50 protein-coding genes and 1 pseudogene are annotated in these 56497 nt (G+C 70.8%); 27 read left to right on the top strand and 24 right to left on the bottom strand.

Annotated elements, in window-relative coordinates; genetic code table 11:
- Nucleotides 1-143 precede the first annotated feature (143 nt).
- Nucleotides 144-899 (bottom strand): COG4315 family predicted lipoprotein, encoded by a 756-nt coding sequence (locus M1L60_RS10490; protein ID WP_253237155.1) that lies wholly within the window; start codon nucleotides 897-899, stop codon nucleotides 144-146.
- A 225-nt stretch (nucleotides 900-1124) separates the two neighbouring features.
- Between M1L60_RS10490 and M1L60_RS10495 the strand changes: the two genes are divergently transcribed.
- Nucleotides 1125-1658, top strand: coding sequence for a sigma-70 family RNA polymerase sigma factor (locus tag M1L60_RS10495; protein ID WP_221380126.1), 534 nt, complete (start codon nucleotides 1125-1127; stop codon nucleotides 1656-1658).
- Nucleotides 1655-2374 (top strand): anti-sigma factor family protein, encoded by a 720-nt coding sequence (locus M1L60_RS10500; RefSeq protein WP_253237157.1) that lies wholly within the window; start codon nucleotides 1655-1657, stop codon nucleotides 2372-2374. The genes M1L60_RS10495 and M1L60_RS10500 overlap by 4 nt, the downstream gene beginning before the upstream one ends.
- Here the strand turns inward: M1L60_RS10500 and M1L60_RS10505 are convergent, their stop codons facing one another.
- The 6 genes and pseudogenes from M1L60_RS10505 to M1L60_RS10530 all read right to left on the bottom strand — a co-directional run bounded on the left by M1L60_RS10505 (nucleotide 2375) and on the right by M1L60_RS10530 (nucleotide 7845).
- Nucleotides 2375-2989, bottom strand: a complete 615-nt coding sequence (locus M1L60_RS10505) for an NADPH-dependent F420 reductase (protein WP_253237158.1) — start codon at nucleotides 2987-2989, stop codon at nucleotides 2375-2377.
- A gap of 190 nt (nucleotides 2990-3179) precedes the next feature.
- Complete coding sequence (locus M1L60_RS10510; RefSeq protein WP_253237159.1) at nucleotides 3180-4514, bottom strand: pectate lyase family protein; 1335 nt, start codon at nucleotides 4512-4514, stop codon at nucleotides 3180-3182.
- Nucleotides 4515-4673: 159 nt separating this feature from the next.
- Nucleotides 4674-5750, bottom strand: a complete 1077-nt coding sequence (locus tag M1L60_RS10515) for a pectinesterase family protein (RefSeq protein ID WP_253237160.1) — start codon at nucleotides 5748-5750, stop codon at nucleotides 4674-4676.
- Nucleotides 5751-5951: 201 nt separating this feature from the next.
- On the bottom strand, nucleotides 5952-6164 hold the full coding sequence (locus M1L60_RS10520; RefSeq protein WP_253237161.1) for a response regulator transcription factor: 213 nt from the start codon (nucleotides 6162-6164) through the stop codon (nucleotides 5952-5954).
- A 229-nt stretch (nucleotides 6165-6393) separates the two neighbouring features.
- Nucleotides 6394-6711: pseudogene (locus M1L60_RS10525) on the bottom strand (hypothetical protein); the annotation flags it as partial.
- 129 nt (nucleotides 6712-6840) lie between these two features.
- Nucleotides 6841-7845 carry a LacI family DNA-binding transcriptional regulator gene (locus M1L60_RS10530; RefSeq protein WP_253237162.1) on the bottom strand — a complete coding sequence of 335 codons (1005 nt, stop codon included), beginning with the start codon at nucleotides 7843-7845 and terminating at the stop codon, nucleotides 6841-6843.
- A 133-nt stretch (nucleotides 7846-7978) separates the two neighbouring features.
- Between M1L60_RS10530 and M1L60_RS10535 the strand changes: the two genes are divergently transcribed.
- The 4 genes from M1L60_RS10535 to M1L60_RS10550 are packed head-to-tail and all read left to right on the top strand — an operon-like array spanning nucleotide 7979 to nucleotide 11725.
- On the top strand, nucleotides 7979-9130 hold the full coding sequence (locus M1L60_RS10535; protein ID WP_253237163.1) for a Gfo/Idh/MocA family protein: 1152 nt from the start codon (nucleotides 7979-7981) through the stop codon (nucleotides 9128-9130).
- Entirely contained in the window at nucleotides 9127-10221 is a 1095-nt protein-coding gene (locus tag M1L60_RS10540) for a DUF993 family protein (protein WP_253237164.1), read from the top strand. Before M1L60_RS10535 ends, M1L60_RS10540 begins: the two co-directional genes overlap by 4 nt.
- Nucleotides 10218-11021: a sugar phosphate isomerase/epimerase family protein gene (locus M1L60_RS10545; RefSeq protein ID WP_253237165.1), complete on the top strand. Its 804-nt coding sequence runs from the start codon at nucleotides 10218-10220 to the stop codon at nucleotides 11019-11021. Before M1L60_RS10540 ends, M1L60_RS10545 begins: the two co-directional genes overlap by 4 nt.
- Nucleotides 11018-11725 carry a DUF6807 family protein gene (locus M1L60_RS10550; RefSeq protein WP_253237166.1) on the top strand — a complete coding sequence of 236 codons (708 nt, stop codon included), beginning with the start codon at nucleotides 11018-11020 and terminating at the stop codon, nucleotides 11723-11725. The genes M1L60_RS10545 and M1L60_RS10550 overlap by 4 nt, the downstream gene beginning before the upstream one ends.
- Here M1L60_RS10550 and M1L60_RS10555 read toward each other — a convergent pair.
- From M1L60_RS10555 to M1L60_RS10570, 4 genes are all read right to left on the bottom strand, one after another.
- On the bottom strand, nucleotides 11722-14835 hold the full coding sequence (locus tag M1L60_RS10555) for a TIR domain-containing protein (protein ID WP_253237167.1): 3114 nt from the start codon (nucleotides 14833-14835) through the stop codon (nucleotides 11722-11724). The genes M1L60_RS10550 and M1L60_RS10555 overlap by 4 nt on opposite strands.
- A 31-nt stretch (nucleotides 14836-14866) precedes the next feature.
- Nucleotides 14867-15118 carry a hypothetical protein gene (locus tag M1L60_RS10560; RefSeq protein ID WP_253237168.1) on the bottom strand — a complete coding sequence of 84 codons (252 nt, stop codon included), beginning with the start codon at nucleotides 15116-15118 and terminating at the stop codon, nucleotides 14867-14869.
- A 213-nt stretch (nucleotides 15119-15331) separates the two neighbouring features.
- Nucleotides 15332-16210, bottom strand: a complete 879-nt coding sequence (locus tag M1L60_RS10565) for an endonuclease/exonuclease/phosphatase family protein (protein WP_253237169.1) — start codon at nucleotides 16208-16210, stop codon at nucleotides 15332-15334.
- An 83-nt stretch (nucleotides 16211-16293) separates the two neighbouring features.
- On the bottom strand, nucleotides 16294-17181 hold the full coding sequence (locus M1L60_RS10570) for a LysR family transcriptional regulator (RefSeq protein ID WP_253237170.1): 888 nt from the start codon (nucleotides 17179-17181) through the stop codon (nucleotides 16294-16296).
- A gap of 66 nt (nucleotides 17182-17247) precedes the next feature.
- Here M1L60_RS10570 and M1L60_RS10575 point away from each other — a divergent pair, with 66 nt between their 5' ends.
- On the top strand, nucleotides 17248-18012 hold the full coding sequence (locus tag M1L60_RS10575) for an inositol monophosphatase family protein (protein WP_253237171.1): 765 nt from the start codon (nucleotides 17248-17250) through the stop codon (nucleotides 18010-18012).
- 2 nt (nucleotides 18013-18014) lie between these two features.
- Nucleotides 18015-18623, top strand: a complete 609-nt coding sequence (locus M1L60_RS10580; RefSeq protein WP_253237172.1) for an NAD(P)-dependent oxidoreductase — start codon at nucleotides 18015-18017, stop codon at nucleotides 18621-18623.
- Between the two features lie 25 nt (nucleotides 18624-18648).
- Here M1L60_RS10580 and M1L60_RS10585 read toward each other — a convergent pair whose 3' ends face one another.
- Nucleotides 18649-20514, bottom strand: a complete 1866-nt coding sequence (locus tag M1L60_RS10585) for a S41 family peptidase (RefSeq protein WP_253237173.1) — start codon at nucleotides 20512-20514, stop codon at nucleotides 18649-18651.
- A 103-nt stretch (nucleotides 20515-20617) separates the two neighbouring features.
- Between M1L60_RS10585 and M1L60_RS10590 the strand changes: the two genes are divergently transcribed.
- Nucleotides 20618-21208 carry a type 2 periplasmic-binding domain-containing protein gene (locus tag M1L60_RS10590; protein ID WP_253237174.1) on the top strand — a complete coding sequence of 197 codons (591 nt, stop codon included), beginning with the start codon at nucleotides 20618-20620 and terminating at the stop codon, nucleotides 21206-21208.
- Here M1L60_RS10590 and M1L60_RS10595 read toward each other — a convergent pair.
- From M1L60_RS10595 to M1L60_RS10615, 5 genes are read right to left on the bottom strand one after another with little or no spacing between them, the layout of a single operon-like run.
- Nucleotides 21174-22316 (bottom strand): Gfo/Idh/MocA family protein, encoded by a 1143-nt coding sequence (locus tag M1L60_RS10595; protein ID WP_253237175.1) that lies wholly within the window; start codon nucleotides 22314-22316, stop codon nucleotides 21174-21176. The genes M1L60_RS10590 and M1L60_RS10595 overlap by 35 nt on opposite strands.
- Nucleotides 22316-23764: a mannitol dehydrogenase family protein gene (locus M1L60_RS10600; protein WP_253237176.1), complete on the bottom strand. Its 1449-nt coding sequence runs from the start codon at nucleotides 23762-23764 to the stop codon at nucleotides 22316-22318. The genes M1L60_RS10595 and M1L60_RS10600 overlap by 1 nt, the downstream gene beginning before the upstream one ends.
- Nucleotides 23755-25032, bottom strand: a complete 1278-nt coding sequence (locus tag M1L60_RS10605) for an enolase C-terminal domain-like protein (RefSeq protein WP_253237177.1) — start codon at nucleotides 25030-25032, stop codon at nucleotides 23755-23757. Before M1L60_RS10605 ends, M1L60_RS10600 begins: the two co-directional genes overlap by 10 nt.
- On the bottom strand, nucleotides 25029-26426 hold the full coding sequence (gene uxaC / locus M1L60_RS10610; protein WP_253237178.1) for a glucuronate isomerase: 1398 nt from the start codon (nucleotides 26424-26426) through the stop codon (nucleotides 25029-25031). Before uxaC ends, M1L60_RS10605 begins: the two co-directional genes overlap by 4 nt.
- Nucleotides 26426-27655, bottom strand: a complete 1230-nt coding sequence (locus M1L60_RS10615) for a Gfo/Idh/MocA family protein (protein WP_253237179.1) — start codon at nucleotides 27653-27655, stop codon at nucleotides 26426-26428. Before M1L60_RS10615 ends, uxaC begins: the two co-directional genes overlap by 1 nt.
- A gap of 209 nt (nucleotides 27656-27864) precedes the next feature.
- Between M1L60_RS10615 and M1L60_RS10620 the strand changes: the two genes are divergently transcribed.
- The 5 genes from M1L60_RS10620 to M1L60_RS10640 are packed head-to-tail and all read left to right on the top strand — an operon-like array spanning nucleotide 27865 to nucleotide 32725.
- Complete coding sequence (locus M1L60_RS10620; RefSeq protein ID WP_253237180.1) at nucleotides 27865-28899, top strand: LacI family DNA-binding transcriptional regulator; 1035 nt, start codon at nucleotides 27865-27867, stop codon at nucleotides 28897-28899.
- A 12-nt stretch (nucleotides 28900-28911) separates the two neighbouring features.
- Nucleotides 28912-30228 (top strand): ABC transporter substrate-binding protein, encoded by a 1317-nt coding sequence (locus M1L60_RS10625; RefSeq protein WP_253237181.1) that lies wholly within the window; start codon nucleotides 28912-28914, stop codon nucleotides 30226-30228.
- 11 nt (nucleotides 30229-30239) lie between these two features.
- Nucleotides 30240-31190, top strand: a complete 951-nt coding sequence (locus M1L60_RS10630; RefSeq protein ID WP_256516312.1) for a carbohydrate ABC transporter permease — start codon at nucleotides 30240-30242, stop codon at nucleotides 31188-31190.
- Nucleotides 31190-32020 carry a carbohydrate ABC transporter permease gene (locus tag M1L60_RS10635; protein WP_253237183.1) on the top strand — a complete coding sequence of 277 codons (831 nt, stop codon included), beginning with the start codon at nucleotides 31190-31192 and terminating at the stop codon, nucleotides 32018-32020. The genes M1L60_RS10630 and M1L60_RS10635 overlap by 1 nt, the downstream gene beginning before the upstream one ends.
- Nucleotides 32021-32059: 39 nt before the next feature.
- A complete protein-coding gene (locus tag M1L60_RS10640; protein WP_253237184.1) occupies nucleotides 32060-32725 on the top strand; it encodes a hypothetical protein in 666 nt (221 codons plus the stop codon).
- 440 nt (nucleotides 32726-33165) lie between these two features.
- Here the strand turns inward: M1L60_RS10640 and M1L60_RS10650 are convergent, their stop codons facing one another.
- On the bottom strand, nucleotides 33166-33990 hold the full coding sequence (locus tag M1L60_RS10650; protein WP_253237185.1) for an alpha/beta fold hydrolase: 825 nt from the start codon (nucleotides 33988-33990) through the stop codon (nucleotides 33166-33168).
- A gap of 119 nt (nucleotides 33991-34109) precedes the next feature.
- On the opposite strand from M1L60_RS10650, the gene M1L60_RS10655 reads away from it, so the two are divergent.
- Both M1L60_RS10655 and M1L60_RS10660 read left to right on the top strand, forming a co-directional pair.
- Nucleotides 34110-35084, top strand: coding sequence for a sigma-70 family RNA polymerase sigma factor (locus M1L60_RS10655; protein ID WP_253237186.1), 975 nt, complete (start codon nucleotides 34110-34112; stop codon nucleotides 35082-35084).
- Between the two features lie 569 nt (nucleotides 35085-35653).
- A complete protein-coding gene (locus M1L60_RS10660) occupies nucleotides 35654-36895 on the top strand; it encodes an FAD-binding protein (RefSeq protein WP_253237187.1) in 1242 nt (413 codons plus the stop codon).
- A 68-nt stretch (nucleotides 36896-36963) separates the two neighbouring features.
- Here M1L60_RS10660 and M1L60_RS10665 read toward each other — a convergent pair whose 3' ends face one another.
- Nucleotides 36964-37257 (bottom strand): hypothetical protein, encoded by a 294-nt coding sequence (locus M1L60_RS10665; protein WP_253237188.1) that lies wholly within the window; start codon nucleotides 37255-37257, stop codon nucleotides 36964-36966.
- A gap of 108 nt (nucleotides 37258-37365) precedes the next feature.
- On the bottom strand, nucleotides 37366-38265 hold the full coding sequence (locus M1L60_RS10670) for a LysR family transcriptional regulator (protein ID WP_253237189.1): 900 nt from the start codon (nucleotides 38263-38265) through the stop codon (nucleotides 37366-37368).
- Between the two features lie 83 nt (nucleotides 38266-38348).
- Here M1L60_RS10670 and M1L60_RS10675 point away from each other — a divergent pair, with 83 nt between their 5' ends.
- Together M1L60_RS10675 and M1L60_RS10680 are read left to right on the top strand one after the other, a co-directional pair.
- Complete coding sequence (locus M1L60_RS10675; protein WP_253237190.1) at nucleotides 38349-39203, top strand: NAD-dependent epimerase/dehydratase family protein; 855 nt, start codon at nucleotides 38349-38351, stop codon at nucleotides 39201-39203.
- A 129-nt stretch (nucleotides 39204-39332) separates the two neighbouring features.
- Complete coding sequence (locus M1L60_RS10680; protein WP_253237191.1) at nucleotides 39333-40547, top strand: hypothetical protein; 1215 nt, start codon at nucleotides 39333-39335, stop codon at nucleotides 40545-40547.
- A 58-nt stretch (nucleotides 40548-40605) separates the two neighbouring features.
- Here the strand turns inward: M1L60_RS10680 and M1L60_RS10685 are convergent, their stop codons facing one another.
- Complete coding sequence (locus M1L60_RS10685; protein ID WP_253237192.1) at nucleotides 40606-41952, bottom strand: FUSC family protein; 1347 nt, start codon at nucleotides 41950-41952, stop codon at nucleotides 40606-40608.
- A gap of 374 nt (nucleotides 41953-42326) precedes the next feature.
- Between M1L60_RS10685 and ftsH the strand changes: the two genes are divergently transcribed.
- From ftsH to M1L60_RS10710, 5 genes are all read left to right on the top strand, one after another.
- Nucleotides 42327-44309 (top strand): ATP-dependent zinc metalloprotease FtsH, encoded by a 1983-nt coding sequence (gene ftsH / locus M1L60_RS10690; protein WP_253237193.1) that lies wholly within the window; start codon nucleotides 42327-42329, stop codon nucleotides 44307-44309.
- Nucleotides 44310-44853: 544 nt separating this feature from the next.
- Nucleotides 44854-45438 carry a TetR/AcrR family transcriptional regulator gene (locus tag M1L60_RS10695; protein ID WP_253237194.1) on the top strand — a complete coding sequence of 195 codons (585 nt, stop codon included), beginning with the start codon at nucleotides 44854-44856 and terminating at the stop codon, nucleotides 45436-45438.
- Between the two features lie 310 nt (nucleotides 45439-45748).
- Nucleotides 45749-46483, top strand: a complete 735-nt coding sequence (locus tag M1L60_RS10700) for an SDR family NAD(P)-dependent oxidoreductase (protein ID WP_253237195.1) — start codon at nucleotides 45749-45751, stop codon at nucleotides 46481-46483.
- A 54-nt stretch (nucleotides 46484-46537) separates the two neighbouring features.
- Complete coding sequence (gene lepB, locus M1L60_RS10705; protein ID WP_253237196.1) at nucleotides 46538-47182, top strand: signal peptidase I; 645 nt, start codon at nucleotides 46538-46540, stop codon at nucleotides 47180-47182.
- A gap of 165 nt (nucleotides 47183-47347) precedes the next feature.
- Nucleotides 47348-47932 (top strand): lysophospholipid acyltransferase family protein, encoded by a 585-nt coding sequence (locus tag M1L60_RS10710; RefSeq protein ID WP_253237197.1) that lies wholly within the window; start codon nucleotides 47348-47350, stop codon nucleotides 47930-47932.
- Between the two features lie 10 nt (nucleotides 47933-47942).
- On the opposite strand, the gene M1L60_RS10715 is transcribed toward M1L60_RS10710, so the two are convergent.
- On the bottom strand, nucleotides 47943-48575 hold the full coding sequence (locus tag M1L60_RS10715) for a MerR family transcriptional regulator (protein ID WP_253237198.1): 633 nt from the start codon (nucleotides 48573-48575) through the stop codon (nucleotides 47943-47945).
- Nucleotides 48576-48598: 23 nt separating this feature from the next.
- Nucleotides 48599-48769 (bottom strand): MerR family transcriptional regulator, encoded by a 171-nt coding sequence (locus M1L60_RS10720; RefSeq protein ID WP_253237199.1) that lies wholly within the window; start codon nucleotides 48767-48769, stop codon nucleotides 48599-48601.
- Between the two features lie 222 nt (nucleotides 48770-48991).
- Here M1L60_RS10720 and M1L60_RS10725 point away from each other — a divergent pair, with 222 nt between their 5' ends.
- Nucleotides 48992-49822 carry a PHP domain-containing protein gene (locus tag M1L60_RS10725; RefSeq protein ID WP_308208447.1) on the top strand — a complete coding sequence of 277 codons (831 nt, stop codon included), beginning with the start codon at nucleotides 48992-48994 and terminating at the stop codon, nucleotides 49820-49822.
- A gap of 36 nt (nucleotides 49823-49858) precedes the next feature.
- Here the strand turns inward: M1L60_RS10725 and M1L60_RS10730 are convergent, their stop codons facing one another.
- Nucleotides 49859-52066: an MMPL family transporter gene (locus tag M1L60_RS10730; protein ID WP_253237201.1), complete on the bottom strand. Its 2208-nt coding sequence runs from the start codon at nucleotides 52064-52066 to the stop codon at nucleotides 49859-49861.
- 269 nt (nucleotides 52067-52335) lie between these two features.
- On the opposite strand from M1L60_RS10730, the gene M1L60_RS10735 reads away from it, so the two are divergent.
- The 3 genes from M1L60_RS10735 to M1L60_RS10745 all read left to right on the top strand — a co-directional run bounded on the left by M1L60_RS10735 (nucleotide 52336) and on the right by M1L60_RS10745 (nucleotide 56006).
- Nucleotides 52336-53103, top strand: a complete 768-nt coding sequence (locus tag M1L60_RS10735) for a S1 family peptidase (protein WP_253237202.1) — start codon at nucleotides 52336-52338, stop codon at nucleotides 53101-53103.
- Nucleotides 53104-53246: 143 nt separating this feature from the next.
- Entirely contained in the window at nucleotides 53247-53816 is a 570-nt protein-coding gene (locus tag M1L60_RS10740) for a TetR/AcrR family transcriptional regulator (RefSeq protein ID WP_253237203.1), read from the top strand.
- Between the two features lie 12 nt (nucleotides 53817-53828).
- A complete protein-coding gene (locus M1L60_RS10745) occupies nucleotides 53829-56006 on the top strand; it encodes an MMPL family transporter (RefSeq protein WP_253237204.1) in 2178 nt (725 codons plus the stop codon).
- Nucleotides 56007-56497 lie beyond the last annotated feature (491 nt).

The following is a 56497-nucleotide window of genomic DNA, read 5'->3' on the forward strand; positions in this document are numbered from 1 at the left end:
CCCCCCCCCGGGGGGGGGGGGGGGGGGGCCGGCGCTGGGGGGGGGGGGGGGGGGGGGGGGGGGGGGGGGGTGGGGGGGGGTGGTGCGGGGGGGGGGGGGGGGGGGGCCCCCCGGGGCCCCCGCCCCCGATGAGTGTTGCCGGCCTATTCGGTGGTGCCCTTCGAGGCGAGCGGGCCGGGCGTGTCGGCGGTCTTGCCACCGTCGGGCTTGATCGCGAACCACTTACCGTTGAGGCCCTGGCCGTTGAGGTCGCCCGCCTTGGCGTCGGCGACGAAGTAGTAGACCGGCCAGCCGTTGATGGTCACCTGGCAGGTGCCGTCGCCGCGCTCGACGAAGCCGACGATCTGCGGGTCGATGCCGTCGGGGAAGATCTTGCCGGGGGAGCGGACCAGCAGCGGCGGCCAGGCGGTCGCGCAGTCACCCTTGCAGTTGGTCTTCGGCGGCTTGTTCGTGTCGTTGTCGAACCGGTAGAGCGTGCGGCCGGCGCCGTCGGTCACGTAGGTGCCGATCTGCTCGTTCTCGGTGGTGTTGAGCTCGACCGTCTTGCTGCCCGCGGTCCGCGACTTCGGCGGGGTGATGTCCTGGTCGGAGGGGCCGCTGAAGATCTTGACCCACCGTTGCTTCTTGGCGACTGTGGGCTTTTGGACGGCCTGATTCACTTCCTGCGTCCCGGTGGCGGACGGCTGGGCTGTCGCGGGCAGTTCCTCCGCCGGCGGCTCGTCGACCCCGGCCAGTTCGGGCAGCTCACCCGGGCCCTGGGGGTTGAGCGGGGCGCCGGACTGTTGCACCGCCACCGGCACGGGCTGATTTGTCGGTGCGGCCTGGCTGCCGCACGCTGCGACACTCGCCAGAGCGGCCAGCATGGTTACGACGTAGATCGTCCTGCTCCGCTTGATCATGGCTAGCTCCATCTCGCGCCGGTCGTGCCCGTCCAAAGGGGATGACCTCCACACGCCCGGCCCTCCGCCGCGGTTCACCCGGATGTGCCACTTTCTCGAAAATCTGATCCGGGCGGGGTGAGGGGGACGTATTCCCGGTAGCCGCAGCACAGTACTTTCATCGATGTCGTCACAGGCCTGCAGAGGAGACGGCACGGGAAGTGAGTGCCGCGGGGAGAGAGACGGATGCCGTCGAGCCGACAGAGACCGCACCGGGAGGTGGCCGATGAGGCGCTGGTCAGATCGTTGTTCCAGGAACACGGACGGGCCATGCTCGCGTACGCCACGCAGTTGACCCGCGACCGCGCCGCCGCCGAGGACGTGGTCCAGGAGGCGCTGGTGCGCGCCTGGCGGCATCCCGACAGCCTCAACAACGGCAAGGGGTCCGTGCGCGGCTGGCTGCTCACGGTCTGCCGCAACATCGTGCTGGATCAGATCCGGGCCCGGAACCGCCGCCCGCCCGAGGTGGCCGAGAGCCCACCCGACGCCGCGGTCGAGCAGGACCACTCCGACCAGGTGGTCACGTCGATGGTCGTGGTCGACGCGCTCAGCCGGCTCTCGACCGAGCACCGTGAAGTGCTCGAACAGGTCTATCTGAAAGGCAACACGGTGGCCGAGGCGGCCGAGGTGCTCGGGATCCCGCCGGGCACAGTGAAATCGCGGTCCTTCTATGCGTTGCGGGCCTTGCGCGAGGCCGGCACGGAACGGTTGGCATCATGACTACGCCGGAGAGCGCGAACCCGACCAACGACCACGTCGACCTGGCCGGCTACCTGCTGGAAATGCTTTCCGAGGAAGAGAAGGCCCAGGCCGACGAGCACCTGGCCGGCTGCGACGAGTGCCGCGCCGAGCGCGACTCGCTGAAGCAGTGGTCCGACCAGCTCGGCGGCGTCCCCGAAGAGATGCTGCTCGACGGCCCGCCCGACGACGCCGACCTGCTGCTGCAGCGCACGCTGCGCCAGGTCCGGCGTGAGTCGTCCGGCCGCCGCACCCGCCGTCTGGCCGGGGTCACGTCCATCGCCGCCGCGGCCGTCGCGATCGCGATCGGGGGCGGCGTTCTGGTCGGCCGAGGCACGGCGCCCGAGTCGACGCCGGTCGCCCAACCCTCGGCGACGCTGTCGGTGCCGGCCGGGGCCCGGCTCGCGTCGGGCACGGATGCGACCACTGGCGCGCGGATGGAAGTGGCAGTGACTCCGGCCGCCGGCTGGGTCCGGGTGACGGCCACCGTCGGCGGCATTCCGGCGGGCGAGAAATGCGTGCTCGAGGTGGTCGGCCGCGACGGGTCGACGGCCAACGCCGGCAGCTGGCTGGTCTCCCCGGCCGGCGAGGCGGGCGGCACCACCCTCAACGGCAGCGCTCTGATCGACCCCGACCAGGTCCAGTCCGTACGCATCGTGAACACGTCCGGAAAGGCCTTCGTCACGGTCGACGTGTGATCAGCGCAGGGTCAGGGCCTCGGCCAGCGCGTCTTTCGCGTGGAAGACGTCGACCTCGGTCTGCTGCAGCGGCCCGCCCGGCTCGAGCAGGCGGGCCGTGTCGGCGCCACCGGCGTAGTAGGGCGCGAAGCCCATGTCGCGGATGATCGTGGCCGCGGCCTGACGCGCGTCCCGCAGGTCGGTGCAGACGAACTCGGCCAGCAGCGGATCGTGCCCGCGGCGGTGCTGCAGCACGTTGGCCGGCAGCGTGTTCAGCGCCTTGGCCCAGTGCGCCTCGGGCGCGAGCTGCATCAGCGACTCGAACCCGCTGGCCGCCCCGCCCGGCAGCGGCCCGGTCGGGTTCGTCGCGTCAATAATGATCTTGCCGTTCAGGGCCGGGCCGGCCAGCGAGATCGCCTCGGGTGCGGACTCCCAGTTGGGCGCGAACAGCACCACATCGGCGAAGTCGACCGCTTCGGCCACGGGCAGCGCGGTGCCGTGCCCGCCGAGGTGACTGACCACGTCACCCAGCCGCTCCGGGTGCCGCGAGGTCACGGCCACGTCGTGGCCGCCCTCCGCGCACCACTCGGCGAGGGTAGCGCCGAGCTGTCCTGCCCCGATCACCCCGATGTGCATAGCGACAGCGTGCCTGCCGGCACCCTCTTCCGGGTGAGAAACCGGCATTTTGCCCGCCTCTTCGTGCCCTGGCCGCGGATCCGCCGGCGACGCCTGGATCGGCGGGCAGCCCCCGGCAGCGTGCGCCTTCGTGGGCGTCCCGGGCGGCGTCGGAAACGTGGGTCCGACGCCGCCCGGTGATTCGGGGGCGTCAGCGCAGGACGCGGCGAATGCCGGTGCCCGCGGACACCACGGCCGGTACGGCGACCGTGGGATGGACCTGGGTGCGCAGGGTGGGGGTCCAGCCCGCGTCCGGGGTCAGGTCGGGGTCGTGGGCCGCGTTGTAGGCGGCGACCAGGTCGACCGGCCGCGGCGCGCGCCCCGAAACCTGCACCAGCGACCCGATCGCCGTGATCCGAGTGCCTTTCCAGTACGCGATGACATCCGACGCGGGCACGTCAGCACTCAACCGGAAGTAGTTGTTCTCGGCGTAGATGCTCGACTCGACGCCCACGCCGAGCGAGTAGATGTACTCCTCGTCCGTGGCTACGTAGAGGTTGTTGTAGACGTCGACCTGGCCGAACCGCACCCGCGGCGCCCGCTGGATGACGTTCCCGAACCGGTTGTGGTGCACGGTGACCCGCAACTTGCCCACGTCCACCCCGGGCGTGTCGGTCGAGCCGATCAGCATGGTCTTGTCGTGGTCGTAGTAGTCGTTCCACGAGACCGTGATCAGGTCGGACCCGCGGATGAAGTCGGTCGCCCCGTCGTGCACCTGGTAGGGCCGCCCGAAATACACGGGCTGGTCGGCGTCGTGGTTGTTGCCGTCGCTGAACGTGTTGTGATCGAGCCAGACGTTGGTCGCGCCGCTGAGCGACACCAGGTCGTAGAGCGAGTTCCAGTTGCCGGCCGAACCGTCGGTCGGGTCCCAGGCCGGGAAGCAGTCCGCAGCGTCGGTGACCTCGAGATTCCGCACGATCACGTTGCTCACGTTGGTCAGCACCAGGCTGCCGTGCTCGACCCGCCCACCGTTGACGCCGACGATCGTCGTGTTGCTGCCGACGACGACCCGGACCTGGTCGCCCTGGTTGCGGGCCGACCGTACGCGGGCGTCCTCGAGCGGCCCCGACGGCTTGGCCGCCCGCCCCCACACCGCGGGGTCGTAGGCGGCCAGGAACGCCTCGAGGGAGTACTTCGGATCGGCGAAGGCGTCGCAGCCCAAGCCCTCCCGCAGGTCGATCCGCCCCTGGACCAGGACGATCTTCGGGGTGTTCCCGGCCACGGCCGCGACCAGCTCGTCCCGGGTGCGGACCACGAAGACGTTCGCGTCGTCGGCCGCCGAGCCGCCGGTCGTGCCCGCGCCGGCCGACGCCCAGCCGTCCCCGGCCGCGAGTCCCTGCCGGGCCACCTGAAGGGCCGCCGGGGACGGAGCGGCGGACGACAACGAGGCGGGCAGCGGAGCCGGCTGCGCTGCGGGCGTCGCCGCCGGCGGAGCGAAGGCGAACAGCAGCGCGGCCGCGATTCCGGCCACGGGAGCGAGAGGCATGACGGATCCTTCCAGCGGCTGATGACACCGCTTGTGACATGCGGGAAAGCGCTTGCCGCCACGGTCACACGAGTGTCGACCGCGGTCAATGAATTGAGCAACGCAGGAAATTTGCAGCCACGCCCGGAGAACGGTGGCGTCCCCGGACACCGAAAGTGGTCAGGGGTGGCGATCGGGGGCCCAGTTGTCGGCGCCGCGCAGGAAGGCGGGGATCGTCCGGGTGGCGGCTTCGGCCGGGGTCAGCTGGGGGCGGTCGGGGGAGGGGGTGGCGCCGGGGCCGACGTTGCGGTACTCGGCGAAGCGCGCCTCGCGCCAGGGCCACGTACCGAAGTCGCTCCACGGGGTCGGTCCGATGTGGGCGTCGAGGCGGGAGTCGCGGATGATCGTCTGGCCGATGGCGTCGGGGTCCTGGCTCGGGTGCCAGGGCCGGCCGAGGAAGACCGTGGCCGGTGGCGCGTCGGACGTGAGCGCGCAGCGTGTGAACAGGAAACCGTGCGGGTTGGCGATGTCGGTGCTCGGCGCGGTGACGTATCCGTTCGGCGTCGACCCGCGGTTGAGCGAGTGGACACGGCATCGGTCGAAGACGGCCGTGGCTCGTCCGAAAATGAAGTCGACATCGCCCTCGACGTGGCAGTCGCGGAAATAGGCGCGGGCGACCGTCGTGGCGGCCGGGCTGTTGACGTAGAGGGTGTCCTGGTTGCCGAGGAACCGCACGCGCGTGAAGGCCACCCGGTCGGCCCGGGTCAGCACCGCGACCGCCTGCCGGTTGGTGATCTCGGGGTGCGCGGCCTCGTCGAACAGGTTGGCGAAGGTGAGGTTGTGGGCGCGGAACCCGGCGGCGTCGATCGTGACCGAGGCGCTGCCCGTCGTGCCCCACGTGCCGCCGGCCGGGTTGGGCGTCCCGTTCGCGCGGTCGTCGGCGATCACCACGTCGTGCGGTCGCCGTCCGAGCCCGATGAGCGTGATCGGCGGACGGTCCGGCGCGATCGACACCCTTCCCGCGTACGTTCCGGGTCGCACGGCGATCAGGGTGGGCGCCCCGGCCGCGGCGGTGTCGACCGCCTCCTGCACGGTGGTGAAGTCCCCGCTGCCGTCGGCCGCCACGACCACCCGCCGGTGCGGGCCGGGCCCGCCCAGTCCGTGGTCCGGCGCCGAGGCCGAGGCGGCCCGCCCACCGAGGGTCGTGGCCGCCGCGACCGTGCCCGTGGTGAGCCCGAGAAACGTCCGTCTGCGCATCCCGCATTCCTCTCAGGAAAGGCCTTTCCTGCGGGACCGTAGGCGTCCTGGGCGGCGTGCGTCAACGCCCGCCGGACCCCACTGCAAACTTCCGTGGAACCCGGGGGCCGTAACCGCAGCCAGCCTTCATGATCTGCAAACAGCGAGCCGGAAAAACAATCTCGCGCCCGCCCCCGGACGGATGACGTTCAGCCGTCCTGATCAGAGCGACGGCGTGGCGGAGACGACATCGGGCAAGCTGCGGTGGAGCTGCTGGCGGGAGCTGATGCCGAGCTTGGCGAAGACCTCGCTCAGGTGGTACTGGACGGTTCGGGCGCTCAGGAACAACCGGGCGCCGATCTCGGGGTTGGACAGACCGTCGCGGGCCGGCCGGGCCACCTCGGTCTCCTGGGCGGTGAGCAGTTCGCCGGTCACGACCGCCCGGGCCGCCCGTTTGCGGACGGTCTCGCCGGTGGCGCGCAGCTCCCGGCCGGCAGTGCGGTGAGTTCGTCGCCCGGGTTCCGGGTCGCGAAGAGCAGCCCGACCGGGCGGAGCGTGGGGCGGATCCGCTGAAGGTGTCGTTCCTCGACGTGAACGCGTTGGCGTCGAGGCGCCGGGCCACGGAGGCGAGGGCCTGCACCGAGGCCCGGTCCAGCCACTGCTCGTCGTCGATGACGCACAGCACCGGCCGATCGGCGGACACTTCCGACAACAGCCCGAGCGCGGCCAGGCCGACCAGGAACGTGTCCGGGGCGGGACCGGCGCTGACGCCGAGCGCGACCCGGAGCGCCTCCTGCTGCGGTTCGGGCAGATGCGCCGGATGGTCGAGGATCGGGGTCAGCAGCTGGTGCAGTCCGGCGAACGTCAGCTCCATCTCGGACTGCACGCCGGCCACGCGCAGCACCCGGCAGCCGGTGGCTCGGGCGATCACGTGGTCGAGCAGGGAGGTCTTGCCCACCCCGGGCGGGCCGCGGACGACCAGCGTGCGACTCTCGCCGGCCCGGACCGCGGCCGCGAGGTCGTCGAGCGCGGCCGGTTCAGGGTGCTTTTCCGGACGAGGCGGCCGTCCCGGACGGTGACTTCGGGCAGACGAGGGCTGCCCGGAAGTGCCTCAGCGCGGGCCGGGCAATGGCCAGGTGCTCTCGCGGCGAATCAGCTCGGCCGGGATGTGCTCGGCGCGGGGAGTGGAATCGGGTGGTGGGGTCAGGGCCAGTTCCATCGCTCGTTCGCCCAGCCGGGTCAGCGGCAGCCGCACCGAGGTGAGCGCGGGCGTCACGTCCCGGGCGATCGGCATGTCGTCGAAGCCGACCACGCTCAGGTTGCGACCGCAGGTGCGCATCGCGGCCAGGGCGCCCACGGCCATCGAGTCGTTCAGCGCAGCCACCGCGGTCAGCTCGGGGTGCTCGGCCAGCAACGCTGCCGCCGCGGCCTCGCCGCCGTCGCGGGTGAAGTCGGCGTGGACCACCGTCAACGTGCGGCTGTGGGCGGCGGCGGCTCGGTGCAGGCCGGCCAGGCGGTCGGCCGTGGTGGTCAGGGCGGCGGGCCCGGCGATCACCCCGACCGCCGTGTGGCCCAGCTCGAAGAGGTGTTCGCCGGCCAGGAAGCCGCCCTCCTCGTTGGCCGGCAGCACCGCGTCGGAGGTGTGGCTGTGGCGGCCGATCACGGCGATGCGGCCGCCCGTGGTCTCGAAGGCGGCCATGCGGTCGTGCAGTTCGGTCTCGTCGTCCGACGACAGGTAGCCCGAGCCGGCGACCACGATCGCGGCGACCTGGTGGGCGTGCAGCAGGTCGATGTATTCGAGTTCGCGGGCCGGTTCGCGGAACGTGTTGCAGATGATGACCAGGCGGCCGTGGGCCGTGGCGACCCGTTGCAGGCCTCGGGTGATCTCGGCGAAGTACGGGTCGGAGACGTCGTGGACGAGCACGCCGACCGCGTTGCGGTTCGACCTCGCCAGCATCTGGGCGTGCGCGTTGGGCACGTAGCGCAGCTCGGCCACGGCCGCCAGCACGCGGGCCCGCAGCTCGTCGGTCACCGGCTTCGAGCTGCCGTTGATGATCCGTGAGGCCGTCGCCGTGGACACCCCGGCCCGGCGGGCCACGTCCGCCAAGGTAGCCACGCGCACCCCCACCGAGATCCAAAGAAGCCGAGGATACCGCCGCCGGTCTTGCCCGCCCGGCGGCGCGCCCCGTACGGTAACAGGAAAGCGCTTACCTCAAGGTTTTTTGAACTCGGCCGGAGGCAACGAAGACATGGATCGCACCCCCCTGGGCATCGTCCTCAACGGCGTCACCGGCCGGATGGGCCTGCGACAACACCTGATCCGCTCGATCCTGGCCATCCGTTCCGACGGCGGCCTGCCGCTGCGCGACGGCACCGTGCTGTGGCCCGAGCCGGTGCTGGTCGGCCGCAGCGAGGCCAAGCTGCGCACGCTGGCCGAGCAGCACGGTCTCACCGACTGGACCACCGACCTGGCCGGCGCGCTGGCCCGGCCCGACGTCCAGATCTACTTCGACGCCCAGGTCACCCAGGCCCGGGTCAAGGCGCTGCGCGCGGCCATCGAGGCCGGCAAGCACATCTACACCGAGAAGCCGGTGGCCGAGAGCCTGGCCGAGGCGGTCGACCTCGCGCGCACGGCGGACGAGGCGGGCATCAAGCACGGCGTCGTGCAGGACAAACTGTTCCTGCCCGGTCTGCAGAAGCTGCACCGGCTGGTCCAGGGCGGCTTCTTCGGGCGCGTCCTCTCCGTACGCGGGGAATTCGGCTACTGGGTCTTCGAGGGCGACTGGCAGGGGGCGCAGCGTCCCTCGTGGAACTACCGCGCGGCCGACGGCGGCGGCATCACGCTGGACATGTTCCCGCACTGGCACTACGTGCTGGAACAGATCTTCGGCCCGGTCAGCGCGGTCACCGCCCGCTCGGTCACGCACATCGACCGCCGCTGGGACGAGTCGGGCGAGCCCTACGCGGCCACCGCCGACGACGCGGTCTACGGCTGGTTCGAGCTCGAGGGCGGGGTCATCGCACAGATCAACTCGTCCTGGGCCGTGCGCGTGAACCGCGACGAGCTGGTCGAGTTCCAGGTCGACGGCACGCACGGCAGCGCCGTGGCGGGTCTGCACCACTGCCGCATCCAGCCCCGCGCGGCCACGCCCAAGCCGGTGTGGGACCCGGACGTGCCGACCGCGCAGCGCTTCCGCGACCAGTGGCAAGAGGTGCCCGACAACGAGGTTTTCGTCAACGGGTTCCGCGCGCAGTGGGAGCAGTTCCTGCGTTACGTCGCCGAGGACGGCCCGTACACCGGTGACCTGTGGGCCGGTGCCCGCGGCGTGCAGGTGGCCGAGCTCGGGCTGCAGTCGTCGCGCGAGGGCCGCCGCCTCGAGATCCCGGAGCTGGGCCGATGAGGTTCAGCGGTCACGGCGCCCAGTTCCAGGTCAAAGGCCAGTTCAAGAGCCGCATCGCGTACGCCGCCGCGCCCGTCACGGCCGACCAGCGGGCCGAGAACATCCCGGGCGCGCCGGCCGCGCTCGACTGGGAGAGCACGCTGCGATTCCGGCACCACCTGTGGTCGTACGGCTTCGGGGTGGCCGAGGCGATGGACACCGCTCAGCGGGGGGCCGGGCTCGACTACCCGGCCACCCGCGAGCTGATCCGGCGCAGCGCGGCCGAGGCCCGCTCGGTCGGCGGCGCGATCGTGGCCGGGGTCGGCACCGATCAGCTGCCGCCCGGCCCGGCCACCATCGACGAGATCAGCAAGGCCTATCTGGAGCAGTTGCACGACGTACGCGACGCCGGGGCGACCCCCGTGCTGATGTGCAGCCGCCATCTGGCCGCGGCCGCCCGCGACGCCGACGACTACAAGCGGGTGTACGGCGAGCTGCTGTCGCAATCGGACAAGCCGGTGCTGCTGCACTGGCTGGGCGAGGCGTTCGACCCCGCGCTGGCCGGCTACTGGGGGCGGCGCGAGACGGTGCTCGAGATCATCGAGGAGCATCGCGACCGGGTCGACGGCATCAAGCTCTCGCTGCTCGACGAGGACTACGAGGTCGAGCTGCGGCGGCGGCTGCCCGCGGGCGTTCGCATGTACACCGGCGACGACTTCAACTATCCGGCGCTGATCCGCGGGGACGACCAGGGCCACTCGGAAGCGTTGCTGGGCGTGCTGGCGGTCATCGCCCCGCCCGCCGCGGCCGCGCTCCGCGCTCTGGACGAAGGCGACGTCATGGCGTACGAGAAAATCCTTGGTCCGACCCTGCCGCTGGCCCGGCACCTGTTCGCCGCGCCGACCTACCACTACAAGACCGGCATCGTGTTCCTGAACTGGCTGGCCGGCCACCAGGACCACCTGACGATGGTGAACGGGGCCCAGTCCGGCCGCTCGCCGCAGCACCTGCTGACGCTGATGCGGCTGGCCGACGAGGCCGGGCTGCTGCCGGACGCCGCGCTCGCAGAGAACCGGGCCGACGCGTGGCTGAAGACGGTGGGTCTGGCGTGAAGGGCTTCTCGCTCAACCAGGCCACCACCAAGCGCTGGCCGCTCGACGACCTGGTGGCCGGCTGTGCCGCGGCCGGTGTCGAAGCGGTCGGTCTGTGGCGCGAAGAGGTCGCCGAGTACGGCACCGACAAGGCGGCCGCCCTCGTCCGCGACGCCGGTCTGACGGTCTCGTCGCTGTGCCGCGGCGGCTTCTTCCACGACCCCGGCTGGTACGACGAGAACCGGCGCGCCATCGACCAGGCCGCCACGCTCGGCACCGACACGCTGGTGCTGGTCAGCGGCGGCCTGCCCGACGGCAGCCGGGACATCGACGGCGCGCGCCGCCAGGTCGGCGAGGCGATCGGCCGCCTGGTCCCGGATGCGCAGGCCGCGGGCGTGCGCCTGGCCATCGAGCCGCTGCACCCGATGTTCTGTTCCGACCGCTGCGTGGTGGCGACGCTCGACCAGGCCCTGGACCTGGCCTCGCCGTACCCGGCTTCCGTCGTAGGGGTGGTCATCGACACGTATCACCTGTGGTGGGACGACCGGGTGTGGGACGGCATCGCCCGCGCCGGTCGGGAGGGCCGGCTGGCCTCGTTCCAGCTGGCCGACTGGATCACCCCGTTGCCGTCGGGGGTGCTGCTCGGCCGTGGTCTGCCGGGCACCGGGTCGGTCGACATGCGGCGGTTCGCCCGGGCCGTACGGGAAACGGGTTTTGACGGTCACGTCGAGGTCGAGGTGTTCCACGAGGACGTGTGGTCGCGGCCCGGCCCGGAGGTGCTGGCCGAGGCGATCGCCGGCTACGAGGAGGCCGTGGCGTGAAGATCGGCCACGCCACCTACGTCACCGACCCGCAGCTCGACATCAGGCTGGCCCCGCGCCCCTATTTGCATCCGGTTCGCACCCTGGCCGGCACCGTGGTCACCGACGAACTGTGCTTCGACCACCCCTGGCACCTGGGCGCGTCGGTGACGCTGGCCGATGTGAACGGGTGGAACTTCTGGGGCGGCCGCACCTATGTCCGCGACCAGGGTTACACGTGGCTGGAGGATCACGGCTCGATCCACCACGTCACGCCGACCCAGCTGATCTGGCGGGACGGCAACGGCACCAACGTGCTGACCGAGGAACGGCACATCACCGCCGCGCCCGCCGCCGACGGATGGGAGCTTTCTTTCCGGTACGCCCTGACTGCTCCCACCGACCAGCCGGTGACCCTCGGCAGTCCCGCCACCAACGGCCGCACCGGTGGGGCGGGCTACGGCGGCTTCTTCTGGCGCTGCCCGCCGGCCGAGAAAGCGATGTCGAGCGTCGAACACGGCAGCGCCGCCCCCGAGCTGACCCTCACGGTCGACGACAGCTACGCCCTGACGTTCCGGGGCCTGGCCGGCGACGACCGCTGGTTCGTCCGCACCGAGGGTTACATCGGCGTGTGCGCCGCCCTGGCCTGGGAGAAGCCGCTGCTGATCCCGCCGGGCGAGACCCTCGACCGCCACCTCCGGGTGCTCATCCGCGACCTCGACTAGCACGTCTCCCGATACGCGATGCCCGGCGCGTAGAGCTGCCATTCGGCCTCGGTCAGGCCGCCGCCGGTCCGCGTGCAAGCTTGTTCCAGGGCGCCCGCCCGGAGGCGATTGAGATCTTCGATCCGCCACAAAGCCTCGCCGAGCACGACCACGTCGCCGTCGGGGGAGAACCGGACCTCGGGCACCTCTCCGTACGGGACCGGGAACGTGGTCACGCGGGCCGGGCTACGCGGGTCGGAGACATCCCACAGGGTCATGACACCGTCGTCCTCGCCGCTGACCAGACTGCGGCCGTCGGGCGACAGGACGAGCGGCGGGCCGATCTCGCGCAGCCGCCCCTCACCGTCCGTCTGCGAGGTCGTTTCGGACAGCTTCACCGGGTGGCGTGGATCGGCCAGGTCCCACAGTGCGAGGCTTCCGACACCCAGACCGGTCACGAGCAGTTTCGAATCCTGCGAGAACGTCGCTGACCAGAGCCCTCGATCGATCGTTCCGGGAAGGGTGGCGGAGACCATGACCCGGGCCGGATCCGCGAGGTCCCACAATTCGGTCGGGCCGAGGTCGTCGTCAAAATATCCCACTACAACGGCCCGGCCGTCCGGCGAGTGCCAGCTGACGACGTCCGAATCCTCCGGCAGATCATAGGGGTGCGGGCGCACGTCGGCACCGGGCCGGCTCGGCAGATCCCACAGCTTCGGGTCCTCGCCGTGCGACAGGACGAGTCGATCGTTGAGGACGTCTGCGTAGGCGGGCAGCTCCGCGACGAGAGCAGAGGGCAGCTCGCCGATCGGGAGTCGCCAGATCTGAGCCGTGCTGTCCGCTTCATCGGCCCCGGCCGAGTTCACCAGCAGGAGCCCGGTGTCCCCGATCGGAGCTGGATATCCCCACATGGGCAGGGCCGTCGAGCGGGGCCGCCCCACGTCGGAGATCTCCGAGAGCAACACCTGCCCGGCTGTCGTGCCGTCGACGGTCGGGGTGGTGGTGAAGACCCGTCGCTCGGTCAGAAAGACGGGGTTGATCCCCCTCACCGTGTTGATCTTGCGGGGCGGCCGCCGACCGGCGACATTCCAGAACGTCGTCCAGTCACCCGTTGTGGTGGCCATCGTCGTCAACTCGGCCGAGAACACCACCCGGTCCGGCTTCTTGCCGCCCGGCGCCGGCGTCGGCACCCTGGTCGGCCGGTATCGACCGCCGGGTGTTTCCCACAGCGTCACCTCACCGTCGGCCGATCCAGAGACCAGCCGGCCGTCGGGAAGGTAGTTCAACGCGGTAACGGAACTGCTGCCTGCGGACATGTCCTGCACAATCGCCCCGGGCCAGGTCTCTGCCGACTCCGGCCACCGGCGGATGCGGCCGCGGTTGTCACCGAGGGCCAGGGATTTTGAGTTCGGGCGGAACGCCACGGCTCCGGCGAGTTCGATGGCGTGGTCCCAGTCAGCCTCGAGCCGGCCTCGATCAGAGACGGCGACACTTATTGTCGAGCCCCGCGTGCCTTCCCCGCCGACAGCCAGCAACCGGCCGTCCGATGAGAACTGCAGCGGGGGATGGAGGGGAACGTTGATGATCGAATCCAACAACGTCCGGCCCGGCACGTTCCACAAACTCAGATTCCCGTCGCTCAGGAAAGCCAGTCTCGACCCGTCCGGTGAGAACACCAGGGCGCGTGCCTCCGCGGCGACCCCAGAGCTCGCTGAATCCGGCATCTTCGGCGCCTGAAGGCGTCCCTCAAGCGTTGGTTCGCCTTCGCGGGGCAACGCCCAGATCGACACTGTGCGTCCCTCCCCGACTGCCAGCCGCCGGGCGTCGGGCGAGAACGCGAGCACGGGAGCGAATCCCTCGTTCCGGATCAGCGGGACAATGGTGGATCGGCCGGTCGCGGTTCCGTCGTCCAGATCCCAGACGTTGATCGGCTCCAGACCGGCGTACGTGCTCGTCACCTCGTTCGCCCCCGTCGTGGATCGGCCGTCGATCGTCGCCGCCGCGAGTGCGTTCGGCGCGAGTGCCATGACGGCGGTGTCGAGGCTCCCCGGGCCCGGCAGGGCCGAACGGGCCGGGGGCGAGATTCCGTTCCACGACGTGATCGTTCGGTCCTGGCCCAGGGAGGTCACGGTGGTACCGTCGGGCCGCACGGCTATCGCGCTGACGGCGGTGTCATGGGCCGCGGCCGTGGCTGCCCACGGGCTGTTGAGCATCAGGTTGGCCAGGGCGACCCGGGTCTGGTCGTTCCGGCCGCCCAGCCGGTTCGCCGCGATCAGCAGCCGGGCTGCGGTCTGCGGGTCGCTCCGCGCGAGGTCCTGGCTCTTGAGCGACAACAGCCGGGACACGGCCGTGTCGCGTTCCTGCTGGGCGGTGTCGCGTTCGTTCCGGGCGATCCGGGTCTGGCCGACCGCGGCCACGGTGGCGATCAGCGCGGCGACCAGCAGCACAACCAGCGTGAAGACCGCTCCGCGGCGCTGGCGCTGCGCTCGCCGGTGCAGGTCGAGGTGCTCGCCGAACAAGGTGTCCTTGTCGGCGCCGCGCAGAGGAGCTGCGACCTGAGCGACGAGATTCAGCAGAGCGTTGTCGGGCTCCCGATGAGGTTCGGCCTGGGACAGGTCGACCCAGAGGGGTTCCCGTTCGAAGAGCGCGCCGGCGGAAGGTGGCAGCGCGTCGGTGCGCTTCCAGTCCCAGTCGGCGTCCTCGTCCCGCCACACCAGGCTTCCGCTCGCCAGCACGATGTAGAAGTTGGCGGACGACCTGTTCTCGGCCCACCACCGGACCTCCTGGTCGACCCACTTCGACGCGGCCGCCTGCGGGGAGGCCAGCAGGATGAAGTTGCGGGAGTCGGCGATGGCGTCCCGCAGGCCCTGGCTCAGGCTGTCGCTCGCGGCGAGACTGGTGTAGTCCCGGAAGATCCGCAGGCTGCGCGGCCGGTACCAGGGTGTCGCGAAGCGTTCCAGCCACCGTTGCAGTCTGGTGGCCAGATCCTGGCTCGCGTCGCGGCTGTAGGAGAGGAACGCGTCGTACCGATGATCGCGCTCTTCGGCCCTTCCGTTTCCTTCGGGTCGAGCCGGAACCGGGCCCGCGCCGCGATCGGATGATGATCGCGGCCGGGGCGAGGAGGGGAGCACAACGGATCAACGAGCGAGGGCCCCGGTGGTGTCAGGCCGCGACGGCGCCCGCGTGATACTCGAGCTGGTTGGGGCGGTACCAGAACCGGTCCTCGCCGACGGGGATGTAGAACCGCTCGAGGTCCTCCGGGGCGAACCGGACCTCGTACGCGAGCTCACCGGACGCCGCGTCGTAGCGGACGTTGCTGATCGTCCCGTACGAGCCCGGCAGCAACGCCGCCACGGCCGGGCTGACCCGAACCTCGACCCCGATCGCGAACCGGTTCTCCACAGCCTGCACCACAGCACCCACCCTCCGACGACGCGTCTCGCTCCAGCCGCCCTCATTCGGTCGCCGAGGGTGTGACTTGAGAAAAGACGCAGTGGTAGCAGCGGTAGACGTCGCCCTCACGGCGATACCACTCGTGGTTGCCGCAATCCCGCTTCCCCTTGGGGACCAGGCCGATCAGCGCGAACGGCAGCAGCGCCCGCAGGCGGGTGCGAAGCCGGTACCTGGTCAGAAACGTACTCGGGCGGCGATCGGCAGGTGGTCGCTGCCGGTGCGGGGGAGGGACCACAGGGACGTCACGGTCAGGCCGCGGGCCAGGATCTGGTCGATGCGGGCGACGGGGGCTTTCGCGGGCCAGCTGAAGGCGAAGGCCGGGGCGGTGTCGAGCCGGCTGGTGACGGGGCGTAGGCCGCGGTCATGGAGGGTGGCGTTCAGGTCGCCCAGCAGCAGCACCTGGGTGAGTGGCTCGGCTTTCAGGGCTGCGCCCAGCTTCGCGGCGCTTTCGTCGCGGGGGTCGGTGGCGAAACCCGACAGGCCCATGCGTACGGACGGTAGGTGCGCGACGTAGACGGCCACGTCGCCGTGGGGGGTGCGGGCCACTGCGCGCAGGCCGCGGTTCCAGTCGGGGCCGAAGGCGGCGGGGCGGATGTCGAGCGGGCCATCGGCAGTGAGCGGGTGGCGGGACCAGAGGGCGACCGTGCCCTGCGCGGCTCGATACGGGTAGGCCGAGCCGAACGCGGCGTCGTACGTGGGCAGGTTTTGCGGCAGCACCTCGGTGAGGGCCACCAGATCGGGGGAGACCCGCAGCAGCTCGCGGACCGTGCCGGTGGGGTCGGGGTTCTCGTCGCTCGTGTTGTGCTGGACGGCGATCAGGTCGTGGCTCTTGTCGTCGGGCATGAGCGCGGGGGCGAAGAGCACCGACCACGCGATCAGCGGTAGCAGCACGGCCGGCAGGTTCACCGCGGGGCGCCGCCGCCAGGCGAACAGGGCCAGCATGGGAATGGCCAGGCCGACCCAGGGCAGGAACGTCTCGACGATGCCGCCGGCCGGGATCAACCGGTGCCCCAGCAGCACGACGGTCACGAGCACGGCCAGCAGAACGATCACGGCTGGATGGTCGCAGGTTGGATCAAACCGCCGGTGCGGGGTGTGCGGGCGACCCAGGCCACGATCGGGCCGGTGGCGACGATTCAGTCGGCCAGGACGGTCGCGAACGCAGTCCGGACGCGGTCGCGGAGCCAGCTGTGGGCGGGGTCGGTGTCGTAGCGCTGATGCCAGGCGGCGACGATCGGCGGGGTCGGCAGGGCGACCGGCAACGGCACGCTGACCAGTTCGAACGCTTGGGCCAGCGGGCGCCAGGTCAGTTCCGGGGCGGTCAGCACGGCTTCGGTGCGGGCCACGATGTGGGCCGCGGCGGCAGTGGTCCCGACGGTGGCCAGAATCCGACGCTGCAGGCGCTGTGACTCGAGGATTTCGTCGACCGGGTCGGTCAGGCGGCCGCGGCGCGAGATGAGCACGTGCGGGCGCCCGGCATAGGCGGCGAGATCCAGCGGCTGGGCCTGGCCCAGAACGGCGACGAAGCGGTCGTGGCCGACGGTTTCGTGCCGGATCTCGGGCCGGGCCGGAGCGTCGGCGCCGATCTCGAGGTCGACCCGGCCGTGTCGCAGGTCGTCGGTGTCGACGGCCGCCTCGGCCAGGAACCGCAGCCGTACGTTCGGGGCCTCCGTCATCACGGCCGTCAGCAGCGGTGGAGCGAGTGCCGTGGTCAGCGCGTCGTGGCATTGGAGGGTGAACACGCGGTCGAGGCCGGCCAGGTCGAGCTCCCGGCTCGGGGCAAGCACTATCTGGGTGCGCCGCAGCAGGTCACCGACCTCTTCGCGGACGGCCAGGGCGTACGGGGTGGGGGTCATCGTCCGCCCGGTGCGCACCAGGATGTCGTCGCCGGTGAGCCGCCGCAGGCGACCCAGGCTGCGGCTGACCGCGGGGGACGACAGGCGCAGCCGCTGGGCCGCACCGGCCACGCTGCCCTCCTCGAGCAACGCGTCCAGCACGGTCAGCAGATTCAGGTCTAGTTGCACAGTGGTAAATCGTAGCCTAACAAGGTTGCACTGGACTTAACGCCCGCTTCGGCCGACAGTCGTTACATGCAGAAACTCCTGGCCACTACCGTCGAAGCCGTCCGCGAGGCCGCCGCCCGGGTCAAGCGTCCCGGCACCACCCCGACGACGTCAGCCGAGCTGTTCGCGGCCCTGCGCGCCAACGACGAAGCCGTCACCGCCGTACTGCGGCCCGCGCTGATCGACGCCCTCCCGGGTGCACAGTGGAACGACGACGAGCACGGCTCCGGCCCGATGCCCGCCGGTGACTGGTGGGTCGTCGACCCGGTCGGCGGCAACATGAACGCCGTGCAGGGGATGCCCGACTGGAACGTCGGCGTCAGCCTGGTCCGCGACGGCCGCCCGGTGCTGGCCGTGCTGCACGCGCCCGTGGCAGGCGAGACGTTCACCGCGATCGCCGGCGGCGGCGCGCACCTCAACGGCGTACCGCTGAAGGTCTCGGCCAAGACCGACCTGGCGCTCGCCCTGACCGGAACCGGCCAGGCTCAGCCGACCCGCGACCCGGCCCAGGCCCGCCGGGCCGGTGAAGCCATCGCCTTGATGATGCAAAATGCCCTTTACGTACGATCGTCGGTCCCGGTCGGCCAGCAGTTGACCCAGGTGGCGGCGGGCCGCATGGACGTGCACTGGCAATTCGAGAACCTGCGCTCCCACATCGCGCCCGTGCTGCTCGTGCTGGAGGCGGGCGGCACGGTCACCGACCTGGACGGTCAGCCCTGGCAGCTCACCAGCGCCGGCTACGTGGCCGCCGCGCCCGGCCTGCACACGGCCGCCCTGAAGGTGCTGAGCTGACCATGGAGATCACCGTCCTGGCCGCCTCGGGCGCCACCGGTCTGCAGCTCACCCGTCAGGCCCTGGACCGCGGGCACACGGTCGTCGCGATCGCCCGCACCCCCGGCCGCATCGCTGTTCCCGACCACCCGCGCCTCACCCGGGTAGCCGCCGACGTCCGTGAACCCAACAGCATCGCCGCTGCCCTGCACGACCGCGAGGTCGTTGTCTCCGGTCTGGGCATCGCGGGCCGTGACAAGCCGGGCGTCCTGACCGCCGGGGCCCGCGCCCTGTCGCACGGCCGGGTCGTCTGGCTCGGCGCGTACGGCACGGGCCCGTCCGCCTCGGCGGCCGGGCCCGTCACCCGGGGGTTGCTGCGGCTGCTGGGCGACCAGATCGCCGACAAGGTCGCGGCGGACGCGCTCGTGCTGGCGGCCGGCGGCACCGTCTTCCACGCGGCGATACTCACCGACGGTCCGCTGAGCCCGGACCGCCGTACCGTGAAGCTGGGCGACGCTCCGAAGCGCCTGCTGCCCGCCTGCGTCAGCCGCGCCACCGTGGCCGCCGCCCTGCTCGACGAGGCCGAGAACCCTGCGTACGCGGGAAGCATTGCTCTGCCGCTGGAGCGCTGAAAGGCGGGCCGCCCGAATCGGCGTGTCAGTCGGCCAGCGTCTCCAGGGGTTGCAGGGTCTCGCCGCGGCGGACGAAGGTGCGCAGCGCGACCAGTTCGCCCGCGTCGAAGCCCCGGATGCGTACCACCGCGGCCCCGCCGCAGTTGACCACCTCGATCGGGCCCGGGTTGCCGCCCAGGTCGGCGCTGTAACGGGGTCGGCCGTCCACCTCGAAGTCGGCCCGGTCGATCCCGAGCACCCCGAACGTGGCCGTGATCGAGCCTTCGACCTCGGACAGCTCCACCTCGAAGCGGCGCGGCGGCGACTTGTCGAGCAGCTTGACCGCGGCCGCCAGCAGGTCGGCGTCGTCCTCCACGATGTCGCGCCGGGTCGACAGGTGGCGTTCGTCGGGCACCACGCCGTAGTCCTCGAGCGGGGTGCCCGCGTTGGCCGCGACCCGCAGCACGCGCCGGATCACCAGCGACAGCCCGGCGCCCAGCGGCAGCGCCTTGTACGGCACCTCGCTCTGCCCGGCCAGCGCCCCGATCAGGTCGCCCAGCTGCCACACGTTGCCGCCACCGGCGCCGGTGTTGCCGTCGGTGCCGAGCACCCGGCCGATCCCGTTGTCCTGGAAGCCGGCCGCGAAGATGTCGGTGGCCGAGTAGCAGCGGGCGTCGGTCAGCAGCACGACCGGGCCGAAGTAGCTCTGCGGCACGGCCTCGAACCACTCGCGCTCGGTGAACGGGACGCCGGCCGAGTAGGGGGCGCCCGATTCGAGCGACTGCTCCATCGACTTGAGCCACGGCCGCAGGCTGTCGTTGGTGCGGCACATGCGCAGGTTGAGCGCGGTCACCGCGAACTGGGCGGGTTCGGGCTCGACCGGCTTCGCGGTCAGCGCCTGCAGGCACAGCTCGGACGCGACCACCGCGCCGCCGCCGTTGCCGCGCACGTCCAGCACCAGCCCGTCCGGCGGCAGCACGGCCAGCAGCCGGGCGAACTCCTGCACGAAGGCGACGATCCCGCCCGCCGTCGGCATGAACGTGCGAATGCGCAGATGCCCGACCGTACGCCCACCGACGGTGACCCGGCGGGCCTCGAACACGGTGGTCAGCTCGGGGCTGACCGGCACCACCTCGGGACCGGGCGCGGCGGCCCGCCCGGCCAGCGCGGCCGGGGCGAACAGTTCGGCCCGCAGCCGGGCCAGCTGAGCGCCCTCGACGTCGACGCCGAGCGGGGTGTCGGCCACGGCCGCGGTGGCGGTCTCGATCGGGGTCGCGCTCCACGTCAGGCGGATCTCGCGAGGCTTCCGGTCGTCGTCCAGATAGCCCAGCGTGATCCATTCCTCGTCCGGCGGGGCCGCGAAGGCCAACGATCGTACGGTGAACATCTGCACGGCCCGGGCGTGCCGGGCGTCCGCGTTGGCGCCCGGCAGCCCCTCGCCGAACCGTTCGATCGCACGCGCGATCGGCACGCCGTTCCAGTGCGTCACCTCGACACCGAACCGGAACGCCTCGTCGCCCAGGTCGGGCTGCCCGGCCTGGCGCCGGCTGACCAGGTAGCGGCGGCGGCCGTCCTCGGTGAACTCCTTGAGCAGGAACGGCAGGAACACGGCGACACCGTTGAACGGCTGCGGCAACGTGTACCGGGTGTGCAGGTCGCGCAGCGAGTTGAACACGTCGAGCAGCTCGCGGTGCATCCGCCATTCCAGCTCGGGGTCGCCGTCGCGGCCCAGCCGTTGCAGCAGCAATCGCAGCCGCTGCAACGGGTTGATGCCGTAGCGGGCCACTTTGAACGGCAGCAGCGCGTAGTTCTGTTCGAGCAGCAGCAGCGCCTGCTCGACGATCAACCGCCGCTGGGCCGGGGTGAGCCGACCGGGCTCGGTCTGGCCGAGAAAGTCGGTGAGCGACGTCATCTCCGCAGCGTAGGGCGGTGCGGAGCCGATGGCGCTGTCCGATCGCCGACGCCGGTCCGGCTCAGGGGCGGGCCGACACGTCCCAGCTGGTGGTCGACGCTGGGTGCTGCCCTCGCACGCGCAGGCGGCCCGGGTCGCCGACGGCCGCCTCGACCTGGCCATCTGCTGGGTGCCGGACAGCACGCTGATCGACGACCGGCTCGAGGCCCGCCTGCTCGGCTCCGATCGTCTCTACGCGATCAGCACCGGCACCGCCACCACGCCGATCCGGGCCCGCGACACGACGGTGCTGATCGACGCCGACGAGACCAGCTGGTGGTCGTGGAACCGCTGGGCCAAGTCGATGGCCACCGAGTGCGGCGCCCACACGGTCGACGTTCCCGAGGGCGGCTCGACCGGGCACGCCTTCTTCGACCACGTCCGCCGCCTGGGCCGCCCCCTGGTCAACAATCCCAAGGGTCAGACCGCGCCGGTGCCGCCCGACCTGGTGGCCCGCCCGATCCAGCACCCGGCCGTCTATTGGACGTGGTCGCTGGTCTCGCGGCGCGACGAGCCCCGGGCCGCCGTGCGGGCGCTGGTCGAGGCCCTGACCCGCTCGGTCGACCGGCTCTGCCTGGAGGACCCGAACGCCTGGCTCCCCGCCGACGACCCGCACCGCGCTAATGCACAGGCAATCGCCGGCGGTACGGCGTAGTCGCCCACGGCACACCCAGCTCCGACGGCAGCCTCAGCTCGGCCGCGGCCCGCCGCAGCAGCGCGTTGATCCCCGGGATCGTCCGGTTCGGCCCGTCGACATAGCTTTTTATGCGGTGCGGCTCGGGTGCATCGGGCAAGGTCAGGGCTTCCAGTACGGCGGTGAAGTCGGCCGTCGCGGCCAGCGGCGCCAGCAGCGGCGTGCTCTCGGCGCGATGCCGCAACAGGTCGCTGAGCAGATCCGTGCGCCCCGGCACTTCAACCATCCCGGACCCGGGCGGGCCCGAGGCGGGCGAGCCTGGGTTCGGTGGGCCGGAACCCGGGAGGGACAGCCGGTCGGTCGGATATTCGAGCACCGCCGTCCCGTCCGGCCCGCGCGCTTCGATCTCGCCGGCGATGAAGTCCTCCCCGGCCAGCGTGACCGCGATGAGAAGCGGCAGCCCACTCTCGAACGTGATGCGGGCGAAGGCCGTGTCCTCGACCTCGATGTCCCGCACCCGGTACCGCTCGACCTGCAGCTGGCGCGGCCGCCCCGCACCGGCCGCCGTGCCCGCGGCGAGCGCCTGCATCACGGCGTGGGCCAGCGGATTGACCAGCACACCGTCGACGACGGGCCGGCCGTCGACCACCCGCCGCCCGGCCCACGGCGACCGGGCGTAGTAGCTGTCGTCGCGTTTCCACGACGCCACAGCGCTCAGACCACTCGTCTTCGGCGACAATGCATCGCGGAATCGGGCCCAGGCCATCGATCCGAGCGCCTGAAACCCGACCTGGCACGACCGACCAGCCTCGTCGAGGGCAGCCAGCAGCGTCTCGTGCGCGGCCACCGACGTGACCGGCGGCTTCTCCAGCAACAGGTCACAGCCGGCTTCGATCGCGTCGAGGGCGATCGGCAGGTGAGTATGCGGCGGGGTGCAGATCACGACCACGTCCGGCCGCGTCGTCTCCAACAGCTCGCGGTGGTCGCTGAACGCGGGCGCGTCCGGCGCCGGGTCGATCGGCTGCACGTCAGCCAGCCCGACCAGCTTGACCCCGGACAGCTCGGCGATCCGCCGCCGATGCCAGCGCCCGTGCCCGTTGGCCCCGATCAACGCCACCCGCGTCGCCATCAGGCGCCGGCCAGGGTGGCGGCGACGCCGTGTTTTTCCAGGGCCGTCAGCCATCCGACCAGTTCGGCCCGCAGTTCGGCGTCCTCGGCCAGCTCGGGGCTGAAGACTGTGTCCAATCCGAGCAGCGCGTCGACCACGCCGTCCGGGGTGGCAGGGCCGGCGGCGAGACGGGCCCGGATCCGTTCCGCGAGGGGGTCGTCGAGCGGCAGCGGGTTGCCCTCGTCGGAAACTCCTTGGACGAAGCGCATCCAGGCCGCCACCACCAGCGTCGCCCAGCGGGGCATCGCGCCGGCCTCGCGGCGCTGCTGGATCGTGTGCAGCACCCGGGGTGGCAGCTTCTGCGTGCCGTCCCCGGCCACCTGTGTGGTCCGGTACTCGATGGCCGGGTTGGCGAACCGGGTCAGCACCTGCTCGCCGTACTCGAGGGTGTCGACCCCCGGCGGCGGCACCAGGCTCGGCGCGATGTCCTCGGCGATGAGCCGCCGCACCATGTCGGCCATGCCCGGCAGGTGGAGCGCGGCCGCGATGGTCTCCCGCCCGGCCACCGCCCCCAGATAGGCGATCGCCGAGTGCACGCCGTTGAGCGTCCGCAGCTTCAACGTCTCCCACGGGCGCGGGTCGCCGGTCAGCACCGCCCCGGCCTGCTCCCAGGCCGGTCGCCCGGCGGGGAAGTTGTCCTCGATCACCCAGGCCGAGTACGGCTCGCCGTTGACCGCGGCCCGGTCGCGCACGCCCAGCGTCCGCGCCGCCAGGTCGAACGTCGCAGCCGTGGTGGCGGGCACGATGCGGTCGACCATCGTGCCGGGGCAGGTCACGTTCTGGTGGACCCAGCCGCTGATGCCCTTGGCCACGGCCAGCGTGTCGATCAGGCCGCGCATCCGGTGCCCGTTGGCCGGCAGGTTGTCACAGCTGACCAGGGCGATCGGCCCCGCGTCGGCCCGGCGCCGGGCGCACAGGCCGCGGATGAGCAGGCCCGGCACCGTACGCGGGGCCCGGTCGGTCTCGAGGTCGGCCCGCAGTTCGTCGTCGAGCAGCAGGCGGCCGGTGGCGCCGTCGAGGCGATAACCCTTTTCGGTCACCGTGAGCGTCACGATTTTGACCGCCGGGTCGGCCAGCTGGGCCACCACGGCGTCGGGGTCGGCCGCGGCCAGCATCTGCCCGGCCGACGCGCCGATGACCCGGGTGCTGGTGCCCTCGGGGCCGAGCGTGGTCACGCTGAACAGCCCGTCCTGGGCCCGGATGGCGTCGACGATCCGGGGCGAGCTGGGCGCGACGTGCACGATGCCCCAGTCGCCGCCGGCCGCGGCCATCGCGTCCTCGGTGAACACGGCCTGGTGGGCCCGGTGGAAGGCGCTGACGCCCAGATGGACGATTCCGGCTCGGGGTGCCGCGATCCGGGGGCGGCTCTCGACCGGGACGGCGTTCAGGGCAGCGCGGCTCAGTTCCATGCCGGGCCGTCCGGGAACGAGAACTCGGCGATCGAGGCGGGCCGCAGGTCGGAGCTGTAGCCGGGCTGCTCCGGCACCAGGTAGCGGCCGTCGCGGGTGCGGACCGGGTCGGTGAAATGCTCGTGCAGATGGTCGACGTACTCGATCATGCGGCCGTCCAGCGCCGTGCCGACGCGCAGATAGTCGAAGATCGCCAGGTGCTGCACCAGCTCGCACAGGCCGACCCCGCCCGCGTGCGGGCACACCGGCACACCGAACTTCGCGGCCAGCAGCAGTTCGGCCAGCACCTCGGGGATGCCCGCGACCCGGCACGCGTCGACCTGCATGACGCCGATCGCCTCGGCCTGCAGCAGCTGCTTGAAGATGACCCGGTTGGCCGCGACCTCGCCGGTGGCGACCCGGATCGGGGCCACCGCGCGCTGGATGCGCGCGTGGCCCAGCACGTCGTCGGGGTGGGTCGGCTCCTCGATCCAGTACGGGTCGAACTCGGCCAGCCGGGCCATGTTGGCGATCGCCTCGTCGACGCCCCAGATCTGGTTGGCATCCATCATGAGCAGCGCGTCGGGACCGATCTCGGCCCGGATGATCGCGGCCCGGCGCAGGTCGTCCTCGATCGGGCCGCCGACCTTCATCTTCATGGCCCGCCAGCCCTCGGCGTAGGCCTGCCGGCTCAGGGCGCGCACTTTGTCGTCGGGGTACCCGAGCCATCCCACGCTCGTGGTGTACGAGGGGAAGCCGTCCCGCCGCAGGCCGGCCAGCCGGTCCTCGAGTCCGACGCGGCCCTTGTCGAGGATCGCCGCCGCCTCCTCCGGCGTGAGCGCGTCGTCGATGTGCCGGAAGTCCACGCACGCCACGAGCTCGTCGGTCGGCAGTTCGGCCAGCAACTGCCACATCGGTTTGCCGGCGACCTTGGCCCGGACGTCCCAGACGGCGTTGATCAGGGCGCCGGTGGCCATGTGGAGCGCGCCCTTCTCGGGCCCGATCCAGCGGAGCTGGGGGTGGGCCGTGAGCAGCCGCGGCGGTTCTGCGGTCAGGTCTGTCACGCTCCGCCCCAGCAGAAGCGGGGCCATGGCGCGTACGGAATCGCAGGTGATCTCGTTGCCCTGGCCGTTGGTAAAAGTGAAGCCGGTTCCGATGTGATCGGAATCGGTCTGGAGCTCGACGTAGGTCGCGCTGTAGTCCCCCCGGTTGATCGAGTCGGAGCCGTCACCGGCCGCGGCGGTGGGGAACCGGACGTCGTGCACCTCGAAGCCGGTGATCGTGGTCATGGCGTGCCCTCCTTGTCGAGCTTGAAGATCCGCTTGGGCAGGTGGTAGGCCAGGTCGGCCATCGTCTCGGCCGCCTCGTCGAAGGGCAGGCGGTCCTGGGTCACCAGCGAGGCCAGATAGGACGCGTCGACCCGGCGGGCCACGTCGTGGCGGACGGGGATCGAGCAGAAGGCCCGCGTGTCGTCGACGAACCCGGCCGTGTTGTAGAAGCCGGCGGCGTCGGTGACCGTCTCGCGGAACCGGCGCATCGCGTCCGGTGTGTCCAGGAACCACCACGGCGCGCCCAGGAACAGCGCCGGGTAGCCGCCGGCCAGCGGGGCCAGCTCGCGGCTGAACGCCGTCTCGTCCAGCGTGTAGAGCACCACCCGCAGGCGGGGGTCCATGCCGTGCGCCTCGAGCAGCGGCCGCAGCGCGTGCACGTAGTTCGTCGGCTGCGGGATGTCGCCGCCGACGTCGCGGCCGTGCGCGGCGAACAGGGCCCGGTTGTGGTCGCGGGACGCGCCCGGGTGCAGCTGCATCACGAGGCCGTCGTCGATCGACATGCGGGCGAATTCGAGGATCATGTGGCCGCGGAACGTCTCGGCGTCGGCCGGGGTGGTCTCGCCGTGCAGGGCCCGGTCGTACAGCTTGGCCGCGTCCTCTTTCGAGAGGTCGACCGTCCGGGCCGTCGGGTGGCCGTGGTCGGACGACGTGGTCCCGATCGCGATGAAGTCCTGGCGCCGGCGGCGCAGAGCGTCCAGATAGCCGGCGTACGTGCCGGTGTCCTGCCCGGCCAGTTCGCCCATCCGCGCGACGTTGATCGCCCAGTCCTCGCGCTCCAGGTCGACCACGTCGTCGGGGCGGAACGTGCTGATCACCCGGCCCGCCCAGCCGTCGGCGATCAGCTTGGCGTGCCGGGCCAGGTCGTCGGTGGGGGACTCGGTGGTGGCCAGCACCTCGAGGCCGAAGCGCTCGAACAGCGCCCGCGGACGGAACTCCGGCTCGCGCAGGCGGGCCGCGATGGCGTCGTACACCTCGTCGGCGGTGTCCCGGCTGAGCGGGGTCTCGACGCCGAACACCGTACGGAAGGTCTGTTCCAGCCACAGCCGCGACGGCGTGCCCCGGAAGAGGTGCCAGTTGGTCGCGAGCAGCCGCCAGATCGTGCGCGGGTCGGTCTCGACCGGGCCGCCGTCGCGCCGCGGCACGCCCAGCCGGTCGGGCGGGATGCCCTGGCTGAGCAGCATGCGGGTGACGTAGTGGTCGGGCACGATGAGCAGCCGGGCCGGATCTCCGAACGGCTGGTCGTCGGCCAGCAGCGCCGGGTCGACGTGGCCGTGCGGGCTGATCAGCGGCAGGTCACGGGCCACCGCGTACAGCTCGCGGGCCAGGTCGGTGGTGAGAATCGGGTCGGGCACTAGCTCTTCTCCTTCACGTGCACCGGGCGGCCGGTGCGCAGGCTCTCGTTCGCGGCCAGACCGGTGAGCAGGGCCAGGGCCCCGTCGCGGGCCGTCGCCGACCGGTGCATGGGGTCGGTCTCGCCGCCCAGCAGCACGGCGGTCATGCGCTTGTCGGCGCCGCCGTGTCCCGCCCGGTCGACGGGTTGCAGTTCCACGGCGTACGGGGGTTTCCAGAAGGGCCGGATCGTCAGCGTCACCGAGCCCGACTCGGGGCTGGCCCCCTGCTTGACCTGGCCGGCCGCCGACGGGCTGACGTGGTCGCTCTCCACCACCTCGAGCTCGAGGCGGCCCCGGCTGCCGTTGACCATGAGCCGGTAGCCCTCCCAGGGCGCGTACGCCGTGAGGTGGTAGCTCATCGTGGCGCCGGTGTCGTAGCGCACGAGCACGGCCAGGTCGTCCTCGATGGAGACGCCGGGCGCGAAGACGTTCTGGTCGCGACGGTAGCCGTCCTCTTTCGACGGCTCGACGTACAGCGCGTCCAGCCGTGGGTCGGTCGTCAGGTCGAGCGCGAACCGGTCGTCGGCCAGCCCGCGGCCTCGCCCCTGATCGCCGTAGAAGAACAACCGCCCCGACGCGTAGACCTCGGCCGGGGCCGCGCCCAGCCACCAGTTGACCAGGTCGAAGTGGTGACCCGACTTGTGGACGAGCAGCCCGCCCGAGTTGGCCTTGTCGCGGTGCCAGCGGCGGAAGTAGTCGGCGCCGTGCCGCACGTCGAGCAGCCACTCGAAGTGCACCGACCCGATCTCGCCGATCTCCCCGGCCGCCAGCAGCGTGCGCACCACCTCGTGCACGGGGTTGAAGCGATAGTTGAAGGCGACCTGGACCCGGCGGCCGGTGCGCTCGACGGCGTCGAGGATGCGCTCGCTGCTCGCCGCGTCCACGGTCATCGGCTTCTCGGTGATGACGTCGCAGCCGGCCTCGAGCGCGGTGACGATGTGCCCGGCGTGGGTGCTGTCCACGCTGGTCACGATCAGCTCGTCGACCTGCTGCTCGGCCAGCATGGTGGCCAGGTTCTTGTACGTGGGCACCGGCTTCGCGAGCCAGCCGTTGTGGACGTCCATGCGGGCCTGGTTCACGTCGGCCAGGGCCACCAGCTCGGTGGTGCCGGCGTGGTCGCCGGTGACCGCGCGGATGAACATCTCGGCGCGGTGGCCGGTGCCGATGACGGCGATTCTGCGTTTGGCCATGATCACTCCGGCTCTCGGCAGCAAAGGTTTGCAGCGAAGTTAGGTCTGTCGATCCCCTCACGTCAATAACTCGTGCCTATTTGCCCGACTAAGAGAGCGTTGGGAGCGTGCCTCCGTCATCTCCTTGCAACACAAAACCATTGACAGTCGTGCAACCGCTTGCATTAATGGCTGTCATCAAGTGACCGGGGCCACAAAGGAGCGTGCACATGGCGGTGACCATCCGCGACGTAGCTCGGGCTTCCGGCGTCCACATCTCGACCGTGTCGCGCACCTTTTCAGCGCCGCACCTGGTGAATCCCAACACCCGCAGCCGGGTGCTGGCTCACGCCGAGGAGCTCGGCTACCGCCCCAACCGGGCGGCCCGCGCGCTCATCACCGGCCGCACCTACAACATCGGCCTGATCGTGGCCGACATCGCCAACCCGTTCTTCCCGCCCCTGATCAAGGCGGCCGAGAGCCAGGCCCGCAAGCACGACCACCACATCTTCGTCGCCGACACCAACGAGGACGCGGCGCTCGAGGAAGAGGTGGTGCGGGCCCTGGCCAAACAGGTCGACGGCGTGCTGCTGGTCAGCCCGCGCATGAGCAACGCGCTGATCGAGCAGCTCAGCCGCGAGGTGCCGCTGGTCGTGGTCAACCGGCAGATCGCCGGCATCCCGGCCGTCGTGATGGACGTCGCCCGCGGCGCCCGCATCGCGGTCGAGCACCTGACCGCGCTCGGCCACCGCCGGGTCGCCCTGCTCGGCGGTCCGCGGGGGTCGTGGACGAGCCGGGAGATCCGGCGCTCGGCCGCCGCCACCGCGAAGGCGGCCGGGGCCGAGCTCACCATCATCGGCCCCAACGCGCCGACCGAGTTCGGCGGGCTCACGGTCGCCGAGGACGTGTTGCGGGCCGGCGCCACCGCCGTGCTCGCCTACAACGACCTCATGGCGATCGGTCTCATCGAGGGTCTGCTGGCCGCCGGGGCCCGTGTGCCCCAGGACGTCAGCGTCGTCGGGATCGACGACATCATGCTCAGCCGGCTGACCCGCCCGAAGCTGACCACGGTGGCGACCCCCACCGCCGCCGCTGGTCGGGCGGCCGTCGACATGCTGCTCGCGCATGGCGACGACCGCCGCACCACCGCACAGATCCAGCTGCAGACCGAACTGGTCATCCGCGACTCGACGGGGCGGGGCCCGGGTCCGCACAGCCCTGCGGACCCGGGCGACGCAATCGCCCACGGAGGTGTCGCTTCCTAGAGGAGAAGCGTCATGGAGCCCATCACGCAGGCGGTCACGCCTGCTCAAAGTACTACTCGCCGACGGCTACTGGCCGCCGCCCTTACTGTTCCGCTCCTGCTGGGCGCCGCGGCCTGCGGCGGTGACGACGAAGGCGGCAGCGGCGGGACCGAACTGTCGATCTACTGGTGGGGCGCCGAGAAGCGCGCCGAGCTGACCGACCAAGCGCTCAAGCTCTACAGCGACAAGCACCCGGGCGTCACGTTCAAGAAGACCTGGCAGGGAAACCAGGGCTACTTCGACAAGCTGGCCACGCTCACCGCCGGCGGCAACGCACCCGACATCTTCCAGATCGACGACAACTACATTTCCGAGTACGCCGGTCGGGGCGTGACGCTCGACCTGACCCCCTACGCCGAGAGCGGCAAGCTCGACGTCACCAAGTTCCCCGAGAGCCTGCTCAAGTACGGCGAGGTCGAGGGCAAGCTGGCCGGCGTCGCCCTCGGCGAGAACACCCAGGGCCTGGTCTACGACAAGACCCTGCTCACCAAGAACAACCTGCCCGAGCCCAAGACGGGCATGAGCTGGGAGGAGTTCGTCGACTGGGCGGCCGAGGTCACCAAGAAGTCGAAGCTGCCCGGCACCCAGGACGCCAGCGCGGTCTATCAGGCGCTCTGGGTCTTCCTGCGGCAGAGCGGCAAGGAGCTCTACAACGGCAAGCAGCTCGGCTTCGACGAGGCTGACATCACCAAGTGGTTCGCGCTGTGGAAGGGCGCCCGTGACAAGGGCGCGACCCCGACCCCGGACGTGATCCACGAGGGCAACGCCAGCGACGTGAGCAAGCAGCTGGTCGCCACGGGCAAGGCCGGCACGTCGTGGGTCTGGGCCAACCAGATGCCCGAGCTGAAGAAGAGCACCGAGAACGAGCTGGGCCTCATCGCGTACCCGGGTGATCCCAGCGCGCAGTGGGCCCGGGCCTCGATGTACATGTCGGCCTTCCGCGGCAGCAAGCACAAGGACGTGGCCGTCGACGTGATCAACTTCCTGGCCAACGACCCCGAGGCCGGCAAGATCCTCGGCACCGACCGTGGCCTGCCGCCCAACCTCGACGTCCGCAAGCAGGTCGCGGCCACGGTGGAGGACCCCAACATGAAGCAGACCATCGCGGTCATGGACGAGCTGGGCAAGAAGTACGGCCCGACCGCGCCCACCGTGCCGCCGCAGGGTCACAGCAAGGTCCGCTCCGAGCTGATCCGGGTGGCCGAAGAGGTCATCTACGGCCGGCAGACCCCGGAACAGGGCGCGGCGGCCTTCGTCACCGCGGCCAAGGCGGCGATCGGCGCCTCGTGACCGCCTCCACTCTGACTCCCGCCCCCGTCGCTCCGGCTGCCCCGCAGCCGGGGCGGCGGGCCCGCCGGCGCCGGGAGAACCTGGCCGGGTACGTGTTCCTCTCGCCGTGGCTGCTGGGCCTGCTCGGCATCACGGCCGTCCCGATGCTGATCTCGCTCTATCTGAGCTTCACCGACTACAGCCCGCTGATCCCGCTGACCGAGGCCAACTGGATCGGCCTCGACAACTACCGCCGCATGTTCACCGCCGACCAGTCGTACTGGCACGCGGTGCAGGTGACGGTGACCTTCGCGGTGGTCGCGGTGCCGCTCAAGCTGGCCTGCGCGCTGGCCGTGGCGCTGCTGCTAAACCGCACGATGCGCGGCATCTCGGTGTTCCGGGGCCTGTTCTATCTGCCGTCGCTGCTGGGCGGCAGCGTGGCCCTGGCCATCGTCTGGGTCAGCATGTTCAACCGCGACGGCGCCTTCAACTCGTTCCTGGCCCTGTTCGGCATCGAGGGCCTGCCCTGGGTCAACGACCCCGACTGGGCCCTGTCGACGCTGATCCTGCTGGCCGTCTGGCAGTTCGGCGCGCCGATGGTGATCTTCCTGGCCGGGCTCAAGCAGGTGCCCAGCGAGCTCTACGAGGCGGCGTCGGTCGACGGCGCGAGCCCGTGGCGCAAGTTCGTGCACATCACGCTGCCGATGCTGTCGCCGGTCATCTTCTTCAACCTGGTCCTCGAGACGATCAACGGCTTCCAGGGCTTCACGGCCGCGTTCGTGCTGTCCAACGGCACCGGCGGTCCGGTCGACTCGACGCTGATGTACACGCTCAACCTGTGGATCGCCGGGTTCGTCGACCTGAACATGGGCTACGCCTCGGCCATGGCCTGGGTGTTCCTGATCGTGATCGGCGCGATCACGGTGCTGCTGTTCAACACGGGCCGCTTCTGGGTCCACTATTCCGACAACGAGGAGCGGTGATGCGGTTTCCGTTCCGCTTGCTGGCTCTCCTGCTGATCCTGGCCGTCGTGCTCTATCCGCTGGTGTGGATGGTCGGCACGTCGCTCAAGTCGCCGCAGGAGATCGTCAACAACATCGGGCTGGTCCCGCGCGAGTTCACCCCGTCCAACTTCTCGGAGGGCTGGACCAAGTTCGACGTCAGCTTCGGGCGCTTCTTCCTCAACAGCGCGCTCGTGTCGCTGCTGACCGTGGCCGGCAACACGATCTCGTGCCTGCTGGCGGCGTACGCCCTGGGTCGTCTGCGGTTCCGGTTGCGCGGGTTCTGGTTCGCGTTGATGATCGGCACCCTGCTGCTGCCCGGGCACGTGCTGATCATTCCGCAGTACATCCTGTTCCGCAGCCTGGGCTGGGTCGGCGGCGACTGGCCTTATCTGCCGCTGCTGGTGCCGCAGTTCCTGGCCACCGAGGCGTTCTTCGTCTTCCTGATCGTCCAGTTCATGCGGGGCATCCCGCGCGAGCTCGACGAGGCCGCGGTCATCGACGGCGCGTCGCCGTACAGCATCTTCCGGCACGTGATCCTGCCGCTGTCCCGCCCGGCCCTGGTCACCACGGCGATCTTCTCGTTCATCTGGACCTGGAACGACTTCTTCCGCCAGCTGGTGTTCCTGTCCGAGCTCAAGGACTACACGGCGCCGGTCGCGCTGACCCTGTTCATCGACTCGTCCAGCGAGAGCGCGGTCGGCCCGATGTTCGCGATGTCGCTGCTGTCGCTGATCCCGGTGTTCCTGTTCTTCGTGGCCTTCCAGCGCCTGCTGGTCGAGGGCATCAACACCAGCGGCCTGAAGGGGTGACGTCGTATGCAGCCTTCCGTCGCCGACGCTGACCAGCCAATGTCCGCATCGCACGACTGGCGTGACTCGGTCCGGCTCGGCGCCGACCTGGCCCTGCTGGGCGTGCTGATGACCATGGCCTGCCTGCCCGTCCTCACGGCGGGCGCGGCCGTCGGGACGGCCAGCGCCGCTCTCGACCGGCTGCTGACCGTCGGACGCTGGTCGACCGCCGCCGAGTGCTGGGCCGATTTCCGTACGCGGCTCGTGCCCGGTCTCTACGCGGGCCCCCTCGTCCTGGCGGCGGCGTGGCTGCTCGCCATCGACGTGGCCGCGCTGCGTCGCGGTTCGGTGCCGGGCGGCCCCGCCATGATCGCGGCCGTGCTGCTGGCGGCGGCCGTCGGCGTCGGCTTCGCCGCCCTGGTGGCCGGGCTGGCCGGCCCGTCCCACGCCCATGCCGTACGCCGGGCGGCCGCCCTCGCCGCCGTTCGACCCCGGGCCCTGGCCGCCACGACTGGTGTCGTCGTGGTCGTGGCGGCGCTGGCGGCCCTGGTCCATCCCGCGGTGCTGCCGGTGCTGGCCGGCTTCGCGCTGTTCGCCGTGCACGCCGTCCTGGTGCGCGTGGCCGCTTTCATGCCCGGCTTCCACTCGCCGGCGCTGCTCACCATCGAGCCGGCCGCACCCCAACCAGCCCCAACCCGCCCGCCTTGGGGGAAGCCCCCACCCTAGACAGTGCTCGGCCGAAGAGCCTGCACTTTTCCACAGGACGCACTGGCGACCGGTCAGTTGTCCACAGGCGAGCAAGGGCCTGACCCTGTCGTACATGGGCGACCTGGTCACGCTGGACGTGCGCGACGACGGGGTAGGTTTCGAACCGGGGGCGCGGCGGGTCGGCGGGTCGCCGGACGGCGGCTTCGGGCTGGCCGGGATGCGACAGCGGGTGCAGCGCCTGCTCGTCCTCGACTGGCACGGCGAGCACGGCGAGGAACGCTCGACCAACGCCGGGCCGATCAGGACCGCACCAGCGCGGCGCTGCCCTAGGCTTCTCGGCCGCCTCGACGCTGTCGTACAGGCCGATGACCTGGTCGACCGAGGTGATGCTGAGGACGCTGCGCACGGTGGGCTGGGCTGCGGCCAGCGCGAGCCGGCCGCCGGCGGCCCGCAGCGCCTTACTCCGCGGCGTCGACGAAACCCAGAGCGGCCGCGGCGAACAGCGGGGACATGAACAGGTTGTAGTGGGTCAGGCCGGGCAGGATGGCCAGCGCGTGACCGCCCTTGGGCCGGCCCTCGCCCATCCAGCCGCCGTCCCGGTGGCCACCGTCGAGCAGCCCGAACACCTCGACGAAGTGGCTCGGCGGGCACATGTCGGCGTCGGCCGCCACGATCAGCGTCGGCACCTGCAGGTTGCGCACCTCTTCGGTGTAGTCGAAGTCCTTCGCCATGGTCTCGCCGATCTTGCCGAGCAGCCGCGGGAAGTCCTCCGGCCGGGGCGCGACCCGCGCGTACAACTCGTACATCGGGGTCTCTTTCATGAATTCGGCCGCCTCGGGGCCGACCTGGCCCTGCTGCTCGAGGATCTCGGGATACGTGGCGCTGCGCCGGATGCCCGCCGAGGCCGCGACCACCCGGCCGATCTTGGCCGGGTGGCGGATCGCGGTCAGCAGGGCGACCCCGCCGCCGAGCGAGTAGCCGACCACGTCCGGCTTCTCGAGCCCGAGGTGGTCGATGAGGGCGGCCACGTCGTCGGCCATGAACTTGATGTCGATCGGCCGGTCGATGTCGGCCGTGCGGCCGTGGCCCTGCAGGTCGATCAGGATGACCCGGTGGTTCTCGGCGAACTGGCCGATGATCGGGCCGAACATCTCGCCCGAGCCGAGCCCGCCGTGCAGCAGGATCAACGGGCGGCCCTCGCCGTGCGACTCGTAGTAGAGGTTGATCCCGTTGACGTCGGCGTACTCACCGTGGCCGGCGCTGTCCTGGGTCCAGTTCGTCATTTCGTGCCTCCGCGGCGTCTTGTTCCTCGTTCGACACCCCTATGACCGGGCACCCCGTCCGGACTCATCGGTGCCCGCCGAGGTTTTTCTTGTCGTACCCCTGGGCTAGGTTCGGACTCGTGAGCGACGTGGCCACCCCCATCGAGTCCCAGCTCGAGACGTTCCGTCCCGAGCTGACCGGTTACTGCTACCGCATGCTCGGCTCCGCCTTCGAGGCCGAGGATGCTGTTCAAGACACTCTCGTGCGCGCCTGGAAGAGCTACGAGGGCTTCGAGGGCCGGTCGGCCCTGCGGTCCTGGCTCTACCGCATCGCGACCAACGTCTGCCTGACCATGCTGGGCAGCGCCCAGCGCCGGGCCCGGCCCATGGATTTCGGCGGCCCCGGCGACGGTCACGCCACCCATCCGGGTGAGCCCCGCCCCGACGAGATCTGGGTCGGCCCGGTCCCCGACGGCCGGGTGCTGGCGGCGGTGGCCGACCCGGCCCAGGTGGTCACCGACCGCGAGTCGATCCGGCTCGCCTTCGTCGCCGCCCTGCAACACCTGCCGCCGAAACAGCGGGCCGTGCTGATCCTGCGCGAGGTGCTGGCCTGGTCCGCGCAAGAGGTGGCCGACCTGCTCGAGACGTCGGTCACCAGCGTCAACAGCGCCCTGCAGCGGGCCCGCGCCACCATCGCCGCCGCCGACAAGGGCGCCGAGGTGCTCGAGCCGTCCGACGAGGAGCAGAAAAAGCTGCTGGCCCGCTACGTGCAGGCCTTCGAGGCGTACGACCTGACCGCGCTCACCGCCCTGCTCCACGAGGACGCGACGCTGTCGATGCCCCCGCTCCCGCTGTGGCTGCGCGGCCACGCCGACATCACAGCGTGGATGGCCGGCACCGGCGCCGGCTGCGAGGGCTCCCGCCTGCTGCCGCTGGTCGCGAACGGCCTACCCGCGTTCGCCCAATACAGAGCCGACCCCACCGGCCCCGGCCACGTCCCCTGGGCCCTGATAGTCCTCGAGATCTCCGACGGCCGCATCACCGGCATCAACAACTTCCTCGACACCGCCCGCCTGTTCCCCCTCTTCGACCTCCCCGAAAGTCTCCCCGCCTGACCCTGCGGGTGTCCCGGCGGCCCCGATCGCGCCCTGTGGCGGCGGCCGCCGGGTCGCAGCGGCGTGCCCGCGGGTCGGCGGCGGATATCCGCGCGCGTAGCGGCCCGAGAAGAACAGCCCGCCCAGCCCCATCAGGCTGAACAGCAGCAGGAGCTCATCGGTCGTCCCCTGCGTGTTGAACCGCCACCCGTACCGCCCGGCCGTAAGGCGCAGCCGCGCCAAAGCCTCGATGGTCACTACGTCGGCCTGGGCCTCGGAGACATCACAGATGACCTGGCCCGGCCCCGCGCGCCCGCGCAATTGATCGGCCAGCGCCGCACACAGGCAGGGAATGTCGGCCCGGGTGATCCCCGCGCCGACGGCGAACACGACCGTCATACCTGTCAGACCGCCCGGCCCACCCGAACTCATCGGCGGCCGACCCCTGGTTCAGTCCAGTCGGCACCTGGCTCGGGGCGTTGAGGCTTTGGGGTGGTTTGGTGGGGTCTTCGGCGAGCGGTCCTTTTCGGGGTTTCGGCGCTGGTGGGAGGGCCTGCCGGGCGTACCGGGAAAGGTTCTAGGGTGAAACTATGAGCGAGCGAGTGACCAACTGGGCCGGCAACATCGTCTTCGGGGCGCGGGAGGTGCGCCGGCCCACTTCGGTGGCCGAGGTGCGCGAGATCGTGGCCGGGGGCGGGCCGATCAAGGTGCTGGGCAGTGGGCACTCCTTCAACCGGATGGCTGACACCGACGGCACGCTGGTCTCGCTCGCTGAGTTGCCGCGGCTGGCTGAGATCAGTGCCGACCGCAAGTCCGTGCGGGTTGACGGGGGCATTCGGTACGGGGTGCTGGCCGGGCACCTTTACGACAACGGGCTGGCCCTGCACAACACTGCCTCGCTGCCGCACATCTCGGTGGCCGGCGCGGTCGCCACCGCCACCCACGGCTCGGGCGAGAGGAACCAGAACCTGGCCGCCGCCGTCTCGTCGATCGAGTTCGTCGACGGTTCGGGTGAGCTCGTGACGCTGGCTCGCGGGGATGCCGACTTCCCGGGGGCCGTGGTCAACCTGGGGGCGCTCGGTGTGGTCGTCGCGCTCACCGTGGATGTGCAGCCGGCGTTCGAGCTGCGGCAGTACGTGTACGACAACGTGCCCCGGGCCTCCGTCGAGCAGCACCTGCACGAGATGCTGGCCGACGGGTACAGCGTCAGCCTTTTCACCAACTGGACCAGCCTCGACATCAGCCACGCCTGGTTGAAGCGCACCGAACCGATGAGCGGCGACTGGTACGGCGCCCGGCCGGCCGACGGGCCGCGGCACCCGGTGCCGGGCATGCCCGCGGTCAACAGCACCGAGCAGGGTGGCGTCCCGGGGCCGTGGCATCAGCGAATGCCGCACTTCCGTATGGAGTTCACCCCGTCCAGCGGCGAGGAGCTGCAGTCGGAGTATCACGTGGCGCGTACGGACGGGCTGGCCGCGATCGACGCCGTGGCCTCGATCCGCGAGCGGGTCGCGCCGGTGCTGCAGGTGTGCGAGGTACGCACGATCAAGGGCGACGACCTGTGGCTGAGCCCGAACTACCAGCGGGACAGCATCGCCCTGCACTTCACCTGGATCGCCGACGCCGACGCTGTCACCCCGGTGGTGGCCGAGCTGGAGCAGCGTCTGGCGCCGTTGTCGCCGCGCGCGCACCTGGGCAAGGTGTTCACCCAGGCGCCGTCGACGATCCGGGACGGGTACGAGCGGTTCGGCGACTTCGAGCGGCTGGTGCGCCGCTACGACCCGGCCGGCACGTTCCGCAACCCGTGGCTGGCCGACATCCTCGGCTTCTGACGGTTCCCGCGCCGATCATGCGAGGCCGCCGATCACGCGAGCGGCGGCCCGCGTGATCGGCGGCCGGGCTAACGCGCGGTGGAATACGAAGAGCGCAGCGCCCGGCGGGCCCGGTGCCGGTCACGCCGCCTGTCCTGACGGGCGAGGAAGTTCCACTCCGCCGACCCGTGGCTCTCGCAGCGCTTCACGTAGAAGGCGGCTGTGCCGGTCCACCGGCAGCCGGTGCGGCGTTCGCGCTCGGGCATCGCCCGGACGGGCAGGGTGCACGGCCCGAAGCGGTGGTCGTGCACGGGCTTGCAGCTCACCCCCGGCGCGTCCACCAGCTGCACCCACCAGGGCCGAGTTTTGTCGGTCCGACTCATCGACGGTCACCTTCCGGCTCCGCGCAGCCCCGTTCTGGGGCTGTCACAACACCGGATGCACCGCGATCACCTCACCTTGTCGGATGGCGTCCACCGTACTGCGACCACTCAATAGCGGTCGCGCCGCACGACGTGGGCGTCGATCAGATCCAGGAACGCCTGGGCGGCCCGGCTCGGCGGCACCGTCGTGCTGCGGGCCACGCCCAGCACCCACGACTCGGCCGGCGGATCCAGCGCCACCGGTACGACGTCGGTGTCGTCCTCGGCGGCCAGCGGAGGCACCACCGCGAGGCCGATGCCCGACTCGACGTAGCGGGGGATCGTGCTCAGCTCGTTGACCTCGATGGCGATCCGCCGCGTGATGCCGGCCAGCCGGAAGTCGTTGTCCGTGCGTACGCGGTTGCAGAAACCCGGCGGCAGGTCGACGAACAGCTGGTCGGCGATCGCGGCCGGCGCGACGCTCGGCTCGCCGGCCAGCGGATGACCGGCCGGCACCAGCAGACGCGGCTGGAACCAGGCGATCTCGTCGACGTGCAGGCCGGGGATGCTCGGCGCCGGGACGCCCACGAAGGCCAGGTCGAGCGTGTGCGCGTGCAGCTCGGCCAGCATGCCGTCGGTGCCGGCGGCGGCCACGCTCAGGGTGAGCTGTACGTGCGGGTGGCGCGAGCGGAAGTCGTGGACCAGCGCGGGCAGGTCGATCATCGTGAGGCCGGACAGCGTGCCGATCCGCAGGCTGCCGGTGACGCCGTCGCGCACCCCGGCCACGGCCGCGCGGGCCTGGTCGAGCGCGTCGAGCGCCCGCCGGGCCTCGGGCAGCAGCGCGAGCCCGGCCTCGGTGAGGGCGACGCTCGACGTCGTACGCCGGAAAAGTGAGGCCCCGAGGTCGCGCTCGAGGGCGCGGATGCTGGCCGACACGGTCGACTGCACGGCGTGGGTGCGGCGCGCGGCCCGGGTGAAGTTGAGCTCCTCGGCCACGGCCACGAAGAACTGCAGCTGGCGTTGTTCCACCCGGCCAGCCTATCGCCGTCCCCGATAACGCAGATCGGAAGCATTCGTTGGCGGCGAACACCGGGCCGAGTCAGGCTGACGGCATGAAGATCTTCCTGACCGGCGCGACCGGTTACATCGGCTCCCACGTGCTCCCCGCGCTCACCGCGGCCGGGCACAGCGTCACCGCGTTGGTTCGCAAGCCTTCCGTACGGGGTGAGGGCGTCACCACCGTCGTCGGGGACATGCGCGACCGCGACACCGTCCGGCGGCTGGCGGCCGAGGCCGACGCGGTCATCGCGCTGGCCACGCCGGGCGACGCCACCAGCGCGGCGGCCGACACCGACTTCGTCGACGCCGTGCTGGCCGGGCTGCGGCCGGGGGCCACCCTCGTGCGTACGGGCGGGATCTGGGTCTATGGCGCCGGCGCCGACATCACCGAGGCCAAGCGGCTCGACGCGCCGCCGATCGTGGCCTGGCGCGAGGCCGTCGACAACCGGGGGCTGACCGCGCCGGGCATCCGTTCGCTGCTGATCGAGCCGGGCATCGTGTACGGCCACGGCTCGGGCATCCCGGCCATGTTCCTCGGCGACCGGGCCGAGGTGCGGCTGTTCGGATCGGGCGACCAGCACTGGACGACCGTGCACGTCGATGATCTGGCCGAGTTGTACGTCGCGGCGCTCACGCTCGGTGAGTCGGGACAGCGGTACATCGCTGTCAGTGGTGACAATCCGACCGTACGGGAAATGGGTGAAGCCGCGAGCCGGCGTCTGGGTCTGAATGGGCGGGTCGTGCCCGAGGACGCGGCGGCGACCGTGGCGCGGCTCGGCGAGTTCGGGGCGGCGCTGCTGCTCGACCAGCAGGCGTCGGGTGAGAAGGCGCGGCGCGAGCTGTCCTGGAAACCGACCCGGCCGGCCCTGCTGGAGGAGCTCGCCTCAGGTTCGTACGACCGGGCCTGACCTGGGGTTTTGCCCGGGCTCAAGAAAGATCACCTTAAGTGTTCCTTAAGCGATAATCTCTCGTGGGAGCGCTCCCGTATGGATGGCCGTAGCCAAAATTCGGTCCCCCTGGCGGAAGGCGCAGCTCCAATGTACAGAGCCCGGTACAACAAGTCCCGCTCGATTTCTCGCCGTTGGCAGATCGGTGCGGTCGCGGGCGTCGCCGTGGTCCTCGCCGGTGTGGGCCTGGGCGTCGCCTCGGCCGCCGAGACGGTACCCACCGTGAACTGCCCGCAGGTCAACAACCTGCCCGCCGTGCCCGCCCAGGCCCAGGCCGAGGTGAAGCGCAACCTCGAACTGCTCAACACCCAGATCTCCGAGGCCAACAACCGCTTGCGTACGTCGGTGGGGCAGGGCGGTCCGGCCTTCATCCAGAATGCGATCCTGGGCCCGCTGAAGGACAAGCGGTTCGCGACGATCAACCGGATCGAGACGGCGATCGGTCGTAACGCGGCCAAGCCGAACCTCAACGCCGAAGGCCTGTCGACCTGCTCGCTCAACCAGGACGGCGGCAACTCGGCCCAGCAGCCGGTCGACGTGCCCGCGGCCGGCGGTGGCGCTGCGGAGGGTGGCGGCGAAGGCGTCGTTCCCACGGTGAACTGCCCCCAGGTGAACAACCTGCCCGCCGTGCCGGCGCAGGCCCAGGCCGAAGTCCAGCGCAACCTCGAACTGCTCAACACCCAGATCTCCGAGGCCAACAACCGCTTGCGTACGTCGGTGGGGCAGGGCGGTCCGGCCTTCATCCAGAATGCGATCCTCGGCCCGCTGAAGGACAAGCGGTTCGCGACGATCAACCGGATCGAGACGGCGATCGGTCGTAACGCGGCCAAGCCGAACCTCAACGCCGAAGGCCTGTCGACCTGCTCGCTCAACGAGGACGGCGGCAACTCGGCCGAGCAGCCGGTCGAGGTCCCCGCGGCCGGCGGCAACGCGGGCAACGGCGGCAACGCCGGTGGCAACAACGGCGGTGGCAACAACGGTGGTGGCAACAACGGTGGTGGCAACGCGGCCGTGGCCACGGTCAACTGCCCGCAGGTGAACAACCTGCCCGAGATCCCGGCCCAGGCCGCGGCCGAGGTGCAGCGCAACCTCGAACTGCTGAACACCCAGATCGCCGAGGCCAACGCCCGCATCGCCTCGTCGGTCGGCCAGGGCGGCCCGGCGTTCGTCCAGAACGCGATCCTCGGCCCGCTGGAGGACAAGCGGTTCGCGACCATCAACCGGATCGAGACCGCGATCGGCCGCAACGCCGTCAAGCCGAACCTGAACGCCGAGGGCCTCGCGCCCTGCTCGCTCAACCAGTAAGCCCCGCGGACCAGGCGCGCGCTCGGACCCCCACCCGGGCGCGCGTCTCTGCGTGTCCTCACTTGTCCCGCGTGATCACGGCCTTCTCCCAGAAGCTCCGGACCACGGGTACGACCTCGGAGACGGCCGGGATGCCGAGGCCGCCCGTCTCCCGCGCGCCGACGGTGAGGGCCGGCGCCGACCGTTCCAGCGAGCCGGCCATCCGGTCGATGTTGGCGATGATGGAGCCGGTCAGCACCAGCACCCCCGTGTCGTCGGTCTGCGTACGCACCTTGTGCAACGTCTGCCGCCGGGCCTCGCGCAGGCCGTCGAGCAGATCCTCGAGGTTGTCGGCGTCCTGCGTGGTGTCGGCGTCCGGCTCCGTCTCCAAGGTGGCATGCGCGGCGAAAGCCTCGGACGCGGCCGTCAGCAACGGCCCGATGTCATCCGGTACGCCGGGACTGTGCGGCGTCACGGCCGCGTCGAACATCGAGCGGGCCACCGAGTTCACCTGGTGCACGCCGTGCTCCAGCACGCGGAACGTGTGGTGCACCGGCGCCACCTCGGCCTGCGGCGTCGTGAGCGACCAGCGGGCCTGCCGGTCCAGATCCTCCACCGCGTCGACCGCCTCGCCCAACGTCTCACCGAGCTCCCGGGAGCGCGCCAGCCACTGCGTGGCCTGATCCCGGCCGTACCCCCGGGCCGCCCCCGCCCCGAGATCGCCCAGCAGACGCGAGATCTCGGTCGACAGGTGGGCCAGCTTGCAATGCGCCCGCTCCAGCGGTGTCATTCCGCTGACCAGCGGCGACAGGATCATGCCGACCACGATGCCCAGCCCGGTGGCCACGACCCGCTCCCAGACGAACGACTCGGTGAGGGCGCTGCCCGCGACCAGGACACCGAGCGAGGTCGCGGGCACGATGACGGCGCCGTCGCCCAGTTGCAGCAGCCGGCCGACGACCAGCCCGCACCCGGCGATCACCGCGATCGACAGCGGGCCCGGGCCGAACACGCCCCACACGCCGACCGCGAAGCCGACACCGGCCGCGGTGCCGACGAGACGTTTCGTACCCTCGCGGACCGAGGCGTGCGAACTCAGATGGACCGACAGGATCGCGGTGATAGACGCGGTGACCGCGCCGGCCAGCTGCAGGGTCTCGGCCGCGAACCAGGCGATGCCGGCGGCGATCGCGGCCACCAGCACCGAGCGGGCGATGGCCGGGTCGATCCGCTCGTACAAGCGGCGGGCCACCCGGCGCAGGCGATCCGGCAGATGCGGCCGCACTTCGGCCAGCGCCGCCCGACCGACGGCTTCGACGACGGGCTTGACCTTGCGGCGCAGCAACGCCGCGAGCACGGCGCAGAGCAGGAGGCTCGCGGCGACGATCGTGATCGGGTCCGCGGACTCGACGAGCGACTCGGGCAACGCGGCGGCTTTCTCTTCACGGGCTTATCCGGTCGAGAAAAGTATCCTCACTGGCCGCCACTAATGTCCCGATTACGGGAATTGTGACGGGAGTCGCGGCGGCGGTTTGGCCCGGCTACTACTCCTACCCAGCCCACCCACCCCGGGGTGGCGAATCGCCGCCATTTTAGGCGCCGCGGCGAGGCGATTGAGGGTTGTCCACAGCGTCGAGCCGGGCTTTGTCGGTTCATGCAGAATGTGGTGAGGAGCAGCATCCGTAGCGCGCGTCACGACTGCGCATCGGCGCCACATCCGAGGGGTAGCTTCGCGCCATGCCCGCCGATGCCCCAGACGCGAAGCCGCCGCAGCGCCCCCACCCCTGGAAAGTGGAGGGCGTGCCGTCCGCACCCGCACCCGGTGGCCCGAAAAGGCCGCGCTCGACCTGGGTCCGCTTCGGCAGCATGCTCGTCGTGCTGCTCGCCCTCAACTGGATCATCTCGTCGTTCTTCCTGGCCCCACCCGCGCGCGAACCGGTGTCGTACACCTTCTTCCTGACCCAGGTCCAGGCGAACAACGTCGCCGAGATCACGTCGACCGCCGACACCATCGAAGGCCAGTTCAAGAAGGAAGTGGCCTACACGCCGACCGGGGACACCAAGTCCGAGCAGGTCGACCGGTTCACCACCCAGCGGCCCTCGTTCGCCGACGACGACCTCTTCTCCCAGCTGCAGGCCGACTCCGTGCCGGTCAACGCCAACCCGCCGGACGCGCCCGCGCCGATCTGGCAGCAGCTGCTCATCGGCTTCGGTCCGACGATTCTGCTGGTCGCCCTGTTCGTCTGGATCAGCCGGCGCATGGCCGGCGGCGGTGGTGGGGGAGGGGTGCTGGGCAGCTTCGGCAAATCCCGGGCCAAGCTCTACCAGCCGGAATCGGGGCCACGGACGACATTCGCCGACGTGGCCGGCATCCAGGAGGTCGAGCAAGAGGTCACCGAGATCGTCGACTTCCTGCGCGAACCGGAGAAGTACCGCAAGCTCGGCGCACAGATCCCGCACGGTGTGCTGCTGAGCGGTCCGCCCGGAACGGGTAAGACGCTGCTGGCCCGCGCGGTGGCCGGCGAGGCCCGGGTGCCGTTCTTCTCCATCTCGGCCTCAGAATTCATCGAGGCCATCGTCGGTGTGGGCGCCAGCCGGGTCCGCGATCTGTTCGACCAGGCCAAGAAGGTCGCGCCCTCGATCATCTTCATCGACGAGCTGGACGCCATCGGACGGGCCCGGGGCAGCGCCCAGTCGCTGGGTGGCAACGACGAACGGGAACAGACGCTCAACCAGATCCTGACCGAGATGGACGGCTTCACCGGCAGCGAAGGTGTGGTCGTGCTGGCCGCGACCAACCGGTCCGAGATCCTCGACCCGGCGCTGCTGCGCCCGGGGCGCTTCGACCGGCGCGTCGTGGTGAGCCCGCCCGATCTGGCGGGGCGCCGGGCGATCCTGGCCGTGCACACCCGGGGGGTGCCGCTGGCTCCCGGGGTCGACCTGGACGGGATCGCCGCGTCGACGCCGGGCATGGTCGGGGCCGACCTGAAGAACCTGGTCAACGAGGCCGCGCTGCTGGCCGCGCGCCGGGGGCACGACCAGGTGCGGAACAACGACTTCACCGACGCCCTGGAAAAGATCGTGCTGGGCACCGTCCGCGGTCTCATGCTGACCCCGGACGAGAAGGAGCGCACGGCCTTCCACGAATCCGGGCACGCGCTGCTGGGCATGCTCACGCCGGGCGCCGACCCGGTTCGCAAAATCTCGATCATTCCGCGGGGGCAGGCCCTGGGCGTCACGTTCCAGAGCCCGTCCAGCGATCGGTACGGGTACTCCAAGCAGTACCTGAAGGGGCGGATCATCGGGGCGCTCGGTGGGCGTGCGGCCGAGCAGGTCGTGTTCGGCGACGAGACCACGGGGGCCGAGAGCGACCTCGACCAGGTCAGCAACATCGCCCGGCAGATGGTCGGCCGATGGGGCATGTCCGACGCGATCGGGCCGGTCACCGTGCTGCCGCCGCCGGGGCAGGAGTCGCCGTTCGGGCTCGACGGGGTGGCGCCGGGGACCAAAGAGCTGATCGACTCCGAGGTCCGGAAGATCGTCGACGAGTGCTACGCCGAGGCGTTGTCCCTGTTGCGGTCGCACCGGCCGCAGCTCGACAGCCTGGCCCACCGGCTGCTCCAGACCGAGACGTTGGACGAAGCCGACGCGTACGCGGCCGCGGGGATCAATCCGTCCGATGCTCCCGGTGCTGTCGCCCGCGGTGAGGCCCCTGGGTCTTCGCCTGCTCCTGGGATTCCGCATGCTGTTTCGGCTGAGTCGAATGGGAGTGGGGCTGCTTAAGGGCGCGGCTTTCTTACGGTTTGACGGTCGGGGGGGGGGGGGGGGGGGGGGGGGGGGGGCGGGGTGCCCGCCGGGGCCGCCCCCCCCCCCCCCCCCCCCCCCCCCCCCCCCCCCCCCCCCGACCTTGGGTGGTTTTATCTCGCTCCAGCGTTGGGGGCAGCGCTTCTCTGGGTGCGGGGCTGGGCTGGGGGAACCCGTGCGGGTTCGGGTCTGGCTGCCGCGTTGTGGTCCAGGAAGACCTTCGGTTACCCAGGCCGGCCTGGGTGGTGGGGTGCGCGTTCGCACCGTGCCGGTTGCGGTCAGCGTCTGGTCGGGTGGCGCCGGGATCAAAGCTCCTGCCTGGTCGTGCGTGAACCTTCGACACGGCTTGGCGGTGACGCGGATCCATCCACGGCTTCGGGGGCTTGACCGGCCCGCCGGGCGTCCGCGAGCAGCTGGCCGCCATCGGTCACGCGCTCATTGCCCGGTATCAGCCCCCGGCTCGCGCGGCGGTTGGGGGATGCCGTGCGGTGGGCGGGTGTATTTGACCAACTAGCCTGGGGGGATGGCGCGTCCCCGCAAGTTCGTCGAGCGTGATGTGGTCAGCAGCGCCGGCGAGGTGTTCGCTGTCAATGGGCTGGCTGCGACGACGTTGGACGACCTGGTGCAGGCGACCGGGCTCGGGAAGCAGAGTCTGTACAACGCGTTCGGGGGGAAGCGGGAGCTGTTCTTGCGGGCGCTCTCGGAAGACCGGGAGGAAGCGGCGCGGGCCGTCTCGGAGGCGCTCGAGCATGGCGACGCCTCTCCGCTCGAGCGGATCCGCGGGCACATGCTTCGGCTGGCGATCGAGTTCAGCCGTAGCGGCAGCCGGGTCTCGCTTCAGACGCGGGCACTGGTCGAGTCGACCGACGAGTCGGACCAGCTCGCGACGGTCACGAAAGCCGGCATAGAAGAGCTGGCCGGAATCTACGCGCATTGCTTGGAGCTCGCGCGGGAGAACGGTGACCTTCCGGCCGACGCGAATGTGTCGTCCCTGGCGATGTACTTCGTCGCCATCACCCGGGGAATGGAACTGCTCGGCCGCTCGGGCGTCGGCCGCGGCGCCCTGACGGCGGTCGCACTCGACGCGCTCCGCGTCTTCCACAACTAGACCCTGACCATCCTGGGCCGCGCGTCCCGCCCTGTGCCGCACCCCGCGCCTCGCGCCGCGCCGTATCCCGCGGCCGCGCCGCATTTCGCGCCCGATCCTAGCGCTGCTCCCGAATCTAGCGCTGCCCCGCTCCGCGCTTGTCGCGCACTTCGGTCCGCGTCCTCGCGCCCGTCGCGCGTCCTGTGAGCCGCTGCGCCGTGATGCTGGTGCGGCTGCGTGCGGCGGGTCACATTGGTGGTCTGGTTCTTGACTGGGCGGTCCATAACCAGTGTTATTGACTGCATCGTCAATAACAGCGGACGGAGTGATCATGGGAGTGCTGCAGGACAAGGTCGCGGTGATCACCGGGGCCAACGCGGGCATCGGGCTGGCGATCGCGCGGGCCTACCACGCCGAAGGAGCGCGGGTCTTCGTTGCCGGGCGGCGGCAGGCGGAGCTTGATGCGGTCGAGGCCGAGCTCGGGGCGCGGGTGACCGGTGTTCGCTGTGACGTCGGGCGGCTCTCGGATCTCGACGGGCTCTACGCGACGGTGGGGGAGCGGGCGGGGCGGATCGACGTTCTGGTGGCCAATGCTGGGATCGGGATCAGTGCGTCGCTGGGCAAGATCACTGAGGAGCAGTTCGACGCCATGTTCACGACCAACGTGAAGGGGTCGCTGTTCACCGTGCAGAAGGCGCTGCCGTTGCTTTCGCGAGGTGCGTCGATCATCCTCACCGGATCTACGGCGGCTACGCGGCCGCAGTCCGACCTCCCCGTGTACGGGGCGACCAAGGCGGCGATCCGGAATCTGGTTCGGGGCTTCGCCCACGGCGCGGGGGCGGGGCAGTACCGGATCAACGTGCTCTCGCCGGGGGGAACGCGTACGCAGGGTCTGATCGATCTGGTGCCGGCTGACCAGCTGGCGGCGGCCGGCGCGACGATTCCTCTTGGGCGGCTGGCCGAACCTGAGGAGATCGCGGCGGCGGCTGTCTTTCTCGCCTCGGATGCGTCCAGCTACGTCAACGGGTCCGACCTGGCCGTCGATGGTGGGTTCGCCCAGGTCTGATGCGCTCGTGGCGCTGCGGGTGCCGGCAGTGAACCGGGTCGATAGGATCCGGTTGTGGGGGACGAACAGGACGAGCAGGTCGAGAAGCGTCGTGGGTCGTTCTGGCGTGAGGTGCCGATCCTCATCGGGGTGGCGGTGCTCGTGGCCGTTCTCGTGCGGGCGTTCGTGGTGCAGACGTTCTTCATTCCGTCCCAGTCGATGGAGCACACGCTCGACATCGACGACAAAGTGCTGGTCAACAAGCTTGTCTACAGTGTCCGGGAACCGCGGCGGGGCGAGATCATCGTGTTCGAGGCGCCCCTGCAGTGGCGGGGCGGCACCGCGGACAAAGACTTCATCAAGCGTGTCATCGGGGTCGGCGGCGACCGTGTGCAGTGTTGCGACGCCCAGCACCGCATCACGGTCAACGGGCACGCCCTCGATGAGCCGTACATCTTCAAAGGGTCCGACGGGGTGGCGAACCAGGCGGCCGGCGGGCCGTTCGACATCACGGTTCCGCCGGACCGGATCTGGGTGATGGGGGATCATCGGGCGGCCTCCGCCGATTCGCTCGAGCACTGGCTGACCGGTCAGAACGTCGAGGAGGCGACCATTCCGGCCGACTCCGTCGTGGGACGCGCCTTCACGCTGTTCTGGCCGCTCGGCCGGGCGACCTGGCTGACCGTGCCGCCGACCTTCGACGACGTGCCGGCGCCTTGAGCTTTTGCTAAGGGGCCGATCGAGCTGCTAGACAAGGGCCGGTGAGTCGCCGTCTCTGCCGGGGATACGGCTGGGCCCGGACGGTGAGAGTGAGTCATGCGGCGCGATCGTTCTGCTGCGGCAACCGATGAGGCCGGGCGGATAGCACCGGTCTATCGAGCGGTCATGGCGGCGGCCTGGCCGGTGGTCCGCTGGTGGGGCCGCCTCGAGGTGGTGGGTCTGGAGATCCTTCCGACCCAGGGCCCGACGCTCGTCCCGGCCAACCACGACAGCTCGTGGGATCCCGTGGTCATCGCGGCCGCCGCCCGCAAGCGCCGGCAGATCCAGGCCCTGGCCAAGGCGTCGCTCTGGAAGAATCCGCTGCTGCGTCGCATCCTCGACGGGATGGGGCAGATTCCCGTACGCCGAGGCGAGGCCGACACGGATGCGTTGGAGGCGGCGATCCAGTGCCTGGCCGCCGGCGGCTGCATCGGGATCTTTCCGGAGGGCACCCGTTCCCAGGGCCGTCAGCTGCGGGCCCGCAGTGGTGCCGGCCGCCTCGCGCAAGCGGTGCCGGAGGCCCGCATCGTCTGCGCGGCGGTCACGGGGACCGTGGACATCGCCCGATTCCCGCGACGCCCCCGGCTGAAGGTGACCTTCTTCGAGCCCACGCCGTCGTCGCCGTCGGAATCCGCGCCGGAACTGGCCGCGAGGCTGACCGCCGAACTCCGTGCCGTCGCGCCGATCGCAGCGGCGGGACGAACCCCGTAAGGGCCGATGGCTAGGCCTCGGCGAGGAGTTGTGCGGTGCGTTCCAGGCAGCGCTGCCGGGCGGGCGAAAAGTCGTACGGCATCTTGGTGATCGATTGAACGGCGCTCATTTGGGTGTCGTTGTCCTCGGGCAGGTCGGCCTCGAAGAGGTCCTCCTCGGCCGCGTTCAGCCCGGCGGCTTCGACTGCGCGGTCCAGGGCCAGCTGGTGGGCGCAGCGCTGTACGGCGATTTCTTCCACGCGCGGGTCCTCGGGATCCACGTTGTCGTCCAGGGCCGCCTCGGCCGCATCCAGACGGTCCTGCTCCGCCCGCAGCCCGGGGTGGGTGGCCAGCACGATGAAAACGCTGGCCTGGATCGCGGCGCCCAGCGGACCGAAGATGCGTTCCGTGACCAGTAGCGCGTCCAGGTCGTCGGAGCGCAGCGTGCCCGGGGGCAGGTGGTCGAGCCGGTCGGTGACCAGTTCGGAGAGCAGTCCCAGCGGGCTGCCCACGGCTTGAAGACGCTGAACGGCCGCGCGCCGGCGTTTGATGGCGGCCTCCTGAGCAGCCAGGGTCTCCTCCAGCCGGCCCAGCACGTCCCCGATCTCCGGGGTTTCCGCGAAGGCCGCCCGCATGTCGTCAAGGCTGATGCCAGCCTCCGCCATCTTGCGGACCCACAGCAAACGGATCATGTCGTCGTAGCCGTAGCGCCGGCGACCGTCCCCGCCCCGCCCCGCTCAGGCTCCGGTAGCAGCCCGATCTGGTGGTAGTGCCGAATGGCGCGCGGCGTGGTCCCCGCGAAGACGGCGGCATCGCCGATCTTGACCAGCCGGGGTGGCATGACGAAGGAGTGCGTCACAGACAGAGCCTTTCGTGCCGAGGTTCTCCGAGCAGACCACATGCCGCTACGGCAGGTGCAACAGTTCCCGGGGCGTGGCTTGCTTGCGGTGGGACGGCGGGTTCAGCTCGCTCCGGCGCTGGGGGCGCGGGGCCGCGGGGCTTGATCCGCGGCTGGTGCTGGGGTGTGCGCTGCTGCAGTACGCGAGACTGAGCGACAGGTAATCGTCGGGGAGGGGCCAGCGTGTTGCCGGGGGACAGTCATGTACACAGCGAATGGTCGTGGGACACGAACATCGGGGACATGGAGGGGACCTGTGCGCGGGCCCTCGAGATCGGGGTGCCGGCGGTGGCGTTCACCGAGCACCTCGATCACATCGTGTGGACGGCTGACCGGGAGACACTGGCCGAGAGCCCGCACCTCGCCTCCTTCGCCGACGCGCAAGGGCGGGTGACCGCGCCGCCTTTCGACGTCGAGGGGTATCTCTCGGCGGTGGAGCGGTGCCGGGAGCGGTTTCCGGGGTTGCGCATCCTGAGCGGGCTCGAGATCGGGGAGCCGCACCTGCATGTCAAGGCGGTGGCGGTGATTCTGCGGGCGGGACGGTTCGATCGGGTGCTCGGGTCGCAGCACGGGCTTCCGGTGGGGGAGACGTTCTACGAGCCGCCGATGCTGTTCGAGCACTACGGGCGTGAAGAGGCGCTGCGGCGTTATCTGGGGGCCGTGCCGGCGGTTGTCGCGGGGAGCGACAACTTCGCCGTTTTCGCGCACATCGACTACCCGGTCCGGTTCTGGCCGACCGATGAGATGTTCGATCCGATGGCGTACGAGGAAGAATTTCGCCTTGCTCTGCGGGCGATCGCGGATGGTGGGCGGGTGCTGGAGCTCAACTCGAAGCTGCCACTGCACCCTGAGGTGGTCCGGTGGTGGCGTGAAGAAGGTGGGCGGGCGATCTCGTTCGGCAGCGACGCCCACTATCCGGCAGCGCTGGCCGAGGGGTTTCGCGAAGCCGTGCACATCGCCGAGGCGCATGGGTTCCGGGCCGGGCGGCACGGGCACGATTTCTGGACGTGCTGATGGGAGGCCCCCGGGGTGGAAGCCTCCCATCCAGGGTCAGTGACGCCCGGCCAGTTCCGGTTCAGGGGCGGGCGGGGTCACGACGGCCGTGGCGGCGTGGCGGCCGCGGGGGCGCATGAAGCGGGGCGCCCACCAGTTGGCCCGGCCGAGCAACGTCATGGCCGAGGGGAGCACCACGGCCCGGATGATCGTCGCGTCGAGCAGGATGGCGGCGGCCAGGCCGATGCCGAGTTGCTTCATGTCGATGGTGGACAGGGTGGCGAAGATGGAGAACACCGCGACCATCACCAGGGCCGCGCTGCTGACCGTGCCGGCGGAGCCGGTGATGCCCTCGGCCACGGCCTCGCGGGTCGGGACGCCGCGCAGCACTGCCTCGCGGATCCGGGAGACGACGAAGACGTGGTAGTCCATGGACAGGCCGAACAGCACCACGAACAGGAACAGCGGTAGCCAGCTGACGATCGCGTCCATCGAGGTGAAGTTGAGCAGGTCGGGGGCCCAGCTGCCCTGGAAGACCAGCACCAGCAGGCCGTACGCGGCGCCGACCGAGAGCAGGTTGAGCAGGATCGACGTCGCGGCCACGACGACCGAGCGGAACGTCCACGCCATCATGAGGAACGTCAGCAGCAGCACGACGCCGGCCACGATCGGCAACGTGCGCCAGATGTGCTTCGCGTAGTCCTCGTTGTTGGCCACGTCGCCGCCGACTGCGTAGTCGAGACTGCCCAGGGCGGTGGGGGCCAACGTCGTACGCAATTGGTGCAGTGAATCGGTGGCCTCGTCGCTGCGGGACGTGAACGGCGTGGCCAGGTCGAGCACCGTCACGGTTTTGTCGGGGGAGACCTCGATGTCGGGGCCGGTCTGCTCCGGCGCGGCGAACAGGCGGTTGCCCTCGGTGCTCGCGGCCAGCTTGGTCAGCGCGGCTTTGACCTCGGCGGCCTGGGCGGCGGGGGCCTGCACGGCGACCAGGTGGGTGGTGCCGTTGCTCGGGTACGACGCGGTCAGCCGGTCGTACGCCTGCATGGCCGGAGTCGTGCGCGGCAGATCCTCCGTACCGGGGAACTTGAGGTTCATGCCCAGCGCGGGCGCGGCCAGGGCCAGCAGCGCGAGCACGCTCACGACCAGCGTGGCGGCGGGCCAGCGCAGCGCCGGGTGCAGGACGGCGCGCCAGAAACGCGAACCGGAACCGGAGTTGCGGGCGGTCAGGCGCCACACGAACGGGACGCGGGGGCGGTCGACCCAGCGACCCAGCTTGGCCAGAATGGCCGGTAGGACCGTCAGCGAGCCGAGCACGGCCACGGCGACGACGAGGATCGAGCCGACGGCGAGCGACGAGAAGGTGGAGTCGCCGGCCAGGAACAGGCCGGCCATCGCGATGACCACGGCCGTGCCGCTGACCACCACGGCGTGCCCGGAGGTCTCGGCGGCGATCTCGACCGCGTCGACATGGCCGCGGCCCTTCGCGCGTTCCTCGCGTTCCCGGCGTACGTAGAACAGCGAGTAGTCGACACCGACGGCCATGCCGATCAGCAGGATGACGCTGGACGTGACGTCGGTCGACGGGATCAAGTGCGAGGCCAGCGTGGACAGGCCCATCGCGGCGGCCACCGACGACAGGGCCAGCAGCACGGGCACGCCGGCCGCGATCAGCGCGCCGAAGACCAGGATCAGGATGGCCAGGGTGACCGGCAGGCTGAGGATCTCGGCCCGCTTGAAGTTGTCGCCCAGGGTGTCGTCGAGCGCCTTGTTGATGGACGGGCCGCCGACCTGCTCGACCCGCAGCTCGGGATGGGCCTGCTGCACCTCGGCGGTGACGGTGCGTAGTGGCTCGACGCGGTCGGAGGCGGTCTCGGGGTCGCCGGCCATGGTGATCGGCAACAGCAGCGCCGACCCGTCGTTGGCCGGGATCGGCTTACCTACTTCGGCTACGCCAGTTACCGTACGTAGTTTGGTGGTCGCGTCGGCGGCCGCGCGCTCGGCCGCCGCAGTGTCGAGTTTGCCCGATCGAGCCGTGATCAGGACGTTGTCCACGGCCGGTTCGTCGGCGAACCCACCCTCTTCGATCATGACGTACGCGCGTCCGGCCTCACCGATCGCGTCGTCCTGCGCGGTCGCTTCCTTGAGGCCGGCCGCGTTGCCGCCCACGAAGCAGACCGCCACGAAGACCACCCAGAGCGCGATCGCGCGCCACGGATGCTCGGCACTCCAGCGCGCCATGCGCACCGTCACCGGTCGCTTACTCATCATTCCCCCCGCCATCCGACCGCCCCGCCCGCCACCCTTACTCGGACTGAAGGCTGCGTCTCCTGTGTCGAACCTGAACCTAGGCAGGCAGTGAACTGGGAACATCCGGGCCGAACCCCGGTCGGCCCCCGATGAGGAAAACCCCACCCCCGACCGAAATCGCGGCGCGAAAAGCCACTTAACCGCGCAAAAAGCGCGGCGACACTCAGGGATCCCCCGGGGGCTTCCCCGATTCGCGGGGGTTGATCGACGCGGCTAGGTTGATCCATATGGGACAGAGAAAGAGATCGATTCTCGCCGCGGCCGGTGCTGTCGCCGTCGGGCTGCTCGGGTTCGCCGCCCCGGCGAACGCGATCGCCAACGGAGAACAGGTCAAGCCGGGCCGGTATGCCTTCTCGGTCAAGCTGACCATGACCGGCATCCCGACGGCCGACGGCGGCAAGCGCAACAGCGCCTGCTCCGGCGCGCTCGTCGCGCCACAGTGGGTGATCACGGCCGGGCACTGCTTCCGGGACGCGAACGGCGTCCGGGTCGAGCGCCCGGTGGCCGACTCGACGATCGCCACGGTGGGCCGCACCGACCTCACGAACACCGAGCGTGGTCACGAGGTCGAGATCGTCGCGGTCCGCCAGTCGCCGACGGCCGACGTGTCGCTGGCCAAGCTGGCCGAGCCGATCCGGGACGTCCGGCCGATCAAGGTCGGCCGGACGGCGCCCGAGGTGGGCGACCTGGTCCGGGTCACCGGTTACGGCTCGACCACGAGCACCAACCCGGCCCCGGTGACCTGGCTCCGGACCGGAAAGATGGAGGTGGCCGGGCTCACCGACACGGTGACCCAGCTCAAGGGCAACTCGCCGCAGGCGGACACGACCCCGTGCCCGTACGACTCGGGCGGCCCCTTCTTCGTCGAACGTGGCAAGAAGGGCCCGGCGCTGGTCGCCGTGGTCAGCAACGGGCCGTCCTGCCCGCACACCCAGATCGAGAGTGCGGCCCGGGTCGACAACATCGCGGGTTGGATCAAGGAAGTGACCAGCTAGAACCTCAGGGTTCGACGGCCGGTTACGGGGAAACCCGTAGCCGGCTGTTTCTTTGCGGTAGGCCTGAGGGATGAGATCAACTGTGAGGACCGCCACGGTCGGTTACCGACCAGGTTGGTCCCTAACCGACTAGTGTGGTCCGCATGCCGCGTCCGACCAAGCAGCAGATCGACGACGAGATCCTGGAGACCGCGGCGACGCTCTTCGCGCGCCACGGCTTCAAGGAGACGTCGATCCAGCGCATCGCCGACGCGGTCGGCTACTCCAAGACCGGCCTGCTCCACCGCTATCCGACCAAGGAAGCGCTGCAGCAGGCGGTGCTCGATCGCGTGCTGCAGGACATTCGCGCGGTGGCCGACGAGGTCGCCGCCCTGCCGCCCGGTCCCGTGCGTGACCGGGCCGTCATCACCGGCGTCGCCCGGCTCGCCGCCGACGGCCCCGGCACCGTGGCTCTGCTGCTCAGCGGGCTCGCCGGCACGGAAGAGAACGAGCTCGGCGCGGCTATGGAGTGCATCGGCGAACCAGTTTTCGAGGCGTTCGCGGTCGACCCCGACGCCGAACCGATCCGCGCGCTCCGCGTGGTCGGCGCCCTGGGCGCCCTCGCCGTCGCGGGGGTGGCGCTGCGCGAGAAGCCGCTCGCCGTCACCCTCGACGACCTCATCGACGTCAGCTACGACGCGCTCGGACACGGGCGCGAGGCTCCCCACCAGTAAGGAACAACGGACATGGCAACGTTGCTGCATCGCCTCGGACTCGGGGCCGTACGCCATAAAGCGCTGGTCATGGTCGCCTGGCTGGTGGCCGTCATCGCGCTCGGCGCCGGCGCCGCCACCCTGTCCGGCACGATGGTCAACTCCTTCTCGATCCCGGGGCAGGAGTCGACCAAGGCGCTCGATCTGATGGAGGAGCGGTTCGGCGCGGCCTCGGCCGGCGCCACGGCCCAGGTCGTCATGGAGGCGCCCGGCACCGGCAAGATCACCGACCAGGCCAGCGCGGCCCAGGTCGCCGCCGTCGTGGCCAAGCTGCAGAAGCTGCCCGGCGTGGTCGCGGCGACCAACCCGCTCGACCCGCAGGCGCCGACCGTCTCGCAGGACCAGCGGGCCGCGTACAGCACGGTGACCTACGGCGTGGCCGCGCCCGAGATCACGGTCGAGGAGCGCGAGGCCCTGACGGCCGTGGTCGACGAGTCCCGTACGGCGGATCTGGTCATCGAGGCCCGCGGCGAGGCCACCCAGGAGTCGGGGGCCGACATCGGCGGCGCCGGCGAGATCCTCGGCGTGGTCGTGGCCCTGGTCGTGCTGGCCATCACCTACGGCTCGCTCGTGCTGGCCGGCATGAACCTGCTCACCGCCCTGGCCGGCGTGGCCATCGGCGCGCTCGGCATCACCACGCTCAGCGGCTTCACCGAGCTGCAGTCGACCACCCCGATCCTGGCCGTGATGCTGGGCCTGGCCGTCGGCATCGACTATGCGCTGTTCATCGTCACCCGGTTCCGCCAAGAGCTGCGCCGCGGCCTGCCCGTGCCCGAGGCGGTCGCGCTGGCCGTCGGCACCGCCGGCTCGGCCGTCGTCACCGCCGGTCTGACCGTCGTCATCGCGCTGGCCGGCCTGGCCGTCGCCGGTATCCCGTTCCTCACCGAGATGGGCCTGGCCGCCGCGGCCACGATCGTGTTCGCCGTGCTCGTGGCCATCACGCTCGTGCCGGCCTTCCTCGGCGCGATCGGCATGCGGGCGCTCCCCAAGAAGGAGCGCGGCACAGTCATCGAGGAGAAGAAAGACCGCGGCTTCTACCGCGGCTGGGCCCACATGGTCACCCACCAGCGCGTGCTCAGCCTGATCGTCGCCGTGGCCGCGCTGGCCGTCATCGCCATCCCGTTCTTCTCGATGCAGACCACGCTCATCCAGAAGCCGGCCGAGGGCAGCAGCCAGGAAAAGGCCGACGCGATCATCGCCGAGCGCTTCGGCCCCGGCTTCGCCGGCCCGCTGGTGGTCCTGGTCGACGGGTCCGGTTCCCCGGCGTACGCGGGCAGTGTGCGCGAGAAGATCGCCGGCCTCGACGACGTGGCGTTCGTGGCCGAGCCCCAGCCCAACCAGGCCGGGAACGCGGCCCTGATCACGGTCATCCCGCGCTCCGGACCCGAGGACCAGGCCACGCTCGACCTCGTGCACACCATCCGCGACGACGTCGCCGACGGCCCCGCCGCCGAGGTGTACGTGACCGGCCAGACCGCGGTCAGCATCGACGTGTCCGAAAAGCTCGACCAGGCCCTGCCCATCTATCTGATCCTGGTCGTCGGCCTGGCCTTCGTGCTGCTGGTGCTGGTCTTCCGGTCGGTGCTGGTGCCGGTGGTGGGCGTGGCCGGCTTCCTGCTGACGATCGGCGCGGCGCTCGGCGCGACCACGGCCGTGTTCCAGTGGGGCTGGCTCTCCGACCTGGTCAACGCGCAGACGACGGGCCCGCTGCTGAGCCTGGCCCCGATCATCATCGTCGGCATCCTGTTCGGCCTGGCCATGGACTACCAGGTCTTCCTGGTCTCCCGCATGCACGAGGCCCACGCCCACGGCGCCCGCCCCATCGACGCGGTGGTGACCGGCTTCAAACAGGCGGCCCCGGTCGTCGTGGCGGCCGCGACGATCATGTTCTCGGTCTTCGCCGGCTTCGTCCCCGAGGGCAACGACACGATCAAGCCGATCGCGTTCGCCCTGGCCATCGGCATCCTGTTCGACGCCATCATCGTCCGCATGGTCATCGTCCCGGCGGCGATCGCCCTGCTGGGCAAGTCGGCCTGGTGGCTGCCGAAGTGGCTCTCGTGGCTGCCGGTGGTGGACGTCGAGGGCGCTGCGCTCGAGCGGCACGCCCCTGAGCAGCCCCGCGACGTCGAGGAACCCGCGCACGCCGCCTGACCACCATCACGGAGCCGAAGCCCACTAAGGGCTCCGGCTCCGTGGCGGTGCGTCCACGCTCCGATGACCTTTGGCCTGGCGGAGGTGTCGCTTGACGTGGTGCAGGCGTCAGCGAGCAGCCGGCCGACCGACTGACGTGGTCACGTCCGCCGGCGTGAAGGAAGAACCGGCCACCGCCCTGCTCGGCGCGTCCCGGCAGCGCTGCCGCTTTGCGGAGCAGGTCTGCGGCCTTCGACCCATTCGTCGGTCTATTCGGCCAGACCTCGTGAGTGTGGGGCTGGTCGAACACGGAGACGTCGGGCCGCCTAGGCCCTGTCTGCGGGGCTGGCTGGCTCGCCGCACCATCTCGGACAGCGGCAAATCCGGATGTCCGGCGCCTTTTCGACGTGATCGAATGGTCCAGGGCCGGCGTCAGGAGTAGCACGGTGTCGCGATGGAAGATGCTGGAGACGTGGGACCGTGACCTGCCCGGCCTCTCTGAGCGTCAGCTG

It is taken from the genome of Paractinoplanes aksuensis (genome assembly GCF_024137025.1).
Classification (GTDB): domain Bacteria; phylum Actinomycetota; class Actinomycetes; order Mycobacteriales; family Micromonosporaceae; genus Actinoplanes; species Actinoplanes aksuensis.

What these genes read in the sequence shown, in the direction of transcription:
- M1L60_RS10490 (WP_253237155.1), bottom strand. Translation starts at nt 899, where the DNA reads ATGATCAAGCGGAGCAGGACGATCTACGTCGTAACCATGCTGGCCGCT.
- M1L60_RS10495 (WP_221380126.1), top strand. Translation starts at nt 1,125, where the DNA reads ATGCCGTCGAGCCGACAGAGACCGCACCGGGAGGTGGCCGATGAGGCG.
- M1L60_RS10500 (WP_253237157.1), top strand. Translation starts at nt 1,655, where the DNA reads ATGACTACGCCGGAGAGCGCGAACCCGACCAACGACCACGTCGACCTG.
- M1L60_RS10505 (WP_253237158.1), bottom strand. Translation starts at nt 2,989, where the DNA reads ATGCACATCGGGGTGATCGGGGCAGGACAGCTCGGCGCTACCCTCGCC.
- M1L60_RS10510 (WP_253237159.1), bottom strand. Translation starts at nt 4,514, where the DNA reads ATGCCTCTCGCTCCCGTGGCCGGAATCGCGGCCGCGCTGCTGTTCGCC.
- M1L60_RS10515 (WP_253237160.1), bottom strand. Translation starts at nt 5,750, where the DNA reads ATGCGCAGACGGACGTTTCTCGGGCTCACCACGGGCACGGTCGCGGCG.
- M1L60_RS10535 (WP_253237163.1), top strand. Translation starts at nt 7,979, where the DNA reads ATGGATCGCACCCCCCTGGGCATCGTCCTCAACGGCGTCACCGGCCGG.
- M1L60_RS10540 (WP_253237164.1), top strand. Translation starts at nt 9,127, where the DNA reads ATGAGGTTCAGCGGTCACGGCGCCCAGTTCCAGGTCAAAGGCCAGTTC.
- M1L60_RS10575 (WP_253237171.1), top strand. Translation starts at nt 17,248, where the DNA reads ATGCAGAAACTCCTGGCCACTACCGTCGAAGCCGTCCGCGAGGCCGCC.
- M1L60_RS10580 (WP_253237172.1), top strand. Translation starts at nt 18,015, where the DNA reads ATGGAGATCACCGTCCTGGCCGCCTCGGGCGCCACCGGTCTGCAGCTC.
- M1L60_RS10585 (WP_253237173.1), bottom strand. Translation starts at nt 20,514, where the DNA reads ATGACGTCGCTCACCGACTTTCTCGGCCAGACCGAGCCCGGTCGGCTC.
- M1L60_RS10595 (WP_253237175.1), bottom strand. Translation starts at nt 22,316, where the DNA reads ATGGCGACGCGGGTGGCGTTGATCGGGGCCAACGGGCACGGGCGCTGG.
- M1L60_RS10600 (WP_253237176.1), bottom strand. Translation starts at nt 23,764, where the DNA reads ATGGAACTGAGCCGCGCTGCCCTGAACGCCGTCCCGGTCGAGAGCCGC.
- M1L60_RS10605 (WP_253237177.1), bottom strand. Translation starts at nt 25,032, where the DNA reads ATGACCACGATCACCGGCTTCGAGGTGCACGACGTCCGGTTCCCCACC.
- M1L60_RS10615 (WP_253237179.1), bottom strand. Translation starts at nt 27,655, where the DNA reads ATGGCCAAACGCAGAATCGCCGTCATCGGCACCGGCCACCGCGCCGAG.
- M1L60_RS10620 (WP_253237180.1), top strand. Translation starts at nt 27,865, where the DNA reads ATGGCGGTGACCATCCGCGACGTAGCTCGGGCTTCCGGCGTCCACATC.
- M1L60_RS10625 (WP_253237181.1), top strand. Translation starts at nt 28,912, where the DNA reads ATGGAGCCCATCACGCAGGCGGTCACGCCTGCTCAAAGTACTACTCGC.
- M1L60_RS10635 (WP_253237183.1), top strand. Translation starts at nt 31,190, where the DNA reads ATGCGGTTTCCGTTCCGCTTGCTGGCTCTCCTGCTGATCCTGGCCGTC.
- M1L60_RS10640 (WP_253237184.1), top strand. Translation starts at nt 32,060, where the DNA reads ATGTCCGCATCGCACGACTGGCGTGACTCGGTCCGGCTCGGCGCCGAC.
- M1L60_RS10650 (WP_253237185.1), bottom strand. Translation starts at nt 33,990, where the DNA reads ATGACGAACTGGACCCAGGACAGCGCCGGCCACGGTGAGTACGCCGAC.
- M1L60_RS10660 (WP_253237187.1), top strand. Translation starts at nt 35,654, where the DNA reads ATGAGCGAGCGAGTGACCAACTGGGCCGGCAACATCGTCTTCGGGGCG.
- M1L60_RS10665 (WP_253237188.1), bottom strand. Translation starts at nt 37,257, where the DNA reads ATGAGTCGGACCGACAAAACTCGGCCCTGGTGGGTGCAGCTGGTGGAC.
- M1L60_RS10675 (WP_253237190.1), top strand. Translation starts at nt 38,349, where the DNA reads ATGAAGATCTTCCTGACCGGCGCGACCGGTTACATCGGCTCCCACGTG.
- M1L60_RS10680 (WP_253237191.1), top strand. Translation starts at nt 39,333, where the DNA reads ATGTACAGAGCCCGGTACAACAAGTCCCGCTCGATTTCTCGCCGTTGG.
- M1L60_RS10695 (WP_253237194.1), top strand. Translation starts at nt 44,854, where the DNA reads ATGGCGCGTCCCCGCAAGTTCGTCGAGCGTGATGTGGTCAGCAGCGCC.
- M1L60_RS10700 (WP_253237195.1), top strand. Translation starts at nt 45,749, where the DNA reads ATGGGAGTGCTGCAGGACAAGGTCGCGGTGATCACCGGGGCCAACGCG.
- M1L60_RS10710 (WP_253237197.1), top strand. Translation starts at nt 47,348, where the DNA reads ATGGCGGCGGCCTGGCCGGTGGTCCGCTGGTGGGGCCGCCTCGAGGTG.
- M1L60_RS10715 (WP_253237198.1), bottom strand. Translation starts at nt 48,575, where the DNA reads ATGGCGGAGGCTGGCATCAGCCTTGACGACATGCGGGCGGCCTTCGCG.
- M1L60_RS10730 (WP_253237201.1), bottom strand. Translation starts at nt 52,066, where the DNA reads ATGAGTAAGCGACCGGTGACGGTGCGCATGGCGCGCTGGAGTGCCGAG.
- M1L60_RS10735 (WP_253237202.1), top strand. Translation starts at nt 52,336, where the DNA reads ATGGGACAGAGAAAGAGATCGATTCTCGCCGCGGCCGGTGCTGTCGCC.
- M1L60_RS10740 (WP_253237203.1), top strand. Translation starts at nt 53,247, where the DNA reads ATGCCGCGTCCGACCAAGCAGCAGATCGACGACGAGATCCTGGAGACC.
- M1L60_RS10745 (WP_253237204.1), top strand. Translation starts at nt 53,829, where the DNA reads ATGGCAACGTTGCTGCATCGCCTCGGACTCGGGGCCGTACGCCATAAA.